The 53,683-nt window shown below is 70.0% G+C and carries 46 protein-coding genes, 1 tRNA gene and 2 pseudogenes; 24 read left to right on the forward strand and 25 right to left on the reverse strand.

Annotation, left to right across the window (positions count from 1 at the left end; all coding sequences use genetic code 11):
- From HV824_RS12830 to HV824_RS12845, 4 genes are all read right to left on the reverse strand, one after another.
- Window positions 1–552 (reverse strand): hypothetical protein (locus HV824_RS12830; protein ID WP_255207993.1); only part of this gene is annotated, 552 nt, incomplete at its 3' end.
- A gap of 211 nt (window positions 553–763) precedes the next feature.
- Window positions 764–1,588 carry a DNA alkylation repair protein gene (locus HV824_RS12835; RefSeq protein WP_255207994.1) on the reverse strand — a complete coding sequence of 275 codons (825 nt, stop codon included), beginning with the start codon at window positions 1,586–1,588 and terminating at the stop codon, window positions 764–766.
- Window positions 1,589–2,091: 503 nt separating this feature from the next.
- Entirely contained in the window at window positions 2,092–3,123 is a 1,032-nt protein-coding gene (locus tag HV824_RS12840; RefSeq protein WP_176423392.1) for an IS3 family transposase, read from the reverse strand.
- On the reverse strand, window positions 3,104–3,679 hold the full coding sequence (locus HV824_RS12845) for a transposase (protein WP_176423393.1): 576 nt from the start codon (window positions 3,677–3,679) through the stop codon (window positions 3,104–3,106). Before HV824_RS12845 ends, HV824_RS12840 begins: the two co-directional genes overlap by 20 nt.
- 337 nt (window positions 3,680–4,016) lie before the next feature.
- Here HV824_RS12845 and HV824_RS12850 point away from each other — a divergent pair, with 337 nt between their 5' ends.
- Window positions 4,017–5,690 (forward strand): DNA methyltransferase, encoded by a 1,674-nt coding sequence (locus HV824_RS12850; RefSeq protein WP_176423394.1) that lies wholly within the window; start codon window positions 4,017–4,019, stop codon window positions 5,688–5,690.
- Between the two features lie 33 nt (window positions 5,691–5,723).
- Here HV824_RS12850 and HV824_RS12855 read toward each other — a convergent pair whose 3' ends face one another.
- On the reverse strand, window positions 5,724–6,398 hold the full coding sequence (locus HV824_RS12855; RefSeq protein WP_176423395.1) for a restriction endonuclease: 675 nt from the start codon (window positions 6,396–6,398) through the stop codon (window positions 5,724–5,726).
- Between the two features lie 353 nt (window positions 6,399–6,751).
- On the opposite strand from HV824_RS12855, the gene HV824_RS12860 reads away from it, so the two are divergent.
- The gene (locus HV824_RS12860; RefSeq protein WP_176423396.1) at window positions 6,752–7,069 is read left to right on the forward strand and encodes a hypothetical protein; all 318 of its coding nucleotides are present in this window, start codon (window positions 6,752–6,754) and stop codon (window positions 7,067–7,069) included.
- 209 nt (window positions 7,070–7,278) lie between these two features.
- Here the strand turns inward: HV824_RS12860 and HV824_RS12865 are convergent.
- A tRNA-Pro gene (locus HV824_RS12865) sits at window positions 7,279–7,355 on the reverse strand.
- Between the two features lie 220 nt (window positions 7,356–7,575).
- On the opposite strand from HV824_RS12865, the gene HV824_RS12870 reads away from it, so the two are divergent.
- Complete coding sequence (locus tag HV824_RS12870) at window positions 7,576–7,995, forward strand: two-component system response regulator (RefSeq protein ID WP_255207995.1); 420 nt, start codon at window positions 7,576–7,578, stop codon at window positions 7,993–7,995.
- A 15-nt stretch (window positions 7,996–8,010) separates the two neighbouring features.
- On the opposite strand, the gene rpe is transcribed toward HV824_RS12870, so the two are convergent.
- Entirely contained in the window at window positions 8,011–8,670 is a 660-nt protein-coding gene (gene rpe, locus HV824_RS12875; RefSeq protein ID WP_176418932.1) for a ribulose-phosphate 3-epimerase, read from the reverse strand.
- A 173-nt stretch (window positions 8,671–8,843) separates the two neighbouring features.
- On the opposite strand from rpe, the gene HV824_RS12880 reads away from it, so the two are divergent.
- Window positions 8,844–10,346: an HD family phosphohydrolase gene (locus tag HV824_RS12880; RefSeq protein WP_176418933.1), complete on the forward strand. Its 1,503-nt coding sequence runs from the start codon at window positions 8,844–8,846 to the stop codon at window positions 10,344–10,346.
- A gap of 4 nt (window positions 10,347–10,350) precedes the next feature.
- Here HV824_RS12880 and pyk read toward each other — a convergent pair whose 3' ends face one another.
- The 4 genes from pyk to HV824_RS12900 all read right to left on the reverse strand — a co-directional run bounded on the left by pyk (window position 10,351) and on the right by HV824_RS12900 (window position 14,727).
- Window positions 10,351–11,784: a pyruvate kinase gene (gene pyk / locus HV824_RS12885; protein ID WP_176418934.1), complete on the reverse strand. Its 1,434-nt coding sequence runs from the start codon at window positions 11,782–11,784 to the stop codon at window positions 10,351–10,353.
- Window positions 11,785–11,885: 101 nt separating this feature from the next.
- The gene (locus HV824_RS12890; protein ID WP_176418935.1) at window positions 11,886–12,806 is read right to left on the reverse strand and encodes a hypothetical protein; all 921 of its coding nucleotides are present in this window, start codon (window positions 12,804–12,806) and stop codon (window positions 11,886–11,888) included.
- Between the two features lie 117 nt (window positions 12,807–12,923).
- On the reverse strand, window positions 12,924–14,381 hold the full coding sequence (locus HV824_RS12895) for an NFACT RNA binding domain-containing protein (RefSeq protein WP_176418936.1): 1,458 nt from the start codon (window positions 14,379–14,381) through the stop codon (window positions 12,924–12,926).
- Between the two features lie 97 nt (window positions 14,382–14,478).
- A complete protein-coding gene (locus HV824_RS12900; protein ID WP_176418937.1) occupies window positions 14,479–14,727 on the reverse strand; it encodes a hypothetical protein in 249 nt (82 codons plus the stop codon).
- A gap of 328 nt (window positions 14,728–15,055) precedes the next feature.
- Here HV824_RS12900 and HV824_RS12905 point away from each other — a divergent pair, with 328 nt between their 5' ends.
- Entirely contained in the window at window positions 15,056–16,363 is a 1,308-nt protein-coding gene (locus HV824_RS12905) for a glycoside hydrolase family 1 protein (RefSeq protein WP_176418938.1), read from the forward strand.
- Window positions 16,364–16,426: 63 nt separating this feature from the next.
- Here HV824_RS12905 and dusB read toward each other — a convergent pair whose 3' ends face one another.
- Window positions 16,427–17,440 carry a tRNA dihydrouridine synthase DusB gene (gene dusB, locus HV824_RS12910; RefSeq protein WP_176418939.1) on the reverse strand — a complete coding sequence of 338 codons (1,014 nt, stop codon included), beginning with the start codon at window positions 17,438–17,440 and terminating at the stop codon, window positions 16,427–16,429.
- A gap of 95 nt (window positions 17,441–17,535) precedes the next feature.
- Here dusB and HV824_RS12915 point away from each other — a divergent pair, with 95 nt between their 5' ends.
- The 3 genes from HV824_RS12915 to HV824_RS12925 all read left to right on the forward strand — a co-directional run bounded on the left by HV824_RS12915 (window position 17,536) and on the right by HV824_RS12925 (window position 22,310).
- A complete protein-coding gene (locus HV824_RS12915; protein WP_176418940.1) occupies window positions 17,536–18,966 on the forward strand; it encodes a peptidase M50 in 1,431 nt (476 codons plus the stop codon).
- 81 nt (window positions 18,967–19,047) lie between these two features.
- On the forward strand, window positions 19,048–20,079 hold the full coding sequence (locus HV824_RS12920) for an acyl-CoA desaturase (RefSeq protein ID WP_176418941.1): 1,032 nt from the start codon (window positions 19,048–19,050) through the stop codon (window positions 20,077–20,079).
- A 197-nt stretch (window positions 20,080–20,276) separates the two neighbouring features.
- Window positions 20,277–22,310: a chloride channel protein gene (locus HV824_RS12925; protein WP_176418976.1), complete on the forward strand. Its 2,034-nt coding sequence runs from the start codon at window positions 20,277–20,279 to the stop codon at window positions 22,308–22,310.
- 12 nt (window positions 22,311–22,322) lie between these two features.
- Here the strand turns inward: HV824_RS12925 and HV824_RS12930 are convergent, their stop codons facing one another.
- On the reverse strand, window positions 22,323–23,531 hold the full coding sequence (locus tag HV824_RS12930) for a glycosyltransferase family 4 protein (protein WP_176418977.1): 1,209 nt from the start codon (window positions 23,529–23,531) through the stop codon (window positions 22,323–22,325).
- Between the two features lie 193 nt (window positions 23,532–23,724).
- Between HV824_RS12930 and HV824_RS12935 the strand changes: the two genes are divergently transcribed.
- Window positions 23,725–24,246 carry a GNAT family N-acetyltransferase gene (locus HV824_RS12935; protein WP_176418942.1) on the forward strand — a complete coding sequence of 174 codons (522 nt, stop codon included), beginning with the start codon at window positions 23,725–23,727 and terminating at the stop codon, window positions 24,244–24,246.
- A gap of 2 nt (window positions 24,247–24,248) precedes the next feature.
- Here HV824_RS12935 and HV824_RS12940 read toward each other — a convergent pair whose 3' ends face one another.
- On the reverse strand, window positions 24,249–24,779 hold the full coding sequence (locus tag HV824_RS12940; RefSeq protein ID WP_176418943.1) for a peroxiredoxin: 531 nt from the start codon (window positions 24,777–24,779) through the stop codon (window positions 24,249–24,251).
- Between the two features lie 49 nt (window positions 24,780–24,828).
- The gene (locus HV824_RS12945; RefSeq protein ID WP_176418944.1) at window positions 24,829–26,121 is read right to left on the reverse strand and encodes an amidohydrolase family protein; all 1,293 of its coding nucleotides are present in this window, start codon (window positions 26,119–26,121) and stop codon (window positions 24,829–24,831) included.
- Between the two features lie 206 nt (window positions 26,122–26,327).
- Between HV824_RS12945 and HV824_RS12950 the strand changes: the two genes are divergently transcribed.
- The 3 genes from HV824_RS12950 to HV824_RS12960 all read left to right on the forward strand — a co-directional run bounded on the left by HV824_RS12950 (window position 26,328) and on the right by HV824_RS12960 (window position 30,370).
- Window positions 26,328–28,526, forward strand: a complete 2,199-nt coding sequence (locus HV824_RS12950; RefSeq protein ID WP_368738052.1) for a protein kinase — start codon at window positions 26,328–26,330, stop codon at window positions 28,524–28,526.
- A 179-nt stretch (window positions 28,527–28,705) separates the two neighbouring features.
- Complete coding sequence (locus HV824_RS12955; RefSeq protein ID WP_368738053.1) at window positions 28,706–29,596, forward strand: PHB depolymerase family esterase; 891 nt, start codon at window positions 28,706–28,708, stop codon at window positions 29,594–29,596.
- A gap of 24 nt (window positions 29,597–29,620) precedes the next feature.
- On the forward strand, window positions 29,621–30,370 hold the full coding sequence (locus HV824_RS12960) for a carbohydrate deacetylase (protein WP_176423399.1): 750 nt from the start codon (window positions 29,621–29,623) through the stop codon (window positions 30,368–30,370).
- On the opposite strand, the gene HV824_RS12965 is transcribed toward HV824_RS12960, so the two are convergent.
- Window positions 30,354–32,252 carry an ATP-binding protein gene (locus HV824_RS12965; protein WP_176423400.1) on the reverse strand — a complete coding sequence of 633 codons (1,899 nt, stop codon included), beginning with the start codon at window positions 32,250–32,252 and terminating at the stop codon, window positions 30,354–30,356. The two genes, HV824_RS12960 and HV824_RS12965, sit on opposite strands and share 17 nt — an antisense overlap.
- Before the next feature lie 161 nt (window positions 32,253–32,413).
- On the opposite strand from HV824_RS12965, the gene queF reads away from it, so the two are divergent.
- Window positions 32,414–32,782, forward strand: coding sequence for a preQ(1) synthase (gene queF / locus HV824_RS12970; protein ID WP_163777936.1), 369 nt, complete (start codon window positions 32,414–32,416; stop codon window positions 32,780–32,782).
- A gap of 18 nt (window positions 32,783–32,800) precedes the next feature.
- Here the strand turns inward: queF and HV824_RS12975 are convergent, their stop codons facing one another.
- Window positions 32,801–33,892: a serine/threonine-protein kinase gene (locus HV824_RS12975; protein WP_176418978.1), complete on the reverse strand. Its 1,092-nt coding sequence runs from the start codon at window positions 33,890–33,892 to the stop codon at window positions 32,801–32,803.
- A gap of 98 nt (window positions 33,893–33,990) precedes the next feature.
- Here HV824_RS12975 and HV824_RS12980 point away from each other — a divergent pair, with 98 nt between their 5' ends.
- The 7 genes and pseudogenes from HV824_RS12980 (at window position 33,991) to HV824_RS13005 (ending at window position 40,642) form a co-directional block, all read left to right on the forward strand.
- Complete coding sequence (locus tag HV824_RS12980; RefSeq protein WP_255207997.1) at window positions 33,991–34,191, forward strand: hypothetical protein; 201 nt, start codon at window positions 33,991–33,993, stop codon at window positions 34,189–34,191.
- Between the two features lie 83 nt (window positions 34,192–34,274).
- A complete protein-coding gene (locus HV824_RS12985) occupies window positions 34,275–35,408 on the forward strand; it encodes a phosphatidylserine/phosphatidylglycerophosphate/cardiolipin synthase family protein (RefSeq protein WP_176418950.1) in 1,134 nt (377 codons plus the stop codon).
- Between the two features lie 305 nt (window positions 35,409–35,713).
- Window positions 35,714–36,382 carry a type VI immunity family protein gene (locus tag HV824_RS12990; protein WP_255207998.1) on the forward strand — a complete coding sequence of 223 codons (669 nt, stop codon included), beginning with the start codon at window positions 35,714–35,716 and terminating at the stop codon, window positions 36,380–36,382.
- Window positions 36,383–37,051: 669 nt separating this feature from the next.
- A pseudogene (locus HV824_RS38210) lies at window positions 37,052–37,223 on the forward strand (type VI immunity family protein); the annotation flags it as partial.
- Window positions 37,176–37,646, forward strand: a complete 471-nt coding sequence (locus HV824_RS12995; protein WP_255208001.1) for a type VI immunity family protein — start codon at window positions 37,176–37,178, stop codon at window positions 37,644–37,646. The pseudogene HV824_RS38210 and the gene HV824_RS12995, both read left to right, overlap by 48 nt.
- 107 nt (window positions 37,647–37,753) lie before the next feature.
- The gene (locus tag HV824_RS13000; protein WP_176423401.1) at window positions 37,754–39,274 is read left to right on the forward strand and encodes a Ppx/GppA phosphatase family protein; all 1,521 of its coding nucleotides are present in this window, start codon (window positions 37,754–37,756) and stop codon (window positions 39,272–39,274) included.
- Between the two features lie 147 nt (window positions 39,275–39,421).
- Complete coding sequence (locus HV824_RS13005; RefSeq protein ID WP_176418953.1) at window positions 39,422–40,642, forward strand: zinc-dependent alcohol dehydrogenase; 1,221 nt, start codon at window positions 39,422–39,424, stop codon at window positions 40,640–40,642.
- 22 nt (window positions 40,643–40,664) lie between these two features.
- Here the strand turns inward: HV824_RS13005 and HV824_RS13010 are convergent, their stop codons facing one another.
- Together HV824_RS13010 and HV824_RS13015 are read right to left on the reverse strand one after the other, a co-directional pair.
- Window positions 40,665–41,690 (reverse strand): S-adenosylmethionine:tRNA ribosyltransferase-isomerase, encoded by a 1,026-nt coding sequence (locus HV824_RS13010; RefSeq protein ID WP_176418954.1) that lies wholly within the window; start codon window positions 41,688–41,690, stop codon window positions 40,665–40,667.
- Entirely contained in the window at window positions 41,687–42,415 is a 729-nt protein-coding gene (locus HV824_RS13015) for an SDR family oxidoreductase (RefSeq protein ID WP_176418955.1), read from the reverse strand. Before HV824_RS13015 ends, HV824_RS13010 begins: the two co-directional genes overlap by 4 nt.
- An 85-nt stretch (window positions 42,416–42,500) precedes the next feature.
- On the opposite strand from HV824_RS13015, the gene HV824_RS13020 reads away from it, so the two are divergent.
- Window positions 42,501–43,058, forward strand: coding sequence for a helix-turn-helix domain-containing protein (locus tag HV824_RS13020; RefSeq protein ID WP_176418956.1), 558 nt, complete (start codon window positions 42,501–42,503; stop codon window positions 43,056–43,058).
- Between the two features lie 41 nt (window positions 43,059–43,099).
- The gene (locus tag HV824_RS13025) at window positions 43,100–43,714 is read left to right on the forward strand and encodes a DUF4230 domain-containing protein (RefSeq protein ID WP_255207999.1); all 615 of its coding nucleotides are present in this window, start codon (window positions 43,100–43,102) and stop codon (window positions 43,712–43,714) included.
- 7 nt (window positions 43,715–43,721) lie between these two features.
- On the opposite strand, the gene HV824_RS13030 is transcribed toward HV824_RS13025, so the two are convergent.
- The 4 genes from HV824_RS13030 to HV824_RS13045 form a co-directional block, all read right to left on the reverse strand.
- Entirely contained in the window at window positions 43,722–44,981 is a 1,260-nt protein-coding gene (locus HV824_RS13030) for a tetratricopeptide repeat protein (protein WP_176423403.1), read from the reverse strand.
- Between the two features lie 112 nt (window positions 44,982–45,093).
- Window positions 45,094–45,336, reverse strand: coding sequence for a DUF1059 domain-containing protein (locus HV824_RS13035; RefSeq protein ID WP_176423404.1), 243 nt, complete (start codon window positions 45,334–45,336; stop codon window positions 45,094–45,096).
- Window positions 45,337–45,462: 126 nt separating this feature from the next.
- On the reverse strand, window positions 45,463–47,658 hold the full coding sequence (locus HV824_RS13040; RefSeq protein WP_368738054.1) for a serine protease: 2,196 nt from the start codon (window positions 47,656–47,658) through the stop codon (window positions 45,463–45,465).
- A 280-nt stretch (window positions 47,659–47,938) separates the two neighbouring features.
- Entirely contained in the window at window positions 47,939–50,092 is a 2,154-nt protein-coding gene (locus tag HV824_RS13045) for a response regulator (RefSeq protein WP_176423409.1), read from the reverse strand.
- Between the two features lie 13 nt (window positions 50,093–50,105).
- Between HV824_RS13045 and HV824_RS13050 the strand changes: the two genes are divergently transcribed.
- Together HV824_RS13050 and HV824_RS13055 are read left to right on the forward strand one after the other, a co-directional pair.
- Entirely contained in the window at window positions 50,106–50,876 is a 771-nt protein-coding gene (locus HV824_RS13050; protein WP_176408727.1) for a DUF2270 domain-containing protein, read from the forward strand.
- A gap of 146 nt (window positions 50,877–51,022) precedes the next feature.
- On the forward strand, window positions 51,023–52,027 hold the full coding sequence (locus HV824_RS13055; RefSeq protein ID WP_176423405.1) for an isocitrate/isopropylmalate dehydrogenase family protein: 1,005 nt from the start codon (window positions 51,023–51,025) through the stop codon (window positions 52,025–52,027).
- Window positions 52,028–52,098: 71 nt separating this feature from the next.
- Here HV824_RS13055 and HV824_RS13060 read toward each other — a convergent pair whose 3' ends face one another.
- Window positions 52,099–52,665, reverse strand: a complete 567-nt coding sequence (locus tag HV824_RS13060; RefSeq protein WP_176423406.1) for a DUF1629 domain-containing protein — start codon at window positions 52,663–52,665, stop codon at window positions 52,099–52,101.
- Window positions 52,666–52,681: 16 nt separating this feature from the next.
- Window positions 52,682–53,557: pseudogene (locus HV824_RS13065) on the reverse strand (AHH domain-containing protein); the annotation flags it as partial.
- Between the last annotated feature and the right edge of the window lie 126 nt (window positions 53,558–53,683).

Here is a 53,683-nt window from a genome sequence, read left to right on the forward strand (position 1 = left end):
ACCCTTGTCTCCGCCCTTGCCCCCTCCCCCGCCGCTGGGACGCAATGGGCCCTGGTCGGGAATCACGAGCCCGTGGGGAATGGGTTCCAGGTCGAGCGCCCGGCGGATGAAATCGCGCAGCGACACGACCAGCCTCGCGGTGCCGACCTTCCGCCCGGTGACCATGTCCGCGGCAGCCTCCGCGGCGAGGCGCACCTGCTCCTCGGTGCCGAGCAACATCACATCCGACAGCGCCGCCTCGACCGCGTCGCGCGTGCGCCGACGGCGTTCGAGCCCCGGGTGGTCGAGCGGCGAAGCAAGCACGAGGCCTGGGTCGGGTTCCTGCTCGAGTGGCTCACCCGCCGCGAGCCGACGGCGCAGGTCGCGCAGGTGGGTCGGGTCCACGACGAGTTCACCGGTGAATGAGCCGCCGAGCGTCTTGTATGCGGAGATCAGCGTCTTCAGCCGCTCGTTGATTTGACGGTTCTCGCGTTCTCGCCGGCGCTGGACGGTCTGCATCACCAGCAGGCGGATGCCGACGACGACCATCGACACCAGCACGAGGCTGGCCATCGTCGCCGCGAGGCCCCGCCAGGAAGTGAAGTCGAGAGAGCTCATCATCGGCACGACGATAGCGCGTCCACCACACGGTCGCCTTGACGCGCTCGCGTGGGCCGCTGACCCGTCTTGCCGAGGAAGTGTTGTCGAACCCGGCTGGCGCATCCTCGCGCGTATCGAGCAGTGTGCCCCGGCGCCTCCGGAATCGGCGCTGCGCCCCCCGACGTCAGCGCGCCCGCGTTCCGGCTGAAGGCTTCTTCGCGGCGGGCTTCTTCCTGGTCGAAGCGGCCTTCGCCTTCTTCGCGGCTGCCGGCTTCCCTTCTCCGCGCGTCGCCTTGGCCTTGGCTGACGCCTCCATCGCCCTGCGGGCCTCGGTCTTCTCACCTTTCCGCAGCGCGAGCGCCGCGGCGATCCACTCCGGTGCGTAGCTTGAAGTGCAACCCTTCGGAATCGGTCGCGGGTCCCAGCGACCGAGTCGCTCGCCGATGGCGATGGCCTCCGGGGTGTACGCAGGCAGGTGGAGGCCAATCCAGACCAGGCAGAAGTTGATGCCCTCCTTCACCCGGTACGGTGCGTCCGGGAGCTCACGCTCGATGCGCTTGAGCGTCGCGCCTACGTCGAGTTCCTTCTCGAGTCCTCGCGCGATGCGCCCGGCGAGGAGCTTCCATCCGGCGCGGCGCGGGAGTTCCCTGCTGCCGTCCATCCACTTTGCCTGGAGCCTCGGGGCAATGGGCGCATTCACGAGCACGCGACCGACGAGTTCGTCGACCAGGTTCGCGTTCGAGAGCGGCTCGAGGAGGCCGCGTGCCTCCTTCTCGGTGAGCTCCGCGGGGTCGAGCAGCATGCACGCGAGGATGCGCGCATCGTGATTGCCAGTCCCCCACAGCTCGAGTCCGAGCCCGTTGTTCGTCCCCAGCGTCGCTGCCAGGCCACGAAGCTTGCCGAGCAGCACGCCGAAGACGTTGTCGCTCACCCCGTCGCGCACGTAGCGCTGCCGTACCTTCTCGTCACCTTGGCTTTCGAGCTGCTTCATCACCTCGGACAGCATCATCGTTTTCGGCATGGGGAGCACCTCGGGGGGCGGTGGATTGAGGGCGGCCGGAAGGGTGGCATGACAGGCGCCCACGGTCGAGGAACGCATCCGGTCTCCGCGCAGCGACGGAAGCGAGGGAGAGGCCCTCCCGATGTAAACCTGTAGAAACAAGGTCACCCGAGGCACACCGCCGGAGAATCAGACGCGGCGCCGCGCCTGGCCACGCCCAATCAAGCAGACACTTGGCCATGGCGATTGGCGTTGCCCTCGTCGGAAGGAGACTGTCAGCTCGTGCGCGCCCTTTGGTGCGGACGCAACGTCATTGGCCAGACGCTTACGGTGCTTCAACGCTGCCGCAATGGCCGCGCACGCTGGAGCCAATACCCCGGTCGGCGGCGAACGTGCGCGACCGCGAGCACCACCACGAGTTCCTCCAGTACGAGGTAGGGCAGCGCAAAGGGGAAGCGCTCCATGAGGAGCCGCCTCCGGTGAGAGTCAAGGTAGATGTCGCGTGAAAGGATTCAACCGATGCGCTTCAACTCCTGCACTGCAGGGGTGAGGTTCGGAGAGGGGCCGAGACGGACGGGGCCCGCGGGCGTCCAGTCGCGCGTGTCACGGCTCCATCGCTCGGGGTGCCGGGCTTTGGCGTGTTGGTACACTTGGTGCCGTCGTGCCAGCAGCGCGCCCTCGCGGCCGAAGTGCCTGTCCTCGGGCGTGACGTAGCGGATGCCGGAGTGGCGGTGCTGGGTGTTGTACCAGGCCACGAAGCGCGTCACCCAGCGGCACGCGTCCTCGACGGAGGCGAAGGGGCGCTGAGGGAAGCTGGGGCGGTACTTCAGCGTGCGGAAGAGGGCCTCGGAAAACGGGTTGTCGTCCGAGACACGGGGCCGGCTGAAAGACGGGGTGACGCCCAGCCACTGCAAGGTGGCCAGCAGCGTGGCGCCCTTCATGGGGCCGCCGTTGTCCGAGTGCAGTACCAGCCCCTCGGGGCAGCCAGCCTCCTGCCAAGAGCGGCCAATGAGGGCCGCGGCATGCGCGGACGACTCTTCTTCGTGCACCGCGTAGCCCATGATTCGTCGGCTGAAGACGTCCACCACCAGGTACAGGTAGAGGAAGCTGCCCTTCACCGGGCCCTTCAGGTAGGTGATGTCCCAGCTCCAGACTTGGCCGGGCCCAGTGGCGAGGTGGTCGGCACGAGGCCTGGGCACAGGCGCCTTGGCTCGGCCGCGGTGGGCCAACTGGCCCGCTTCACGCAGCACCCGGTAGAAGCTCGCCTCGCTGGCCACGTACTCGCCCCTGTCCGCCAGCCTGGGGACAATCTGCTTGGGCGAGGCGTCCCGGAATTCCTCGCTGTTGGCCACCGCCAGGATGCGGCGCCGCTCCACCTCGGACAGCCGGTTGGCCGGCCGGGTATGCGGGCCGCACCGCCTGTCCTCGGACGTCGCGGGCTTCCTCCAACGCTGAATGGTGCGCGCAGTCACCCCCAGCCGCTCGCAGACGGCCTCCAGGCGCACGCCCTTCTCCAGGGCCTCGTCAACGTGGGCAAGCGTCATTTCTCGCTCGTCTCGTCCGCTGCGTCGTCCTCGTCGGCCAAGTCCTTCTCGTCCCAGCCCATCGCCTGAAGTTTTTTTCGAGCACCAGCAGCGCCGCCGCCTCAGCCAACGCCTTCTCCTTGCGGCGCAGCTCGCGCTCGAGTTCCTTCACTCGCTTCTCCGAGACGGCCAGCCGTCGGCGTTGGCCCGCCGTCAGGGCCCCGGACGGGGCCTCCTTCGTCCCCTGGGCGAGGGCGCCAGCGGCAGCCGCCCGCCACTCCACCAGTTGCCCTTCGTGCAACCCCTCCCGGCGCAGCAGCGCTCCCAATGTCTCGCCCGCCAGTCCATGCGCCTCCGCCAGCACGCGCAGCTTCTCCTCGGGCGTCCACTTCTTGGGGCCGACGGGCTTCTCCTCGGACGGGGGCGTCATGGCCGCCAACTTATTCGCCTCCCGCAACCACTGCGACAGCGTCGGCTGGGAGACTCCCACCTGGCGGGCCAACGCCGCGGCACTCACCGCGCTGGGGCCCACCATCCGCTTCACCATCTGCGACTTGAATGCATCCGTGTACGACACTGCGTCCTGCCTGCTCTCGCCCCCAGGGCGTGGTCATCCCGACCGGTCAGCCGAGGCGACAACTTCCCTGACACAGGGGGACTTCAGGCCCCACCGAGGGCGTTGTTCCTCCGGCCCTTGCTACTGCCGGAGGCCGCGCCACCCAAGGTAAAAATCTGGAGGGTCATGGGAAACCAACGAAACTCCAGGTTCTTCGATGAGCGGGTGACGTGACGGAGGCTCGTGATAAAGGGCGGAGACCAAAATGGCTAGGACGCGAGAGGGTAGGTCGCAGGCAGTTAGGAAGGGCAGAGAGCAGTTAGCGACCATCCCTGAGGGCGACGATAGGGGACGGACCATGAAGATTGGTGCAGGGCGAGGGCGCAGCCATCACGCAGACGTGCAGCTTAATCTCTTGTCTCAAGCGGGGATCTCTCGATCCATCTCCGCTATCCAAACCACTACAAGAGAGAAGATCGAAGTCGAGCTGGGAATCGTGGCCGCCGAGACTTGGCCGCCTCGATACAAAGTCCACAAGTATTGGGGACGTAAGCCCGCCAACGTGGTTTCAAAGTACATCGAGTTTTTCTCTCGACGGGGCGAGCAGGTACTGGATCCATTCGCGGGGTCGGGAGTAACCCTCGTGGAGGGCGCACGGCTCGGTCGCCACGTCCTCGGATTTGATCTCAATCCATTCGCTGCGCGACTCACCAGCGCCATGCTGAGCCCGCCTTCCCCTCGGGCATTCGAGCAGGCTGCGAAGGCGGTTGTAGAATCCGCTACGAGGGCTGTGGGGCATCTTTACCGCACGCACTGCGATTCATGCGGAGGGAGCGCGACACTCCGAAGTGTGGGCTACGTCGGGCAGGACGCAAGAGAGGTCCGATACCGGTGTGATTCTTGCGCGAAGAGCGGCAACCGGTCGCCGACACCTGAGGACGAGCGCCTGCTCAAGGATCCTGTCCATGCTCCGCCCTCCGCGCCGGATGCGGACATTCTGTTCGGCTGGGAGATGCAGAAACTCAAGCGTCGTGGATTACGCCGCTGGCGCGAACTCTTCACTCCTCGGAACTTCGCGGCGGCGGCCCACCTGCGAGAGGCGATCTTGGCCGAGCGGGACGCCTCCTGCCGCGAGTGGCTGCTGCTGACTCTCACCGCGAGTCTTGCCCAGTTTACGCGGATGATTGCTGACTTCGCGGGCGATGCTGGCGGGCCAAGTTGGAAGATCAACTGCTACTGGATGCCGGAAAAGTGGCAGGAACTGAATCCGCTCTGGTACTTCGAGAACCGGGTCAGCAAGAGTCACGATTCTATTGTGGATCTCGTCGCGGAGGGCGCGCCGTTCAAGAATGGTGCAGCACGAATCGCCGACAGCCGGGCACTGTCGCTCGAAGATAACTCGGTCGACTATATCTTCACCGATCCACCTTATGGAGGAGAGGGCATTCAGTACGGGGAATTGTCCCTTCTATGGTGTCTCTGGCTCGGCGAACAGCAAGCCTTGGATGCCGAGGTCGCCTACAATCCGTATCGGAATCTCGACCAAGCGCACTACGCGAAAGGACTGGCGCAAGTCTTCGCGGAATGCCACCGGGTACTTAAGCCTGGACGTTGGATGACGGTGACCTTTGCCAACAAGGATCCGGTTGTTTGGGACGCCTTGATGCATGCCTGTAGGAACGCAGGCTTCGTGCTGGTGACTGCGGCTCCGATGAAGAGGTCTGCTCCTTCGCTGACAGAGACGACAATGCATTCGGCACCGAAAGCCGACCTCGTCTTGAACTTCCAAAAACTCATGGAGGGAACGAGGCGCGCTCCCGTTCATTCCACGAGCTATAGCGTCGAAGACGCTGTCACGCGGATCCGCGCAGCAATGCTGCGGGATGGGCTGGAGGCAGACACGCACTCTCTATTCGACCGGGTTACAGTCGACTGGTTCTCGTGGTTCTACGAGAACGGGAACCGCCCTGAGGCTGTCCAACCCACCCTCGCAAGAGTTGAAGCCTCTCTGCGTGGCCGACCCAGCACTTGAGCGCCACGCAGAGAAAGCCCCTCCGGTCGCTGACTACTTCTTCTCGGCGAAGAAGGCTTTGAGCATATCGAAGATCTCCTTCTTCGCCTTGAGGGGTGCGGCCTGGACGATAGCGATGTAATTCATCTTTCCCGTGCTGGAGTCCCAAAAGTTCTTCTTCATCACTTGGTGACGCCCGCAGAGCGCATCCCACATTGAAGGATCTTCAGGATCGCTACTCGGGTGCACGGAGTGAGGCCTCTTGTGGTCGGGCGTGAGTTTGACAGTGCCACCACCCACAGAGTCTGCGTCCCCAGTTCGGAGGCCGCACACTGTGCCATCTCCCTCTTTCCACTCGCAGGCATTGCCAGCTCGGCTGAGAACGATCTCCCAGGTTTTCTTACTCGGACGAACGCGCTTACTGGCGACCATTCGCCGATCAGCACTCAGCATCAAGTACTCAGAAGGCTTCAAGTCCCGCCGGTCGCGGTAAGTATGAATGTTGTAGCCCTGATCCGTCCGTAGTTCCGAGAGCCGCTGGTGCCAGTTCTCCGGCGTCTCGCCCGTCACGGGATCCCTCGCGGCCTCCTGCACCTGGGCTCCCGTCGCAACCTTGCCGAGGTTCTCCATGAAGAACGCGAGAATGCGATCACGAACGGTTTTCTCCTGGTAACCTCCCTCTCTGACCTTCGCCCGGGGCAGTCCACCACCATCTTGTTTGGTTCCCATGGGGACGATGCTACTGGCGGCCGCAAACCCGTCACGAAAGCTGCGCCATAGGCATGGCGTGACTCGGCGAAGGAGAAGAGATCACGCAGCCTCATACTCGGGCCGAGCAGAAGCAGCCGGCGGCTCGGGCCCTGTAGGCCCTGCACCGGTGCCAAGGAGCCACGTAACGGGCGAACACCTTGCCTCGCCGCTCACCCGGGAGGCGCACTGCGCCTTGGAACAGCACGGCCCAGCGGCTTCGGCACGCTGTCAGCTCGGACACGATCTATTCTAGAGCGCGCCCGTCCGACTTGACGGGGGTAGCTCCAACTTCTTGATGCGACGGTCACCTTCTAGAAACAGGGGGATTTGGCGTGAGACTTAGAAGAGAGCAGGTACTGAATGCGCTGAAAGCGCTGCCCGTTCTTCTGGGGAACTACAAGACTCCAATGGCCCGATTCATGACCGACAGGGACGGTTGGATAATCGAGGTCGAGCATCTAGAGGGGAATGGCGAGCGTCGGTTGCGGGACCTCCTTGCGGCAGGGCGGCCGGTGGAGGGGGCGCTGGAGTACCGTCTCGATGGTCTGACAGGGAAGGCAGGGGGAAAGCAGTACTTCATCGAAGGGCTCAGAAACGGAACCTACGTGAAGAACATCGCCGCCAGGCCCCACGCGCCGAACTTGTTCTGAATCCGGGGGCATCCCTTCCGTTCCGCCAAGCACAGCGAATCGGCTCTGTCTCCAGCCGCAGGGCCATGAGGGGCAGTTCCAAGAGCCTCGTCAGTGGCCGCTAGAGATGATTCCCCCGGCTTGCTGCTGGTCTGCTGCTGGCGTTCCACTGAGGAAAAGAAAAAGCCCTGGAGCCTCGCTGTAAGTCCGCGAAACTCCAGGGCTTTTAATGGTCGGGGAGACAGGATTTGAACCTGCGACCCCTTGGTCCCGAACCAAGTGCTCTACCAGGCTGAGCCACTCCCCGATATGTCGCCTCGCCGGACGGTCCTTCTCGGGACCGGCGAAGTGTGGGCGGTAGTACCCGAGCCGCCCAGCCGAGTCAACGTCCTCGGATCACCTTTTCTTCCGCCCCTCCCCGCCCAAAGCGAGCGGCCGGCCGGGCCCTGCCCGGGTGACCGCCGACTCCGCTTCCCAAGACCAAGAATTTCCTGTACTCCCTGATAATTTACCCCCCAGCTACATCCATGAGGCAGACCGCATTGTTGCACCGCGATGCCATGACGCCGCCCCCCGTCGTCCTCATCTCCGATGACGAGCCCCTCATCGTCTCCGCCCTCGCCCGCGAGGGAAAACGGTCCGGGCTGAACTGCATCTCCGACACCACGTCCGAGCGCGTCCTGGAGCTCGCCCGCGAGCACCGGCCCGCCGTCATCATCCTGGACATCAACCAGCACCAGGACGGGCGCGACCTGCTCGCCCAGCTCAAGCAGGACCCCAACACCCGCGACTGCAAGGTCATCATCCTCAGCGCCGTCGAGGACCAGTTCACCCGCCACGTCTGCTTCGAGCTCGGCGCCGACGACTACGAGGTGAAGCCCTTCGACCCCACCTTCATGACCCGCGTCGCCCGGCTCGCCTCCTCCGTGGCGCGGCCTCGCACCTGAGAGGCCGGCGGCGCCTCACGGGCGCAGCGAGCGGATGGCCTCCGCGTAGTCCTTCGCGCCGAAGACGTAGCTGCCCGCCACCAGCACCGTGGCCCCGGCCTCCACCACCCGCTTCGCCGTGGTGGCGTTGATGCCGCCGTCCACCTCGATGTCCACGTCCTTCAGCCCGCGCGCATCCAACATCCCGCGCAGCCGGCGCACCTTCTCCACCGTGGCCTCGATGAACCCCTGCCCACCGAAGCCCGGGTTCACGCTCATCAACAGCACCATGTCCACGTCGCCCAGCACCTCTTCAATGGCCGACAGCGGCGTGCCCGGGTTCAACACCACCGCCGGCTTCACCCCCGCGCTCCGAATCTGCTGAAGCGTCCGGTGCAGGTGCGGGCTGGCCTCCACGTGCACCGTCAGTACGTCCGCCCCCGCCTTCGCGAAGGCCTCCACGTAGCGCTCCGGCTCCACAATCATCAGGTGCACGTCCAACGGCTTCGTCGCCACCCGCTTGATGGCCTCCACCACCACGGGCCCAATCGTGATGTTCGGCACAAACCGGCCATCCATGACATCTACGTGAACCCAGTCCGCACCGGCGGCTTCGATGGCGCGGACCTCTTCGGCCAAGCGGCCGAAGTCACAGGACAAAAGCGAAGGAGAGATGCGAACGGGGCGGCGGCTCATGCCGCGCTTCATAACCGCAACGCGCGCGCTGGCTAAGGCCGAACGCAACGCGGCGACGTCCATCCGACAGCCAGGGAGCTGCCAGGTGGGCCCTCCAGGGCAGCGTGCTGTCTACCCATGATAGAACTTTGTAGCCCTTCGCGGCCCGCCGGCCGCTTCTCACGGAGCCGCTGGTGCTCGCTCAACCCGCCCCACTGCCCGAGCTGAACCGTCGCCTGGCGAAGCTCACGTCCATCCTGGATGTCGCGAAGGCCATGAGCGCCGAGCGCGACCTCGACCTGCTCCTGCCGCTCATCCTCTTCGAGGCCACCAAGGTGGTGGAGGCGGACCGCTGCTCGCTCTTCATCCTGGACCGCGAGCGCAACGAGCTGTGGAGCAAGGTGGCCCAGGGCTCCAAGAGCGAAATCCGCCTCCCGGTGGGCAGCGGCGTCGCCGGACAGGTGGCCCAGACGGGCGCCGTCATCAACATCCCCGACGCCTACGCCGACGCCCGCTTCAACCGCTCGTTCGACGTCTCCAGCGGCTACCAGACGAAGACCATCCTCTGCGTCCCCATGCGCGACGCCGGCGGCGAGGTGACGGGCGTCCTCCAGGCCCTCAACAAGCTGGACGGCGCCAGCTTCAACGCCGAGGACGAGGAGCTGCTGCTCGCCCTGGGCGCCCAGGCCGCGGGCGCCATCGAGAACGCCCTCCTCCACGAGGACATCAACCGCCTCTTCGAGGGCTTCGTCTCCGCCTCCGTCGTCGCCATTGAATCCAGAGACCCGACCACCGCTGGCCACTCCGGCCGCGTGGCCGACCTCACCGTGGCCCTGGCCCAGGCGCTGGAGCACCTGTCCACCGGCCCCTACGCCCACACGCGCTTCTCCGCCGGGGAGCTTCAGGAGCTGCGCTACGCCTCGCTGCTCCATGACTTCGGCAAGGTGGGCGTACGCGAGCCCGTGCTGGTGAAGGCGGAGAAGCTCTACCCCCACGAGCTCGAAGGCCTGCGCGCCCGCTTCCAGCTCGCCCGCAAGGACTTGCAGCTGCAGAGCTACCGCCGCCGAATCGCGGCGGTGAAGCTGCGCGGCCACGCGAACCTGGCGGAAATCGAAGCCGAGGAGGAGGAGCGGCTCGCCCGCGAGTCGTGGCAGCTGGACGAGGTGCTGGAGTTCATCCTCTCCTGCAACCGCCCCACCGTGCTCGCGCAGGGCAACTTCGAGCGCCTCCACGAGTTGGGCGCGCTGCGCTTCCTGGATGCCCACGACAAGGCCCAGCCCCTGCTGCTGCCCGGGGAAATCCAGTCGCTCTCCATCGCCCGCGGCACGCTCTCTCCCGAGGAGCGCCGCGAAATCGAGAGCCACGTCGAGCACACCTACCGCTTCCTGTCCCAGATTCCGTGGACGCGCACGCTGCGCCGGGTGCCGGAGATTGCCTACGCCCACCACGAGAAGCTGGATGGCACCGGCTACCCGCGCGCGGAGAAGGCCATCCCCGTCCAGTCCCGGATGATGTCCATCTGCGACATCTACGACGCGCTCACCGCCAGCGACCGGCCCTACAAGAAGGCCGTGCCGCACACGCTCGCGCTCGACATCCTCCGCCGCGAGTCCGACGCCGGGCAACTGGACCCGGCGCTCTATGCCGTCTTCATCGAGGCCGACATCCCCCGGAAGGTCCTCCAGGGAATCAAGTAGCCGCTCAGCCCTGGATGGTGTGCAGGCGCAGGCTGTTGATCTTCCCCGGCTGGCCGACTGGCGCGCCGAAGACGATGACGATGCGGTCGCCCTTGCGGCCCAGGCCCCGCGCCAGGAGCTCTTCCTCCACGCGCTTCACCATGGCCTCCGTGTCCTGGATGGGCTCCAGCACGCGCGGCACCACGCCCCACAGCAGCGCCAGCCGGCGGCGCACCTCCTGGTTGGGGCTGAAGGCGACAATCGGCACCGTGGGCCGGTAGTGCGACAGCAGGCGCGCCGTCACCCCCGACAGCGTGAAGGCCGCGATCAGCGAGGCGTTGCTCGCCTTGGCCGCCTCGCACGCCACGCGCGCGATCACGTCCGGGAAGTGGTCGGGCAGCCCCAGCGGCGTCTCCAGCGCGCGCATCAGCGAATGCGTGGTGCGGGCGGAGGACTCGGCCGCCAGGATGATGCGCTCCATCATCTGCACGGACTCAATGGGGAACTTCCCGCTGGCCGTCTCGCCCGACAGCATCACCGCGTCCGCGCCGTCGAACACGGCGTTGGCCACGTCGCTGGCCTCGGCGCGCGTGGGGCGCGGGTTGTCAATCATGGAGTTCAGCATCTGCGTGGCCACGATGACGGGCAGGCCGCGCAGGTTGGAGCGCCGGATGATGTCCTTCTGGACGGCCGGCACCTCCTCGGGGGGAATCTCCACGCCCAGGTCGCCGCGCGCGACCATGACGCCGTCCGTCTTGTCCAGGATGGCGTCCAGCCGGGCAATGGCCTCCGGCTTCTCCAGCTTGGCGATGATGGGCACCGAGCGGCCCACCTCCGCCATGGCCTGGCGCGCGGTGTCGAGGTCCGACGGCTGGCGCACGAAGGACAGCGCGATGAAGTCCACGCCGGCCTTGATGCCGAACACCAGGTCCTCGCGGTCCTTCGGCGTCAGCGCATCCGCGCGCACCGCCACGCCGGGCAGGTTGATGCCCTTGTTGTTCTTCAGCGTGCCGCCGTGGATGACCTGCGTGCGGATGAGCTTCTGCTTGTCCGTCTCCAGGACCTTCAGCTCCAGCAGGCCGTCATCCAGGAGGATGCGGTCCCCCGGATTCACGTCCGCGGCCAGGAGCGGGTACGTGGTGGACACGATTTCGTCCGTGCCTGGGACTGTCTCGTCCGTGGTGATGTGGAAGGTGCCGCCCTCCTTCAGCTCCGTGCTGCCCTTCACGAACCGGCCGGTGCGAATCTTCGGGCCTTGCAGGTCCCCGAGGATGCCCACCGCCTTGCGGACCTTCAGCGACGCGGCGCGCAGCTTCGCGATGTTCTCCGCGTGCTGCTCGTGGCTGCCGTGGGAGAAGTTGAGGCGAGCCACGTCCATGCCGTTCTCCAGGAGCGCTTCGAGCATCTCCTGGCTCTGGCTGGCGGGACCGAGGGTGCAGACAATCTTCGCTCTTCGCATAGAGCCAGTGAGGATGGGTTTCCCTAACGGCAGCGTCAAGCACGCTGCATGGGCCGCTTCGCTCGGTAAAACGGTAAATGAGCCAGCGAACAGCGCTGCGCTCAGCCGCGTAGCAGCACGCCCAGGTTCTCCCGCTCCCAACGCAGTGCGGCGGCGTAATGCGGGAAGGTCTTCTCGCGCTCGCGAAAGGCGCGCGGGTGGTGCACGCGACGGCCGCTCCGGCCCGTGCTCGGGAAGAGCTGGTGGAGCATCTCGTGGAAGACGATGAACTCCACGAAGTAGGAGGGCACCTCGGGGGTGTCCAGCGCCGGGTGGATGCGAATCTCACGCGTCTGGTGGTCGTAGACGCCCAGGCGGATGGACTTGCGACGACGGCGCGGAGGCATGCGCCCCCAGCCAATCCGGGCCTGGATGAGGCCCTGGAAAAAATCACGGTTGGTGGCGTCGTAAAGCGCCTGGAGGTCGAAACAGCGCCCGCGCGGGTTGAGGTCCGCGTCGGATTCGCGGCGCAGCTGGCGGATGCGCGGCTGCTGACCGCGGATGTACTCGTCCAGGATGACGCCCGCGGCGCGGTGGCCCCGGCCCGCGTAGTCCGCCACCGCGCGCACCACCGGCTCCGGCGCGTCCAGGAACATGTGATGCAGCCGCAGCGCCAGCACCGCGGAGCCCCGGCGGAAGGACACCATGGTGGAGCGGTTGTCCGTCACCGACAGGCGCACCGGCATGCCCAGCTCCGCGCTCAGCCGCCACGCCAGCGACTCCGCCCGGGTCCACAGCTCCTCCCGCGTGGGCGGACGCGTGACGAGGCGGGGCGCCTCGTCGGGCAGGAGGTTGCGCTGCGGCAGCGGCACGGGCGGTGCGACGGGCCGCGGCGCGGGCGTCACGGGCGTGGCAGGTCCCCCCTCGGGCCGGGGTACGGCCGTTCCCTCCGCCGCGCGGCTGGCGGCGGAGAGGCCTCGAGGGAAGAGCGACGTCTGGCGAAATGGCTCGGGGGACACGCGGCTGCCCATCGTACCCCGCACTTCCGGGGACTCAAGGGCGGCGGTCCCCTGCCCGCCTCCCCACCGTCAGCCCGTCAACCGCGCTCACACGCAGCGTCCACTACAGGAGGGAGCGGCAGGCGAGCGTACGACGCGTCCTCACGGCGCGGGCGGCTCCGCGTGCCGGGACTTGAGGAGCCGCTCCAGGCGCTCGGGCTCCATGCGCACCACGAAGGTCTTCTCGCGCGTGAAGGTGACTTGCCCCGGCGCGCCGCCCTTCACCTTGCGCACGAACTTCGCGGGCACGTAGCTCACCTCGCCGCGCGGCTCGCCCTTGGCCCCGGAGTGGTGCAGCGCCAGGTGCGCCGCGTCCAGCAGCACCTCCTGCGCCACCTCCTGCCCCTTCTCCAGCGGCAGCACCACGTGACTGCCGGGTACGCCGCGCGCGTGAAGCCACAGGTGCCAGGGCCTGGCCACCTTGAAGGTGAGCGCGTCGTTGTCCTCCGCGCCGCGCCCCACCCAGATGCGCGCCCCGCCATGGCCCACGTACTCCTTGAAGGGCCGGCCCTCCCGCGCGCCCTCGCCTCCACTGGGGAGCTGCAGCACCTCCGCCTGCGACAGCAGCGCGGCGTCCTCCATCCGCTCGAGCTGCGCGAGCGCCTCCTGCGCGTGCGCCACCTCGCGCGCCAGCTCCGCCTCACGGTGACGCGCCTGCTCCACGCCCCGCAGCAACCGCCGGTACTGGTGGAAGCGCCAGTCCGCCTCCTCCTTCGGGGTGCGCTTCGGGTCCAGCGTCACCCGGACCTCCTTCGCGCCCTCCTCTGTATAGGCGGTGAGCACCGCCTCGGTGGCGCCCCGCTTGAGGCGGTAGAGGTTCTGCGCCAGCAGCTCGCCCACTTCGCGGTGCTTCTCCGCGTCCGGCCCTCGGGCCGCCTCGGCGCGCACCTTCTCCAGCGTGCGGGAGGCGCGCTTGAGGCGCGCGCGGTACGGCTGCGCCAGGCGGCGGCGAATGGTCTCCGAGCGGCTGGCCTTGTCGCGCGCTCCGAGCAGGCGCTCCGCGGCCTGGGAATACGGCAGCGCATCCGAGTCCTGGGGCGCGAGCCGCGACGGCTGGCTCCGGGCCTTCTCGCGGGCCTCGGGAGGCGGCGGCTCCGGTGGCGTCCACGCGGCGCCCGGATGCAGGCCCCGGCGCTGCGCGAAGCCCTCACCGGAGAGCATCAGCACGCGGCCGTTGTCGCTGAGCAGCAGCAGTCCACCGGGCGCGCCCACCTCCAGGATCAGCCGCCTGCGGACGTCCTCGCGCACGAAGTCGAAGGCCACCACGCGCGCTGCGTCCATGAAGCAGGCGCCCTGGAGCTTGAAGCCTGTCAATTCCTGGCGCAGCCACCGCTGGAAGGGGGCGGGCTCGCCCGGCGTGGGGAAGCGCTCCTCCGCCACGGACACCCGGGCCAGGTCACCCTCGGCGCACAGGCACAACAGGATGGATCTACCCGGGACGCGAAGCTCCACGTAGGCGAGCCTGGGAAGAGGACACCAGGCCTTCTGCGCCACCGCGCCGGTGAGGTGCTCCGCCACCTCCGCCACCACCTGCTCCAGCTCCACGGGACGCAGCGACATGGGGCACTCCGGGTCCTGAAAATGAAAACGGCCCGGCGGGTTTCGCCGAGCCGTTCACCGGACGTCAACTACCGTCCGCTCATGACGACGGGACTGCTCAGGACTCCGGGGTAACCGGGGCCGCCGCCGCCTTGGCCTTGGTGGTGCGCTTGCGAGCCGGGGCCTTCTTGGCCGCCTTGCGGGTGGTCTTCTTGGCAGCCGCCTTCTTGGTCGCGGTCTTGCCAGCCGTCTTGCGAGCGGTCGTCTTCTTCGCCGACTTCGCCGCCTTCGTCGACTTCGCCGCCTTCGCGGTCTTGGCAGCCTTCTTGGTCGCGGACTTCGCAGCGGTCTTCTTCTTAGCGGCCATCAGAATCCTCCGGTTCAGTGGTTGGCCCCAGTCAACCGAGGCCCTGCACTCTTCTTGATGGGAGTGAGTGCTTGAAGTGAATGGTACGGGCGACATGCCAGTGTGTCAACGCATGGTGATGTATTGCATCGCGTGCGAGGCCGATTTTTCGGCATCGAGCGCGTCCGGAGGTCCCGAACGCCACTTCGCGGACACTAACGAGCGCATCCGAGGTGTCGCGCGCGAGGCCGAGTTTCCGGCGCCGGACACGTCCCGGCCACTTTCGGGCGCGGCGTTTACGCGCGGCGCTTTTCGCGCGTGGGGTGCGGCGTCTACGGTGCGCCACCCCATGAGCGCCCCCGAGCAGACCTTCCCCGCGGACTTCACCTTCGGCGTCGCGACCGCCGCGTACCAGGTGGAGGGCGGCATCGAGAACGACTGGTCCGAGTGGGAGCGGGCCGGACGGCTGAAGGAGCCGGACGCGCGCTGCGGCCTCGCGGTGGACCACTGGAACCGCTACGAGGAGGACTACGCCCTGGCGCGGGCGGTGGGCGCCACCGCGTTCCGCATCTCCCTGGAGTGGGCGCGCATCGAGCCGGAGCGCGGGCGCTTCGCCGAGGCGGCGCTGGAGGCGTACCGGGAGCGGCTCCTGAAGATGAAGGCCCACGGCCTGCGGCCGGTGGTGACGCTCCACCACTTCACGCACCCCACCTGGTTCCACCGGGAGACGCCGTGGCACCAGCCGGCCAGCGTGGACGCCTTCCGCCGGTACGCGAAGCGGTGCGCGGCGCTGCTGGAGGGGCTGGACGCGCTGGTCATCTCCTTCAACGAGCCCATGGTGCTGCTGCTGGGGGGCTATCTGCAGGGCGCCATTCCTCCGGGCATCACGGATGGCCCCACCACCATGAGGGCCATGGAGAACCTGGTGCGCGCTCATGTGGCCGCCCGGGAGGAGCTGTTGTCCCGGCTGGGCCGCGTGGAGCTGGGCATCTCCCAGAACATGCTCGCCTTCGCGCCGGACCGCTGGTGGCACCCGTTGGACCGCGCGCTGGTGAGGCTTGGGGCCCAGGCCTACAACCATGCGTTCCACGAGGCGCTGTCCACCGGCGAGCTGCGCGTCACCATGCCGGGCGTGGCCTCCACGCGCGCGGACATCCCCGGCGCGCGGGACTCCGTGGAGTTCATCGGGGTGAACTACTACACCCGCGCGCACCTGCGCTTCGTGCCGCGCCCGCCCTTCATCGAGTTCAAGTACCGGGACGTCCACGGCCGGGGCCTCACCGACATCGGCTGGGAGGACTGGCCGGAGGGCTTTCTCCATACGCTGCGCGACGTGAAGCGCTACGGGAAGCCGGTGTGGATTACGGAGAACGGCGTCGACGACCGCGGCGGCGCCCGCCGGCCCCACTACCTCCACACCCACCTGGCCCAGGTGCTGGCGGCGCGCGCGCAGGGCGTGGACGTGCGCGGCTACCTCTATTGGAGCCTGCTCGACAACTTCGAGTGGCTGGAGGGCTGGGGCCCGCGCTTCGGCCTCTACCACGTCGACTTCGACACGCTCCGCCGCAGCCCCACGCCCGCGTGTGACTACTTCCGCGCCGTGGCCACCGGGAGGAGGCTGGTGCCGCCGGACGCGGTCCGCCCCTCGGGCGCTTGAGCGGCGCGCCGCTCACGAAGGGCACCGACTCCCTCCTTATATATAGAGAGCGGCGCCGTGCCCTCAGCCCAGGGCCGCGCGGTAGTCCACGTCCTGCTCTTCACCGGGGCCCGCGGCGTCCACCTGGGCCGCGGTGAAGAAGCGGCGCACGCAGTCCTCCACCGCCGACGGCACGTCCAGGCCGTTCACCTCCGCGCGGAAGGCCGCGGCGCCGTACAGGCCGTGGGCGTACCACGCCAGCTGCTTGCGGAAGGAGCGCACGGCGCCCAGCGGGTCCCCCATGAAGTCCAGGTGCGCCCGGAAGTGGGTGAGCACCAGCTCGCAGCGCTCACGCGGCGTGGCGGGCGGGCCCCCGAGCAGCTCGCGGAAGATCCACGGGTTGCCCAGCGCGGCGCGGCCAATCATCACGAAGTCGCAGCCGGTGCGCTCCCGCATGCGCGCCGCGTCCGCGGGCGTCTTCACGTCCCCGTTGCCGATGATGGGCAGCTCCGGGAAGTGGCGCTTGAGGTCGGCGATGACGCCCCAGTCCGCCTGCCCCGAATAGCCCTGCTCGCGCGTGCGGGGGTGGATGGCCAGCCCCGCGCAGCCCGCCTCCTGGAGCGCGCCGGCCACCTGGAGGTAGTTCAGGCTGCGGGCGTCCCAGCCCGAGCGAATCTTGCAGGTGACGGGCAGGCCGGTGGCGTCGCGGATGCGCCGGACGATGTCCGCCGCGCGGGGCACGTCACAGAGCAGGCCGCTGCCCGCCCCGTTCTTCACCACCTTCTTCACCGGACAGCCCATGTTGATGTCGATGATTTGCGCGCCCGCCTCGCGCCCCACCACCGCGGCCTTCGCCATGGCGTCTGGCTCGCCGCCGTAGATTTGGAGCGAGTAGGGCCGCTCCACCTCGGCGTCGTAGCGCAGGTACTTCAACGTCCGCTGGTTGGCGCGCATCAGGCCCTGCGAGCTGACGAGTTCGGTGGGGCAGAGCGCCGCGCCCAGACGGAAGGCGAGCACACGGAAGGGCATCTCGCTCACCCCGGCCATGGGGGCCAGGATGTACGGATTGGGCAGGGTGTAGGGACCAAGCTGCGGCATGAGGGGCGGGGAACCTAGCGGATTCGCCAGGGACATGGAGGAGGCGGTGCGCAAGTGCCTGCGCTCGGGGGTCCTAACGGTTAAGGTCCGTCCCCATGTTCCGCTTTCGGCTCGGGAGCATTCCCGTTGAAGTCCACCCCAGCCACCTGCTCGTGTCCGGCATGCTGGCCTGGAGCTCCGTCCCCGCGGCCCAGAACGGCTGGCCGTTCCGCATGGTTGATGGGGCCCCCACCCTGGGCCACGCCAGCGCGATGGTCGTCTACATCCTGTCGTGGATGCTCATCGTCTTCGTGTCCGTGCTCATCCATGAGCTGGGGCACGCGCTGGCCAGCCGCCTGTTCGGCTACCGGCCGAGCATCGCCCTCGTCTGGATGGGTGGCCACACGCTCCCCACGGACGCGCCAGGGCCCCTGCCGTGGAAGCGGGACCTGCTCATCACCGCGGCCGGCCCCTTCTTCGGGCTGATGCTGGGGGTGACGAGCGGGGTGGGCTACGCCCTGCTCGAGGGCCGCTCGCCCGCGCTCGACTTCTTCCTGTTCACCTTCATGCTGGCCAACTTCTTCTGGGCGGTCCTCAACATGCTGCCCGTGCTCCCGCTGGACGGTGGGCGCATCACCACCACCCTGGCCACGCGGGTGTTCGGCCCCCGGCGCGGCTTCGTGCTGGCGCAGGGCCTGGCCCTGCTGGTGTGCGTGGGCGCCGTGGTGTTCGGCCTGCGGTCGGGCTGGCTGCTGCTCACCCTCATCTTCGCCATGTACGGCATGCAGTCCTTCCGCGTGGTGGCGGAGGCGCTGCGCGGCGGGCAGGCCCAGCGCGAGGCCACACTGGAAGGCCCCCTGGCGGAGAAGCTGCGCGAGGCCCGGGCCGCGCTCGACGCGGGCCGCATGGACGAGGCGCGCCGGCTGGGCGCGTCCGTGCTGGAGGCCACCGAGGGCCTGACGCCGCCGCTGGCCAGCCATGCGCACCACCTGATGGGCTGGCTCGCCCTGAAGGAGGGCCAGGGCCGCCAGGCGCTGGACCACTTCTCGCAGGTGCAGGGCCTCCCCGTGGAGCCGCACGCGGTGGCGGCGTCCTTCTCCCTGGTGGGTGATGACGCCCGCGCGGTGGAGTGGTGGAAGCAGGCCTGGCAGGCCTCGTCGGACCGGACGGTGCTGCACGAGTACGCCGGCACGCTCATCCGCATGGGCCGTGAGCCGGAGGCCCTGAAGCTCCCGGGCCTGGACCCGGAGGCGGCGTTCTCCTGCGCGGAGCGGGTGCTCTTCATCCGGGGCGCGTACTCGGAGGCCGCGGCCGTGGGCGAGGCGGCGCTGAAGCACGCGCCCAGCGCCACGCTGGCCTATGACGCGGCCTGCGCCCATGCCCGCGCGCGCAACGTGCCTGACGCGATGCGGCTCCTGCACCGCGCCACGGAGCTGGGCTTCACCGATGGGGCCTATGCCGCCTCCGACGAGGACCTGGCGCCGCTCCATGGGTACCCCGCATTCGAGGAGTGGTTGACGGAGCTGCGGCAATCCGCCGCCTCCTGACAGGGGGATGACAGGCGGGGGTGTTGATGCGGGGTGAGGCTGAGCAGGTTCCAGCTCGGCCACCCAGCGCACGAGGCTCCCTTGCAGACACCGTCTCCAGCCCTGCCCGCGGCGGAGGAGCGCCTCAACTGGCGCTCCTCCGTCCCCTTCTTCGCCGTCCACCTGATGTGCCTCTTCGTCTTCGCCGTCGGCGCGAAGCCGGTGGACGTGGCCGTGTGCGTCGGCCTCTACGTCGTGCGCATGTGGGGCATCACCGCGGGCTTCCACCGGTACTTCTCCCACCGGGCCTTCAAGACGGGACGTGTCTTCCAGTTCATCATGGCCTTCGTGGGCAGCACGTCCGCGCAGAAGGGCGTGCTGTGGTGGGCGGCGCACCACCGCCACCACCACCGCTATTCGGACCACGCGGAGGACATCCACTCGCCCCTGCAGAAGGGCTTCTGGTGGAGCCACGTGGGGTGGATTCTCTCCGACAAGTACAACGACACCCGCATGGAGGGCATCAAGGACTTCGCCCGCTTCCCGGAGCTGGTGTGGCTCAACCGCTTCCACCTGGCGCCGCCCGTCCTGCTGGCCGTGGCCCTCTACTTCATCGGCGGCTTCTCCATGCTGGTGTGGGGCTTCTTCGTCAGCACCACCCTGCTGTGGCACGGCACCTTCACCATCAACTCGCTCAGCCACATCTTCGGCAAGCGCCGCTACAAGACGACGGACACCAGCCGGAACAACTGGCTGCTGGCGCTCGTCACCCTGGGCGAGGGGTGGCACAACAACCACCACTTCCATCAGAACACCGCCAACCAGGGCTGGTTCTGGTGGGAGGTGGACCTCAGCTACTACTCACTGAAGGTGCTCTCCTGGTTCAAGGTGGTGGAGGGGCTGCGGCTCCCCTCCCAGGCCACGAAGTACGCGTTCCAGAAGTACACCGACGCGGAGCGCGCGGCGCTGGCTGCCCCCACCCGGTTCTGGGGTGCTTCGGGCGCGCGGGCCCAGCTCGCGGCCACCAAGGCCGCGAAGGCCGCGGGCGACAAGGTGCGCGAGGCCCTGACAGCCGCCGCGGACCACCTGCCCACCTCCGCGCCGCCGCCCTCCGGCCTGCTCGAGCGGCGGTAGCCGTTCGAAGCTGAAGCGAAACCGCGACGCGCTTGTCATGGGCGCGACCTGACGGACGGCCGCCCTGCACCCGTCCGCGTCACGAACCTTGAGCGGCGCCCATCCCACTGTTAGTGGGACCTGCAATGAATGCAGGGGAAGTACCCGCATCAAGCGCGGCGGCCCAGCGCGCAATCTGGACGCGGCTGCGCGCGGCGATGGGCCGCTTCGCCCACACCGCGCTGAGAGCGTCCAACCGCTTGCGGCTGCCCGGCCCCTCCGTCCTCCCGGTGGCGGGCGCGGTGGTCGGCCTGTACAGCGGGCTGGCGGCCGGCATCTTCTCCAACCTCATCGGGTTGGTGAGCGGGCTCACCTTCGGGGCGGCTTCGCTGAAGCACACGCTTCGCCAGGGCCAGTTCCAGTCGCTCATGGAGGCGTTCGCCGCGGCGCGCTGGCATCCGGAGTATGCCTTCGTCGGCGTGCCCCTGGCATCCGGCGCGCTGGTGCTGGCGCGCATCATCGAGCCGGGCGGCCCCCGTGACGAGGTGAAGCGCCGGCTGCGCCTGCTGGCCCTGCTGACGCTGGGCGGGCTGTCGCTCTACTACCCGCTGGTGGCGCTGTCCGCGCTCAACAGCGTGTTCGGACACAGCCACAACCTGCCCGAGGCGCTGCCCCACCTGCCCTGGTGGTTGATGCTGCTGGCGCCCACGCTGGGCGGCGTGGCGGTGGGCCGGCTGCTGCGGGACAGGCCGGAGACGCACGGCCACGGCGTCCCCGAGGTGGTGCGGGCGGTGAAGAGTGGCGCCAACGCCCTGCCGGCGGACCGGGGCCTGCTGAAGCTGGTGGCGTCCGCCATCACCATTGGCAGCGGCGGCTCGGCGGGGCGCGAGGGGCCCATCGTCTACGGCGGCGCCGCGTTCGCGTCCACCGTGGGCCGGGTGCTGGGCTTCAGCCGCAAGGAGCTGTCCATCCTCCTGGCGTGCGGCGCGGGCGCGGGCATCTCCGCGTCCTTCAACGCCCCCATCGCCGGCGCCGTGTTCGCGATGGAAATCATCCTTCGTGAGTTCGAGCTGCGCGTCTTCTCCCCCATCATCCTGGCCAGCGTGGCCGGCACCCTGGTGAGCCAGGGCGTCATGGGCGAGTCCGCCATGCTCCGGCAAATCCCCTATGAGCTGGTCAGCGGCGGCGAGGTGCTGGCCTACGCGGGCCTGGGCATCACCTGTGGGCTGCTGGCCTTCACCTTCGTGCAGCTGCTGCACGGCGTGGAGCACTTCTTCCACGGCCATGGGAAGAGCCGGCTGTCCCCGTGGCTGGGCGGCAAGCCGCTCTCCCTGCGCGCGGGCCTGGGCGGCCTGTGCGCCGGCATCCTGGCCTTCGCCAGCCCCACCGTCTGGGGCAGCGGGCACGACTACATCAACCTGGCCGCGCTGGGCCGGCTGTCCTTCCTGTTCCTCATCACCGCGTGCCTGCTGAAGCTGGTGGCCACGGCCATCACCATCGGCTCAGGGGGCTCGGGCGGGACGTTCTTCCCGGCGGCGCTCATCGGCGCGATGGCGGGCGGCGCCTTCGGCACCCTGGTGCACTACTTCTTCCCGGAGAGCACCGGCCCCAGCGGCGCGTATGCCCTGGTGGGCATGGGCGGCGCGGTGGCGGCGCTCACCCGCGGCCCGCTCACGGGCATGATGATGCTGTACGAGCTGAGCGGGAACCACGACATCATCCTGCCGCTGATGGTGACGTGCACCATCGCCTCCGCGCTCTGCCACTACCTCACCGAGCGGAAGACGCCGAAGGTCCAGAGCGACGCGGACCTGCTGGAGGCCACCCCCGTCCGCTCGCTGATGGCCCACTTGACGCCCGTGCCCGCGGGCACGCCGCTGCGGGCGCTGACGGACCTGCTGCTCACCTCCGAGGCGGGCACCCTGCCCATCCTGGACACCGTGGGCCGCATCTACGGCACCGTGCAGGTGGAGCAGCTGCGCGAGGTGTGGCGCGACGAATCCGTGTACCCGCTGCTGGTGGCCAGCGACCTGGCGCGCAAGCTGCCCGCGCTGGCCCCCGACGCGAACCTGGCCCACGCCCTCCACGTCATGGACCACGAGGACGTGGACGCCCTGCCCGTCAGCGTCCCGGTGGGCAGCCCCACCTGCGGGCTGCTCACCCGCGCCGCGGTGCGCAGGTTCCTCTTCGCGCAGCACGCCCAGGCCCACGCGACGGGCGACTATCCCGTCAGCCCCACCGAGGCGAGCTGACGCCCCACCCGCTCATTGCGTGGGGGTGCCCGCGGGAGACAGCGCCTCCCGCGTGCCCACGAGGCTGGCGTAGGCGGAGAGGTAGCGGCTGGCCATCCGCCGAGGCGTGTACGTCAACGCCCAGGCCCGCGCGCGCAGGGCCAGCCGGGTGCGCAGCCCGGTGTCCTCGCGCAGCCGCTCCAGCGTCTCCACCAGGGCCTCCACGTCGTCCGGGGGCACGAAGCACGCGGCCCCATCTCCCCACACCTCGCGCAGCGCCGGAATGTCGCCCAGCACCAGCGCGCAGCCGGACAGGGCCGCCTCCAGCGCGGTGAGGCCAAAGGGCGCGTACCGGGCGGGCAGCACGTAGATGGACGCGCGCGACATCCACTCCGCCAGGGCATGCGGCTCCAGGTGCCCCATCCACTGGAGGTGGCGCGGCTCCGCCTTCCGCTCGGAGGGATGGCGCGCGTCTCCCACGAGCCGCACCGGCCAGCCCAGGCGGGGCGCGGCGGCGTCCAGCACGGCGACGTTCTTCGCTTCGTCCCACGGGCTGCCCACGCTGAGGATGAAGGGCTCCCGCTCCGAGCGAGGCGGCACCCGGTCCGCGCGCCGCGCGTGGGGGATGACCTCCGCGGCGGTCAGCGGGCCGTAGTGCAGTTGGAGGGAATCGAGCAGGTCCCGGCTCGGCGTCACCACCCGGCCCGCGGCGCGCAGGCCCGCGGTGACGGCCTCGCGATAGCGCGCATGGCGCGCGGGCGCGTCCTCGCCCTTCACCGCCCGCCACCAGGACAGGCTGCACGCATGCCCCACCACCAGGGGCGGGTGCAGCCACGGCAGCGCCCCGTGCACGTAGCCATTGAGGTGCACCACGTCCGGACGCACCCGGCCCTCCAGCGCGAGCAGCCAGTCACCCGCCGAGCGCACGTCGTCCCACGGGTCCTCCATCCACTCCAGCCGGAAGCGCCCCTCCTCCACGGTGAGGTTGGGGAGGCCTCGCGCCTCCGCCCACTGCGCGCGGGTGAGCGGCGCCCCCATGGTCGCCAGCGTCACCTCCACCCCGTGCGGCGCGAGCGCCCGGGTCAGCTCCAGCGCGTACGTCCACACGTCGCCCACGGCGTCGGCCGTCATCAGCACCCGCCGCACCGTCCTGCTCGACGTGACGTCATGGCCCCGCGCGTGCTCGCCACCGTGGGGTGGGGCATGAGGCTCCTGGCCTTCCACTCCGCTCGCCATGCGCATCCGCTGACTGTTCATGGTGCCCCCCCCCCGCCGAGCCCCGGACTCGTGGAGGGCAACCTAGGCCGAGCGCCTCCTTGCGAGGATTGCCCCACCGCGCCCCCTCCCTGCATGACACCCGATGGATGGAGGGACGCGGAGACACCCTGGCCGACGGACGCACAAAGGGTCATGCTGGGAACACGAGAGGCCCTCCATGGAGATTCTCCGAGCGACTCCGTCCGAGCACACGCTGCTTCGAAACCTCTACCCGCTCTACCTCCACGACCTGAGCGAGTTCGGCGTCGACTACGCCCTGGACGAGCAAGGTCGCTGGCGGCCGGACTTCCTGCCCACGTGGCTGGTCCCCACCCCCGAGGTCCACCCCCTGCTGCTGCGCTGGGAGGGCCGCGTCGTGGGCTTCGCCTTCGTGGGACAGTCCCCCTTCCCCTACATGACGCCTGGACGCGACTTCCGGATGAGCGAGTTCTTCATCCTGCGAAGTGAGCGGCGCCTCGGCCTGGGGCGGCTCGCGGCCAAGGCCGTGTTCGACCGCTTCCCCGGCATCTGGGAGCTGTCCCAGCTGCCGCGCAACCGCCCCGCCATCGCCTTCTGGCGCAGCGTCATCGACGAATACACGGGGGGCGCCTTCGAGGACACCTTCATCGATGGCGCCCCCGCGCAGGTCTTCGACAGCCGGCGGCGCGTGGCGTCCGCGCGGGGACAGCCGCCGCGTTGACGCTACTTCGTGCCCGAATCCGGCGGCTTCGCGTCCGCGCCAGCCGGCTTGCGCAGCGGGCACGCGACAATCGCGCCGTGCGGGTTGATGGCGTCGCTGCCGGACTCGACCTTGAGAATCTTCAAGCCCTCGCCCACGACGAACGTGTACCGCTTCGGCGCCGACAGCAGCGGCATCTTCACGTCATAGGCGGAGACGACCTTGCCGTCCGGGTCGGGGATGAAGGGGAACGGCGCCTTCAGCTCGGCCTTGAAGCGCGTGAGCGTCTCCGCGTCATCCATGCTGATGGCCAGCACCTGCCCCTGCGCCTTCTCCACGTCCGCGTACCTGTCCCGGTACGCCTTGAGCTCACGGGTGCAGCCGCCCGTGAAGGCCTTGGGGAAGAAGGCCAGGATGACGGGGCCCTTCTTCACCAGCTCCGACAACGTGTAGACGTTCCCCTCGGAGTCCTTCGCCGTGAAGTCCGGCGCCGTCTCTCCGGCCTGGGGAATGGCACCGCTGAAGAACCCCGCGACGAGCAATGGGACGAGCATGGGCGGGACTAGACAGGACATCCCGCCCCCGGAGCAAGCCAGCGGAGGGCTACTTCTTCGCCGCCTCCGCCATCCTCGCCCACACCGCCGACGCGGCCTCGCGGGCCTGCTCCGCCACCACGGTGGGGCTCACCGACAGCGGCCGGCGCGCCCACATGCGCCACACGCCATCCACCATCACCGCCTCCACGTGCCGGCTGCCCAGCCCGAACACCACGTGCCAGGCCAGGTTCTCCGCCGTCAGCGGCGTGGCCGGCAGGTAGTCCAGGATGAGCAGGTCCGCGAGCGAGCCCTCGCGCATGGGCCCCACCGGCACGTCGAAAATCTGCGACGCCAGGCGGTGCCCGTTGGCCAGGTAGCGCAGCACGTCGATGGGCTGCCCCGCCTCGCGTGAGCGCAGGTACGCCGCCTGCGCCTCCGCGAACAGGTCCGCCGACACGCCGTCCACGCCCAGCGTGGCCCGGGCTCCGAACTTCAGCGCCGGCGCGTAGCCCACCTCCAGCCCCTGGTTGGCGCGCGGCGTGTGCACCAGCCACGCGCCGGTGGCAATCACCTGCGCCAGGTCCGCCCAGTCCAGGTGGCCCACGTGCGCCAGCTGGCTCTTGGGCGACAGCAAGCCCGCCTCCAGCAACCGCGACACCGGCGAGGCGCCGTAGTTCTCGTTGGACAGGCGCTCGTCGAGCGGGTCCTCCGCCAGCGGCAGGTGCAGGCCGCCATCACCCAGCGCCTTCAGCGCCTCCGACAGGCCCGTCAGCGCATCCGGCCCCAGCGTGAAGCACGGCGCCGCGCCCACCTGCCCCCGGAAGCGCCCCTTCGCCTTCTTCGCGAAGCTGACCGTCTCCTCCAGCCCCTCCTCGCGGCCGAGCGCCCCCTGCCGGTCCGACACCGCGTAGGCGAGCACGCCGCGCACGCCCACCTCATGGAGCCCGCGCGCCAGGCGCACCAGCGAGCCCGAAATCGCCTTGGGCGACGAGTGCAAATCGCACACGGTGGTGGTGCCGCACTGAAGCGCCTCCAGCCCTCCGGCGCAGCCCGCCACCTGCACCGCGTCCAGGTCGAGCGCGTTCTCGTACGGCCAGGCGACCTGCTCGAGGATGTCCTGGTAGGTCTCCAGCGGCGGGCGGGGCATGCCGCGCCCCAGCACCGCGTGCAGGCGGTGGTGCGCGCTCACCAGCCCCGGGAAGACGAGCTTGCCCGACAGCGCCACGACTTCGTCCTCCGCGCCAGGCGTCAGGTCCGGCCCGCGGGCGACGATTCGCTCTCCTTCGATGCGCAGGTCCACGCGCTCGACCAGCGCAGGCTCCAATTCGACGACATAACCACCCTTGAGGACTGTGCCCAACCATCCCTCCGGCCGCAGCGCGTGCGTGTGTCTGGGCCACCTCCCGCCAGGCCCACGAGACAGACAGGACGTTAACATTCCCGCTCCCTCGCGCGAGCGGGCAGGTAGCGGGCCCCCACCCGCCGTAATGGCCACAACACTGTGCGCGGAGGGGCGCCTACACGTAGACTGCGCGCACTTTGGAGCTGGCGCAGAACCCCAATCAGGTGGGTCGCTACCGACTGTCCGCGCGCATCGCGACCGGCGGCATGGCGGAGGTGTACCTGGGCCGCCGCGTCGAGGACGACGGCAGCCGTGGGCCTTCGGTCGCGGTGAAGCGGCTGATGCCGCACCTGGCCTCGGACCGGCGCGTGGTGCAGATGTTCCTCAACGAGGCCCGCATCACCGCGCAGGTGCGACACCCCAACGTCGTCACCATCATCGAGTTGGGCATGGAGGGCACCGAGCCCTTCATCGCCATGGAGCTGCTGGAGGGACGCTCGTTCGCCGAGCTGCGCCAGGAGGCCGCCGAGCACGGACACCGCGTGCCACTGGGCATCACCCTGCGCGTGCTGGTGGAGGCCTGCCGGGGGCTGGACGCGGCGCACCGCGCCGTGGATGAAGCGGGCCGGCCGCTGCGCATCGTCCACCGAGACTTCACGCCCGACAACATCCACGTGGGCGTGAATGGCGCGGTGAAGGTCATCGACTTCGGCATCGCCAAGGCGGACGCGCTGGGCTCGGGCACGGAGCCCGGCATCCTCAAGGGCAAGTTCTTCTACATGTCGCCGGAGATGATCGCCGGCAAGCCGGTGGACCACCGCGCCGACCTGTTCGCCGCGGGCGTCATGCTCTACGAGCAGCTCTGTGGCCGCCGGCCCTTCACCGGCCTGTCCGCCGACGAGGTGCTGGGGCGCATCGCGGAGGGACGCCCCAAGCCGCCCACCGCCTTCGACCCGTCCGTGCCCACCGCGCTGGAGCTGGTGTGCCTCACCGCCCTGGCCCGTGAGCCCGCCGCGCGCTTCGACAGCCTGGAGGCCTTCATCGCCGCCATCGAATCGATTGGTGGCGCCGCGGAGATGGCCACGCCCGAGCAGCTGGCCGCCTACGTGGATTCAATCTTCCCACCGGACCGCGACCCCAAGCGGCTGGCCCTGCGGCGCGCGCGGCTCGCGGACCCGTCTCACGGCAGTACGCCAGCGCCCCACACCCGGCCCATCCTGGGCGGGGTCGACGCGCCCACCGCGTGGCCCCAGGTCTCCCGGACCACGAACCCCGACGCGGCGACGGTGGCGGGCGCCACGCGGAAGGCACTCGCGGGCACGGCGTCCACGGAGCCACCGACAGCCGCGTTGTCACAGGGGGCCGCACCTCCGGGTGAGACGCCGGGCACCACCACGCCGCGGGGTGCGATGGCGCGCGATGCGACCGCGCAGGGCGCCGGCCCCGGGGATGCGCCGGCCGCTGGCGCACGAGGCGAATCCCCCTCACGCGGGCGGCGCTCGCGACAGGTCTTGCTCCTCGCGGGCGTGCTCGCGGTGGGCGCGGGCGCGACGTGGTTCTTCACGCGCCCCGCCGCGCCTCCGGCCCAGCGCCTGGCCCGGGCGGAGGCCGCCACCACGGCGGAGGCGAAGGCGGCGGCCCTGGAGGGACTGGCGTCCGATGACCGGGCGAGCGCGGAGGAGCTGCGCCGGGCTGGCGCGCTGCTGCTGGAAGCCGGCGCGCACGAGGAGGCGCTGGCCCTGGCGGATGGCTTCGTGGCGCGCTTTCCCAAGGACCTCGAGGGGCACCTCATCGCCGCGCGCGCCGCCACGGAGCTGCGACTGGGCAAGCGGGCCGAGCGCGCCCTCGAGGACGCCGCCGCGCTGGCCCCCAAGGACCTCCGCCCGCCGCTGGCGCTGGCCGAGCTGCGCGAGCGTCAGGGGGACATCCCGGGCGCGCTGGCCGCGCTGGCCACGGTCCATGCCCGGAAGCCCGGCTCCTCGAAGGTGACGCCGCGCTACGGCCTGCTGCTCTCGCAGAGCGGCCGGCTGGATGAGGCCGCCAGCGTGCTCTCCGCCTGGACGCGCTCCCACGATGACGCCGCGAGCCTCGCCGAGCTGGGCTTCGTGCGCTTCCGGCAACAGCGCGTGGACGAGGCCGCCACCCTGCTCAAGCGCGCGCTTCGAAAGGCCCCCAGGCTCGCCGTGGCGCACTACTACCTGGGGGCCGTGCTCTTCCGGCAAGGCGACACCGCGGGCGCCGAGCGTGCCTATGTCGAAGCGGACCGGCTCGCCCCAGAGGACCCCCGCGCGCTGGCCTCCCGCTGCCAGCTCCACGCCCACACCGGCGACACCGCGGGTGTCACCGAGGTGAAGCGCGCCTTGTCCGAGCGCTTCCCGACGCGCGCGGAGGCCCTGACCGCGGAGTGCGTCGCGGTGAAATGACGCCAACACTTCGTGCGTCCCGGGCCGGGCCCATTAACTTCGGGGTCATGCGCTTTCGCGGAGCTCGCCTCGCCCTCGGAGTCCTGCTCGCCGGTGTCACGGCGTGCTCGTCCCCGGATACTTCCCGCCGGCCCACCGAGGACGCCGGCAGCGCCCCTCCCACCGGAGAGGAGCCGACGGTGCCGGAGCGCACGGCCTGCACCGGCCTCACGGAGGGGCCCGGCACCTACGACTGGACGGTGGAGCACGACGGGCGCACCCGCCACTACCGCGTCCACGTGCCCCCCGGCTACGACGCCACCCGGCCCACCGCCGCCGTGGTGGCCTTCCACGGCTTCGGCTCCAACGAGGTGGAGATGGAGGGGCTGATGCGCCTGTCCACGCTGGCCGACGCGGAGGGCTTCCTCGCCGTGTATCCCCAGGGCCTCAGCGCCTCGGAAATCAACAACAATGGGAGCGACGGCACCAGCCGGGGGTGGAACGCGGGCGCGTGCTGTGGCCCGGCGTGGACGGCCAAGGTGGATGACGTGGGCTTCGTGGACACGCTGCTGGCGGACCTGGACACGCGCGTGTGCGTGGACACGCGCCGGACCTTCGCCACCGGCTTCTCCAACGGTGGCTTCTTCTCGTACCAACTGGCCTGCCAGCGCGCGAGCCGCTTCGCCGCCGTCGCCCTCGTCGCGGGCATGGAGGGCGCCACGCCCTGCGACCCGTCACGCCCCGTGCCGGTGCTGCACCTGCACGGCACCGCCGACCCGGTCATCCGCTACCAGGGCGGCAGCAACCTGGGCCCCTTCGGCGGCACCTACCCGTCCGCGGAGGCGTCCGTGCGCCGCTGGGCCGAGCGCAACGGCTGTACGGGCCCCACCGTGGAGACGTACCAGCAGGGCGACAGCACCTGCACCGCCGCCACCGGGTGCAGCCCGGAGTCCGCCACCGCGTCGCTGTGCACGGTGCAGGGCGGCCAGCACACCTGGCCCGGCTTCACGGACTTCAACCACGGCGGCACGCCCCACCTGGACGCCACGCGGGAAGCCTGGAAGTTCTTCCAGACACGCCCCCGGCCCTGAGCCCACCGCGAGGAGAGCCCCGCCATGCATTCACGCGCCCTCATCATCAACGCCGACGACCTGGGCTACGACCCGGCCGTCACGCGCGGCATCCTCCGGTCCATGCGCGAGGGCGTCGTCTCGTCGGCCACCTTCATTGTGAACACGCCCTTCTCGGAGGCCGCCGCGCGCGAGGCCCGGGGGCTCGCCATCGGCCTGCACCTCAACCTCGCCCGGGGCACCCCCGTATGGAGCGGCTTCCCGCGCGAGCTGCTCGGTGAGGACGGCGGCTTCGTGGAGGCCCGCGCGGGCAGCCTGCCGGCGGACGTGGTGGAGGCGGAGGCCTTCGCCCAGCTCGCGCGGCTCGCGGGCCTGCTGGGTCAACCGGCCACGCATGTGGACGTGCACAAGCACCTGCACCAACACGCGGGCATCCTGGAGGGCCTGGCCCGAGCCGCGCGAAGCGTGGGCGTCCCGGTGCGCTCCATTGACGCGGAGATGCGGCGCACGCTGCGGGCGCACGGCGTCGCCACCAACGCGCACTTCCTGGGTGACGCGGGCGCGGAGGCGTACTGGACGCTGGAGCGCTTCGCGTCGGAGCTCGCCGCCCTGCCCAACGACGGCGTCATCGAGCTGATGTGCCACCCAGGCTACCGGCCGGAGACGCTGAGGAGCGGCTACGCGGCCCAGCGAGAGGTCGAGCTGGAGACCTTCCTCCACCCCCAGGCCCGCGAGGTCCTGGCCCGGGCGGGAGTCATCCCGGTGGACTTCCGCGTGCTCACGTCCGGGAGCTGAGCAAATCCAGCGGCGCCTCGGCCGAGGGCAGCCGCTCCACGCTGAGCGCGTTGCGCACCCGGGTCACCAGGTCCTCGGGCCGGTAGGGGCGCGTACACAGCGACGTGCCCTCATGGGCCCACCAGGGCCGCTCGTCTCCGGCCAGGAGGATGGGCACCGGCCGCGCGCGCGGCAGCGTGGCGAAGGTCTCCAGGAAGACGCCTGTCGCTCCCTGCGTGGCGCTGGTGGACAGGACGATGAGGTCCACCGGCAGGTGCGTGGCCCGCCGCAGCGCCTCGGCCCCGTCGCGCGCGGTGAGCACCTCGAAGCCCTCGGAGCGCAGCACCTGCTCCGCCGCGGCCTCCTGGGTCTGGTCCTCGTCCAGCAGCAACAGCCGCTGGGGCAGCCGCCTCACGTCGTGCGCCGCCATGCGCGGCAGGCTCAGGGAGAAGGTGCTGCCCTGCCCCTCCGCGCTGCGCATCGACAGCGCGCCGCCGTGGAGCCGGGCGATGGAGTGGCTGATGAAGAGGCCCAGCCCCAGCCCACCGAAGTTGCGGTGCGACACGTTGCGCGCCCGGTAGAAGCGCTGGAACACCTGCGACTGGTCCGCGCCCGGAATGCCGATGCCGTGGTCCTGGACGTGGATGCGCGCCTCACCCTGGGAGCGCTCCACCGTCACGACGATGGGCTCCTCCGACGCGCTGTACTTGTGCGCGTTCTCCAGCAGGTTCACCAGCACCTGCTCCAGCCTGTCCCGGTCCCCGCGCACCCAGACGCGCTCGCGGGGCACCTCCACGGCGAAGGGCCGCTCGAAGGCCGCGCGGAAGTGGTCCACCACCTCCGCCACCAGCTGCCCCACCTCCAGCGGCGCCAGGTCCAACGCCAGCCTCCCCGCGTCCAGGCGCGACGCGTCCAGCAGGTCCTCCACCAGCCCCACCAGCCGGTCCACCTGCCGCTTGGACTTGAGCACCGTGGACAGCTCCACCGGCTGGCCCGACGACAGGCGCCGCTCCATGGTGAAGAGGCCCAGCTTCAGCGGCGTGAGCGGCGTCTTCAGCTCGTGGCTGGCGATGGAGATGAACTCCTCGCGCACCTGGAGCGCCGCCTTGGCCTCGCGCAGCAGGCGCGCGTTCTCCACCGCCACCGCGAGCTGGTTCGCCGCGGCGCTCCACAAGTCCAGCTCCCTCACGGAGAAGGACGTGCCCGGCTCCTTGTAGAGCAGCAGCAGGCCCACCGTCCGGCGCGGCGCGCACAGCGGCACCGCGGCGAAGATGGAGCCCATGGAGTCGCCATAGCCCCGCTGGATGCCCAGCTGCGCCTGACGCAGCGCCAGCGCCTGTCGGAACGGGTCCGACTGGGAGTCGAAGGCCTCCTCCGGGGACTCCGAGCCCGCCAGGTCCGACACCGCCACCCGGCGCAGGCTCCCGCCCTCCTCTTCGCAGAGGAAGACTTCGGCGCGGCGCACGTGCGCGCAGCGGACCAGGGCCACCACGGCGGCGGCGCAGACGCTGTCCACCTCCAGTGTCTCGCCCACGGAGCGGGCAATCTCCTGCACCGCCTGGGAGAAAGCCCCCTCGTCGTCCACCCCCGAGGGCTCCACCACCAGCCAGGCGCCCGCCGCCTCGCCCGCCGAGGCGGGCTTCACCTGCACCCGGACCTGACGCAGCGCCCGGGTGATGACGTGGCCGGTATGGCATGCACCGTCCCGGATGGCGCGCTCCAGGGAGTCCAGGCTCCGGGTGCGCTCCAGGGCGTCCCGCAGGTCGCCCCCGGCGTGCAGCGCCACGCCCGTCTTGTGCGCGAAGCCTTCCTCGCACCACTGAACGCGCAGGTCCGGACCGACGCGAACCAGCGCCAGCGGCAGGCACGAGAATGCATCTTCGACGTCGGAGGGAAGCGGCATGTGCTCGGACGGGGCAAGAGACGCCCGTTGATTATGAGCCCGCGCCCACCCGGCAACCGGAGCCCCCCCAGGATTCCCCCCCGCTGAACGCCAGGCGCGTTGGCAGGCGGACATCGAAGGGAGGGATGACACGCGGCGTTGGTGTGGTAGACGACAGCGCCATGCCCTCGCAGCCGTCCAAGGAACTGCAGACCTTCCCCAACCCGGCCGCCGATCGCGACTACGAAATCGCGTTCGACGTCCCGGAGTTCACCTGCCTCTGCCCGCTCACCGGTCAGCCTGACTTCGCACGTTTCAAGATTACCTACGTGCCGGACCAGACCTGCATCGAGCTCAAGAGCCTCAAGCTCTACATGTGGGCGTACCGCAATGAAGGGGCCTTCCACGAGAAGGTCACCAACACCATCGCGGACGACATCATCAAGGCCATCCAGCCGCGCAAGCTCACCGTGGTGGGCGACTTCTTCGTGCGCGGCGGCATCGGCACCATCGTCACCGTCACGCACGACAAGTCCAAGCAGCAGGCCTGAGCCACCACCCGCCGGGCCTCAGCGGGTGAGCTGCTCCACCAGCGGCGCCCACTGGGCCTGGGTGAAGTAGAGCCCGGTGCCCGCCGCCGTCATCAGCGCGATGGCGGCGGCCAGGGCCCACTTCAGCTTCCCGCCCTGGCGGGAGCGCCCCGTGTCGAACCCCTCCACCGCGGCGTCCAGCTCGTGCGGACGCATGAGCTGCTGGGCCTCCGTCTCCGTCAGCTTCTGCCGGTGACGCAGGAAGGCCACCAGCAGGGCCGCGTGGGACACCTGCACCTCCTGCGCGAGGAAGACGTCCAGCTCGCGGCGCATGGCGGCGGCGTCCGGGAAGCGGTCCTCCGGCTTCACCTCCATGGCGCGCTGGATGATGCGCACCAGCGGCGCGGGGACGTTGGGCGCCACCTTGGAGAGCGGCGTGTACTTGCCGTCGCGAATCCTGGCGAAGACCTCGCCCGCCGTCTTGCCGTGGAAGGGGCGCGCGCCAGAGAGGGCCTCATAGAGCAGCACGCCGAGCGAGAAGATGTCGGTGCGGCCATCCACCGGCACCCCCGTCACCTGCTCCGGGGACATGTACGACGGCGTCCCCACCGCCATGCCCTGCTGGGTGAGCGCCTCCATGCCCACGTCCTTGGCGATGCCGAAGTCCATCAGCTTCACCTCGCCGGACTTGGTGAGCATGACGTTGGCGGGCTTGAGGTCGCGGTGGATGATGTGACGGAAGTGCGCGTGGTCCAGCGCGCTGGCGATGCGCGCGGCGATGACGCCGGTGACGTCCGCCGGCAGCGGGCCTTCCTTGATGAGCGTGTGGAGCGTAGGGCCGTCCACCAGCTCCATCACCATGAAGAGGCTCTCCGCCTTCTCCACCATGTCGTAGAGCGTCACGATGTTCTGGTGGCGGAAGGCCGCGAGCGCGAGCGCCTCGCGCCGGAAGCGCGACAACGTCTCCCGGTCGCGCTGGCCGTCCGGGAGCAGCTCCTTGATGGCGACCTCGCGCTGCAGCATCTCGTGCAGGCCTCGGTACACCAGGGCCATGCCACCACGTCCCAGCTCTCCGAGTACGCGGTAGGCTCCAATCTTCCGATGACGAACGGGCTTCGCGGCAGGGGGCACGGCGCGCAGGCTATCGAAGCGGGCGCACAGCGTCGATGGGGGGATGTGGCCGCGCGCCGCCGGGCCGGGTCCGAGCATTCATGTCCTGGCCCCGCGCGATGAAAGCCCACCTCCTCCTCCCTGTTCTGGCGCTCTTCACCTTCAGTGGCTGCTTCCACCATCACCACTACGACTCGCGTCCAACCAAGTCGAAGAAGTCCAAGCGGAGCAGCAAGCGCTGCCACCCGAGCCAGTACTGGGACGGCACCGAGTGCAAACACAAGGGCAAGGGCAAGGGCGCGCGCAAACACGACGGGTGATGACGGCTCGCGGCGGGGCGGCCCCCCTGTCACGGTGAGGCTGTCCCGTCGCGACGCTGGGAGCGGTAGGGTGGTGGGCGCTCATGCGTGCCGAAGCCTCACCGCCGCCGTCAACCGCTCCTGGCCTCCGCCTTCCACTGAACGAGGTCCGTGAGGGGCGCTGCACCCTGCTCGACGGCGGGGCGGAGGCGTACCCGCGGATGCTGGAGGCCATTGCCTCCGCGCGGGTGCGGGTGCACCTGGAGGTCTACACCTTCGAGCGGGAGGGCATTGGCGCGCGGTTCCTCGAAGCGCTGGTGGCGGCGGCGCGCCGGGGCGTGGCGGTGAAGGTGGTGGTGGACGGCTGGGGCAGCATCGGCGCCAGCCGGCACCTCACGCAGACGCTGAAGGCCGCGGGGGCGAAGGTGCGCGTGTACAACCCGCTCACCTCGCTGTGCACCGGCCGCTCCTGGCGCAACCACCGGAAGATTCTCCTCGTGGATGACGCGGTGGCGTTCCTGGGGGGCATCAACATCGGGGACGCGTACGCGGCGAACGGCGACGTGCCCGGCTGGGCGGACCTGGCGCTGGAGCTGCGGGGGGACATCTGCCGGCAGTTGGGAGCCAGGCTGCACGCGGGGGCCTCCGCGCTGGAGTCGGGCGCGGTGAAGCTGTTCCTGTCCGGCGTCGCGGGAGGACACCGGCTGCGCAAGCGGTACCTCCAGGCGATTGACGGCGCGGAGCACGAGGTGGTGCTGGCGCACGCGTACTTCCTGCCGGACAAGGGTTTCAGGCGGGCGCTCAAGCGCGCCTCGCGGCGGGGCGTGACGGTGCGGCTGCTTCTGGCCGGACGCAGTGACGTGGTGTTCGCGCGCGCGGCGACCATGCGGCTGTACCGCGACTTCCTGCGCGCCGGGGTGAGCATCCACGAGTGGACCGACTCCACGCTGCACGCGAAGGCGGCGCTGGTGGATGGGAGGAAGCTGCTGGTGGGCAGCTTCAACCTGGATCCGCTGTCACTGGTGAACCTGGAGACGCTGGTGGAGGTGGAGGAGCCCGGCGTGGCGGCGCAGGCGCAGCGGTGGCTCGACAAGCACCTGCTCGGCTCGCGGCGGGTGTACCTGGAGGACTGCGCGCGCTCCGGGCTCCAGCAGTGGCTGCTGGACGTGGTGGGGCTGGCCGTCGCCCGCTTCGCGGAGCGCTTCGCCAGCTTCATGGGCCGGCGGCGGCGTCGGTAGCGTGCAACGGGCGCTAAAGCCGAAGCAGGCTCCCCTCCAAGTCCCACCTCGCCTGGAAACCCCGCCATGAACGCACACCCGCCAAGGCTCCGGCTTCAGGAGCGGGACGGTACGCCGGGCGTGTCCACGGGACGCAGTGCGAGCTTCTACCTCCCTTACGCCCATTCCTCCGTGGCAACCGCGGTGCTGCACGCCTGGAGGTCTATCAACGGGCCGTGGGTCCACGGACCCTGACCTCGTATGAGAGCGAGGATGGAGCGTGGAAGCCCCTGGACTCGCATGGCTGAGCGGAAGTCCAGCGTGGGATGCAGGAGGAGCCATGGGCCAACATCCATCTCTCCGACGCCCCCCCGGAGGCGCACTTCCGCTTCGACTACCTGGGACGTGAACGCGTCGACTCGCCCTTCGCGAACGGCCTCGGTGAAGTCAGCGCCGTGTCGTTCTGGTTTTCCACCGACTACCTTGAACAGCACGGCCCACGGCAGACCCGGAAGTTGCTGATGGCCCTTGCCGCTCCCCTCCCCTTTGCCTCAGGCAACGCGGGACTGGCCTTCAGCGGCTCGCTCGACGTAGCGGCCAACATCCGGCAAGTGCGTCGCGACTGCCTTCGATATCCGGGGCTGGAGGTCCTCAGGCTCAGCATGACGTCCCTTCGCATTGGCACGCGCGTTCGAGGCCCCTCCTGGCTGACTTTTCTGGGAGCGCCCTTGCTGAGCCAACTCGGAGGGGCCGCCCAACTCGGCTCGCGCCTCAACACTCCCAGCACCACGGTACAGGCGGTGGAGGCCACAAGCGCCGTCGTCACCCTTGGTGACTGGCCCGCAACGGGCGATAGCGAGCACGACGAACCACTGTCCGGCTACCGGGAGCTGGCTCGCGCACTGGAACCCTGGACACTGTGGGGGGAGGGTGAATCCATCCTGGGGCTCGAACCTGAGGCGGCGCGCCGCTGGGAACGCCGCTTCCTCGACTAATGGCGGCGTGCGGATGAAGCGAGCAGGCGGAGGCTGTTGAGTGAGGAGGTACGCCCCGCCAGGTCCGGGTACGTATTCGCTCGACCTCCGCGAGCGTTTCATCACAGCCTGGCAAGCGCGCTATCGCCCGTGGCTTCATGCTCGGCGATGCCAGGGTGCTGCTCGCGTCGAGGCAACCGGCGGCGTCTGTGCGCGTCCCCGAGGGCCGGGACGCACCTGGGCAGCTCGCTGTTCGGAAATGTCGGGACATTTCGCGGCGCAAAACCCCCGACATTTCCGAACAGCGAGCTACGAGACTGACTCCGCCCCCCTCAGCGCGACGGAGCCCCTGGGGTGGCCGCGCGGTCCGTTCGTTCAGCATGAAATCCGCCACATGAGCCACTGATACATGGAGCGGGCGAAGGAGCGGGACGCCATCGAAGAGGCCCTGGGGCTGTCCTGCTCGAACGCTTCGGTGGCCGGAATCCCAACCTGGAGGAATGCAGGGCAAGGGCACCCGCACGCGGGCCGAACGCAGAAGTCCATGTACGAACTGGCGGTGGGTGCGAGAGCCTTCCGCATCATTCCCCGATGGGGCGTCCTGCCATGACCGAGCACTACCCTCGCCTTCGCGTCCATGCCCGCAATGGGCGACTCGTTCTTCGGGAAGGCCTGAACATCTGCTTCTACATGCACCAGCCGCACGCCGCCGTGGCGCAGCACGTCCTGCATGCCCTGGAGACCTTTCGGGAGGCGGTCGGCGCCGAAGCCTTTGGCAGCCATGCCGATTCAGAAGGGGACTGGCATCCGCTGGATGCGCCGGGCTGGCAGCACATCCGGAACGACCTCCAGGCCGACGACTGGGCCGTGGTCCGGCTCCAGAGCGCCCCCCACGAAGAGTCGCTCCACGCCTTCGAGTATCACGGGTTACCCGGGACTCGACATCATCGACCTGGGGGAACTCTCCTGGAAGCTGGGGACGCGAGTCCGCGGGCCTTCCTGGCTCACCTTCCTGGGCCAGCCCGTGCTGGACGAGCTGAACGGCGCCACGGGCCTCCAGACACGCCTGAGCGCGGCGGGGACCACGGTGCAGTCCCTGGATGACAACCGCGCCGTCGTCACGCTCGGGGAGTGGCCAGAGGCCGGGGACATGGACCAGGGCGACAGGCTCCCCGCCTATCGCGAACTGGCCCGCGCGCTGGCGCCCTGGACGTACCGCGAGGAGCACCTGCGCGGACTCGGTGCGGAAGCGCAGCGCCGCTGGGAGCGCCGCTTCCTCGACTGAGCGACGGATACAGGGCTGTCACGCGCTGAAGCGAGGGGCCAGCCTGCCGGTGAGGTTCCCGCTGCGATTACCGCCAGGGCCCCGTACACTCCCGGCCAGAACCGCACATGCCTCCTCGCCGCCCCCCTCAGCCCGTCCTCGCCGCCATTGACGTGGGCACCAACGCCATCCGCCTGGAGCTGGCGCGGCCAGACGCCGACGGCGCGCTCGAAACCCTGCACCAGGAGCGCGACGCCATCCGCCCGGGAGAGGGCGTCTTCGCCACCGGCTCCATGCCAGAGGAGACCGCCGAGCGCCTGCTGGCCACCCTGCGCCGCTACGCCGCCCTCTGCCGCCGCCACAAGGCCCAGGTGCGCGCGGTGGCCACCAGCGCCCTGCGCGAGGCCAAGAACAGCGCCGACATCGTCCGCCGCGTGCGCGAGGAGGCCGGCCTCAACCTGGAGGTCGTCAGCGGCAAGGAAGAGGCCCGCCTCATCTGCCTGGGCGTGCTCCACCGCAAGCCGCCCCACACGCGCTCGCTGCTCATCGACATCGGCGGAGGCAGCACCGAGGTCGCCACCGCCACGGGCGAGAAGCCCGACAACCTCTGGAGCCTCGCGCTGGGCTCGGTGCGCCTCACCGAGGTCTTCGACGCCTCGCGCACCGTGCCGCCCAAGCAGCTGCGCCTCATGCGCAGCTTCGTCGCGGACGTGCTGCAGAAGACGCTGCCCCCCACGGTGACCAACGTCCCCCGAGTGGCGCTCGGCTCGTCCGGCACCATCAGCGCCGTGGTCTCCTTCGCCGCCGCGGAGAGCAGCGGCAACGCCACCGTCCGTCAGCTCACGCAGACGGTGAACACCCTGGCGCAGATGCCCCCCGAGCGCCGCCGCAAGCGCTTCGACCCGCGCCGCGCGGACATCATCGTCTCCGGCGCCGTCATCCTGGAGGCCGTGGCCAAACACCTGGGCGTGGAGTCCGTCAGCGTCGTCAACCGCGGCCTGCGCGACGGCATCCTCGTGGACCTGCTCTACCGGCAGGACGAGCACCGCGAGGACCACAGCCTCGCGGACGCCGCCCTGGCCATGGGCAAGCGCTTCTACTTCGACGAGAAGCACGCCCGCCAGGTGACCCGGCTGTCGCTCGCCCTGTTCGACAACCTGGCCGCCCTGCACCAGCTGCCCTTGTCGGTGCGCCCCTACCTGGAGGTGGCCGCCCTCCTCCACGACGTGGGCCACGCCGTCAGCTACGAGCGGCACCACAAGCACACGTACTACCTCATCCGCCACGCCGACCTGCCGGGCCTCGCCGACCGCGAGCGGGAGCTGGTGGCCCGCGTCGCCCGCTACCACCGGCGCAGCCCGCCGGAGCTGGCCCACTCCGGCATGGCGGGCCTCAACCCCGTCGAAGCGCGGACGGTGCGCAAGCTGGCCACCCTGCTGCGCGTGGCCAACTCGCTGGACGTCAGCCACCACCAGCCCATCAAGGACTTCAAGGCCACCAACGGCCGCGAGGGCGTGGCGCTGCACCTGCACACCCGGCACCCCGTGGACCTGGAGCTATGGAACGCGGACCGCGAGGTCCTGAACTTCCGCCGCGTCTTCGGCAAGCGGCTCACCTTCCACGTCCACCACACCTCCAGCAGCCGTTAGCCCCCGCTCCCCCGGCCACCCAGCGGAAGAGGGAGCGGCGCGCGCTTTGCCCTCACCCGGGGTGATGCCCAGGCTCCAAGTCACGCGGGTCTGCGTCCGCGCAGGCCCTTTTCGTCTTGGGGCCCCAAGGGGGCAGGAGCGCACGCAATGAAGGCTGTCGTTTTCCATGGGATTGGGGACATCCGGCTCGACGACGTGGAGGAGCCGCGAATCGAGAAGCCGACGGATGCCATCGTCCGCCTGACGGCGAGCGCCATCTGCGGCACGGACCTCCACATGATTCGCGGCACCATGCCGGGCATGAAGCCGGGCACCATCCTGGGCCACGAAGGCGTGGGCGTCGTCGAGGCGCTGGGCGATGACGTCCGCAACCTCAACATCGGCGACCGGGTGGTCATCCCGTCCACCATCGCCTGTGGCAACTGCTCGTACTGCCGCGCCGGGTATTACGCGCAGTGCAACGACGCCAACCCCAACGGCCCCAGCGCGGGCACGGCGTTCTTCGGCGGTCCCCAGGAGACGGGGCCCTTCCACGGCATGCAGGCGGAGAAGGTGCGGGTGCCCTTCGCGAACGTGGGCCTGGTGCGGATTCCCGAGGGCGTCAGCGACGAGCAGGCCATCCTCATCTCCGACATCTTCCCCACCGGCTACATGGGCGCGGAGCTGGCGGAAATCAAACCCGGTGACACCGTGGCGGTGTTCGGCTGCGGGCCCGTGGGCCTCTTCGCCATCGTCAGCGCGAAGCTGCTGGGCGCAGGCCGCGTCTTCGCCATCGACTGCCACGAGGACCGGCTCGAGCTGGCGCGGGCCCAGGGCGCCGAGATCATCAACTTCGAGGAGGAGGACCCGCTCGAGACGCTCAAGCGCCTCACCAACGGCATCGGCGTGGACCGCGCCATCGACGCGGTGGGCGTGGACGCCATGCACCCGCACCACGGCCCCGGCGCGAAGAAGGCCCACCAGGAGAAGGCCGAATTCAAACGCGAGGTGAAGGAGGCCGCCCCCAAGACGAACCCCAAGGGCGACAACTGGGTGCCCGGCGACGCGCCCGCGCAGGCCCTGATGTGGGCCGTGGAGGGACTGGCCAAGGCCGGCACGCTGTCCATCATCGGCGTCTACCCGGCGCAGGTGCGCACGTTCCCCATTGGCATGGCGATGAACAAGAACCTCACGATGAAGATGGGCAACTGCAACCACCGCAAGTACATCCCCAAGCTGCTGGAGCTGGTGCGCACCGGCGTGGTGGACCCCACGGCCATCCTGTCCCACGTGGAGCCCATGGGCAGCGCCATTGACGCGTACCGCAACTTCGACCTGCGCAAGCCCGGCTGGGTGAAGGTGGAACTGGAGACCACGCAGCTCCAGTAGACAGCCCCGGGCCTTCGCGGCCTCACGCATCCAGGAGCAGGCACGAGTCTCCGAACTCGTGCCCCAGGTAGCCGCGCGCCTCCGCGTGCGCGGCCACCTCCTGGAGCAGCGGCAGCGGCGCGAAGGCCTGGAGCAACGCATGGTGGCTGCTGCCCGGCTCATGCACGCCGGTGAGCAACCCGTGCACCAGCCGCGGGACGAAGCCCGGCCCCAGCAGCAGGTCCGTCACCTCCTCCCCCGCCACCAGCCAGCCGCCGTGCCGCGCCGCGCGGCCCTCCAGGGCTCGCACCACGGTGGTGCCCACCGCCACCACCCGTCCCCCCGAGGCTCGCGTGTGCAGGACGGCCTCCACCGTGGCGGCGGGGATGTCGGAGCGTTCGGGCCGGGGAAGCGCCGCGTCCAGCGCCGCGTCCCCCGTGGAGGACAGCCCCGCCGCGTGGGTGAGCGAGGCCAGCCGCACGCCCTGCCTCCGCAGCGTCAGCAGCACGCTCCAGGTGAGGGGCAGCCCCGCGGAGGGCGCCTCCACGGACCAGGGCCGCGCGCCATAGGCCGTCTGCACATGCCACAGCGACAGCGACGCCTCCGTGTACGCGTACTGCACCGGCCGCCCGCTCCGGTAGAGGCCGGACCAGAGCGCCGCCCCCGTCACGTCGAAGGCCACGCGCAGCAACCGGGGAGACGGTGGCAGCACCGCCACCACCCGCGCCTTCAGGCCTCCCACCACGAGCCCCGCGCCCACGGCCAGCACCGGCGGCGGTGGCCGGTCCTCCGTGCGCCGCCGCCAGTCCCCCGCGCCGAAGAGCACGCCTGTCCAGGTGCCGTCCGGCTCGCGCGACAACAGGCGCAGCTCGATTCGCTCTCCGGACTCCGTGCGCCCCGCCAGGGACGCGGGCAGCGTGGCGGCGTCGTTCACCACCAGCAGGTCCCCGGCGCGCAGCAACGACGGGAGGTCCACCACGTGGGCGTCGCGGTAGCGGCTGGCGCGCGGCTCCACATGCAGCAGGCGCCCCTCCTCGGGGCGGTCCGCGGGCCAACGCGCGGGCTTCATGCGGCCTCCAGCTTCGCCGCCTCCAGGCGGGCTCCCGAGGGGAGGGACTCCGACCGCAGCGCCACCCACTCCACGAGCCGGGCCGCCACCGCCTCCGGGCGGCTCAACCGCGAGTAGTCCCCATCCGGCACCGCGTCGCGGTACATCCGCGTGTCCATCTCCCCGGGGTCCACGGAGACGAAGCGCACGCCCGTGCCCTCCAGCTCCGCGGCCCAGACGCGGCCCAGGTGCTCCAGCGCGGCCTTGGACACGCCATACGCGCCCCAGCGCGGATAGGCGGACACCGCCGCGTCCGAGGTGAGGTGCATGACCAGCCCCTTGCCTCGCACCGCCATGTTCCCTGCCACGGCCTTGGTGAGACGGAAGGGGCCCACCACGTTGACCTCCAGTACGCGCTGCAGGTCCTCGCAGGCGGTGTCCAGCAGCAGCGGCAGCGGCGTGGGGCCCAGCGTGCTCGCGTTGTGGACCAGCACGTCCAGCGGGCCCACCAGCGCGGTGGCCGCGCCCACCAGCGGGTAGATGGCCTCCTTGTCCCCCACGTCGTGGGCCAGCGCGTGGGCCTCCAACCCCTCCCCACGCAGCGCCGCCGCGACGGCCTCCATCTCCGCGGCGTGACGCGCCACGCCCACCACCCGCGCGCCTCGGCGAGCGAAGCCGCTCATCAGCGCCAGCCCCAGTCCCCGGCTCGCGCCCGTAATCAGGATGCTCTTGTCGATGCGATTCATTCGTGCGTCCTCCTTGCGACGGGAGATACACGCCGTTCGCCATTCTGTTGGCGCGCGGGCCAAGGGCTTGGCAGATTGCCAATCCATGAACGACGATGACCTGCCTGGCAGACTGGCCCGCAACATCCGTTCCCTGCGCGAGACGCGAGGCGCCACACAGGCGCAGCTGTCGCGGCTGGCGGGCGTGCCACGCGCCACCTGGGCCCACCTGGAGTCCGGGGCCGCCAACCCCACGCTGTCCGTGCTGCACCGCGTGGCCGCCGCGCTCCAGGTGTCGCTGGAGGAGCTCATCGCCAAGCCCCGCGCCAGCGCCCGGCACTACCCGCGCGCCACCCTGCCCGTCCGGACGCGCGGTGGCGGCATGATGCGCAAGCTGTTGCCGGACCCGCTGCCCGGCATGGAGTTCGACCGCGTGGAGCTGCCGCCGCAGGTGCGCGTCACCGGCGTCCCCCACACCCCCGGCACCCGGGAGTACCTGACGTGTGAGACGGGGGAGCTGGTGCTCGTGGCCAGCGGGGAGCGCTTCCACCTCCAGCCCGGGGACGTGGTCGTCTTTCGGGGAGACCAGAAGCACTCGTACGAGAATCCTGGAGCACGGACGGCCGTGGGTTACTCGGTCGTCCTGCTGGCGCCTTCGATATGAGCGCGCCGGAAGCGCCTGCCCGCGGAGGTACACTGGGGCCCATGGCGCACCTCTCGCGAGTCCTCACCGTCGTCCTGGGCGCAGCGCTCGGCGCGCTGGGCGCCTGGGTGTTGATGAAGCCCGCGTCGCCGTCGCTGCCGGACACGCCTTCCGTCGTGCAGCAGATGCGGGACGTGGCCCGGCTGGAGACGCTGGAGGTCGCGCTCTACAAGAAGGTGACCTTCACGCCGGAGCCCCAGGCCACGGACGCGCTCTGGAAGGACGTGCTGAACTGGGCGCGTCACGCGCTCCAGAATCCGCGTGGCCGCGCCATCGTCTTCGCGAACGCGCACCTGGGCTTCGACTTCCAGCGCTTCGACCGCTCCCACCTCCAGGTGACGGGCACGCGCGTCTACGTGGTGCTGCCGCCCATGGAGGTGAAGGTGGAGCTGCGCCCGGGGGAGACGGAGGTCATCGACTCCAACCTGGACAGCGAGCAGACGGCGCTGCTGCTGGAGAAGGCCCGCGTCGCCTTCGAGCAGGAGGTCCGCGCGGACGGGCGGCTCAAGCGGCGGGCGCGGGAGTCGGCGGAGCGCTCGCTGCGGGCGCTGCTGCTCACGCTGGGCTACCGCGAGGTGATGTTCGTGGACCAGCTTCCCGCGGGCACGGCGGGCTGAGACCGGCTCACACCGAGGACAGGCCCGCCTCCGTCAGGCGGAAGGTGCCCGGGATGCCATCCGGCGAGGGCACGAGCCGCGCCAGCGCCTCACACGCGGCGGCATCCGACTCACGGCAGACCAGCGCCAATTCCCGCCGTCCGAGGACCCCTCGAAGAGGGCCCTCCCCCGCGAACAGCGCCAGCGCCTTGCGCTGCGAAGGAAGGAGAAGCCGCGCGGCGTCGTGGCCATCCCCCTCCGCCACGGCCCAGAGCCCGGAGAAGGCCTCCGCCAGCCGGACCTCCCCCTGGTCGACGAGCACGGGCCGCACGGGGGCCAGCCGCGCGGCGAGGTTGCGCCAGGCCGCCGCGTCCGCCGACTCCGGCGTGAGTCCCGCGGGGGCCAGGGCGGCTTCGGGCAGGTAGCGCACGAACTCCGCGTCCTCCAGCACGTAGAAGACCTCCAGGCCCGCGGGGCCGGGCCGGTGCAAGGCGCCCACGGCGCGCGCCGCGAAGTCCGCTGGGCGCAGCACCGGGCGCAGCCGCGCTTCCAACGCCGCGACCTCCGCGCTCAGCCCCGAGGACAACCCGCCGAGCCGCGCCGCCAGCGCCTCCGCGTAGACGGTGAGCCCCTGCGTGCCCGGGGACTCCTGGTAGGCGGCGTACAGCGAGCCCACGTCCACGCGCCCGACGCCGCCCGTGGCGAGCTTCACGAGCAGGTCCTTCCCCTGCCGCCGGAACGTCACCCGGGCGCGGCCCAGCGCGGCGGTGAGCGCGGCGGTGAACTCCGGGCGCAGCACCTGCTCCTGGGGAGCGGGCGGAGGTGGCAGGTCCACGGACGCCAGCTCCTCCTTCAGCAGCCGGGCCTCGGCGTCGAAGGGGTCGCGGGCCAGCGCGTCCGCGACGTAGGCGCGCGCCTTGTCCGCTTCACCGCGCCGCAGTCCCAGCACCGCGAGCACCTTGAGCACCTCGGGGTCTCCCGGAGACTGGGGCAGGACTTCGGTCAGCAGCCGCTCCGCGTCGCCGTGGCGCTCCAGCCCGAGCAGGGCCCGCGCCAGTCCCAGCCGCACGGGCAGGTCGCGAGGGAAGTCCCGCCGCAGGGTCTCCAGCAGGGGCAGCGCCTCACGCTCAGCGCCCGCGTTGATGAGGGCGTGCGCCAGGGCCAACCGCAGGGCGGAGCCGACGCCACGCTGCGCCTCGGCGCGGAGCAAGGCCAGCTCCGCGTCGCTCAGAATCTCACCCGCCTCCACCTTGCGGCGGACGCGCTCCAGCTCCAGGGGGGCACTCACTGGCGGGAATCTAGTGCCCTCCCGTGGCCAGCCCAACTGCTGACAGCGCGCGGCCCCGTGGAGGCGTCACCCGCCCCAGTGGCAAACCCCACGCGCTGACAGCCCCCGCCCCTCAGTGCCTGCTTGGCTGCTGTGGCTCCTGCGTCGACATGGGCCGACCCATGCTCGCCGCGGACACCTCGTCCTCGAGCAGGCCGCGAATCATCTCGCGCAGCTCGGCCGAGTCCTCGTGGCCATGCACGGAGACGGCGTGCGCGACGGCCGCCTGGAATACCTCGTCCTCCTCGCCCGAAATCGTCAGCGTGCAGTGGATGTCACTGGGCGCCTTCCTGCAGTCCATCGTCTTGCGTGACATGGTGGTGTCTCCTCCTCCCTCACAAGTGGACACCACCGCCCCGCGCCACAAGGGAGGGACAGGCAACCACGGCCTCGCCCGCGCCAGGACGGCACGCGAGCGAGGCTGTGTCAGGCAAGGCGACGGCTACTCCTTCGGCTTCGGCTCGCCGTGGGCGAAGATGTCGTAGCCGATGCCGCCCAGGCTCTCGCCGTCAGGCTTGTCCTGGTCGAACTGCACGACCTCCAGGTGGTAGGGCTCCGGCGTGGCGGCGTCGTTCCGCTCGAAGCGCATCTGGACCTGGTGCTCCTCGCGGAAGCCCAGCGGCAGGTTGTGGAACACGCCCCCCTCCGGAGACACGACCTCGAACTCGCCCTCGCGGACCATCTTCAGGCCTTCGGCCTGGCCGCCCGCCTCCATCCAGCGCTGGAACAGCGCCTCCGGCAGACGCACGACGACACGGCCGCCATGCACCGGGAAGGGCCGATCCCGGTCCGCCTCCGGCACCCGCACCGCGAGCCGCAGCGCCCGGACCCGCTGGTGCACGTTGCGCACGATGAAGTGAATCTCCTCGCTGCCGGACTCCAGGTCCACGATGTTCACGTTGCGCCAGATGATGTTGTTGTTCTGACGGACGTTGTAGTTGATGTCCGTCGTCTCGGTGAACGACATCGGGTCGAACGCGGACTCCCAGCGCGCCACCAGGCAGTAGTGCCCCTCGCCGGGCAGGCCGCTCCACGGCGCCTGGACGACGTGCGTGTCCGGCGTGAAGCCGTTGACGGGCACGTCACCAAACTGCGTCCAGTCCGCGGGCCAGGACAGGCCGGTGGAGGCGTTGGCGTAGTACAGCTTGAGGCGCCCCGAGGCGCCCGGGCGGGGTCCGCCGTGCAGCTTCACGTAGGCGTAGTTCGTCGCGCCCAGCTCGGGGTTCTGGTGGGCGTGGTGATTGGCGGGCAGCGCGCCGTCCGGGTTGCGCCGAATCCAGATGTACGGGCTGGCCCACATGTCCTGGCCCGCGGTGGCGGGGTCCGGCTCCAGGCCGGTGTCGGACCAGGTGTCGCGCATCCAGACGTCATACGGGTCCGGGCAGGTGGCGCTGCGCAGCGCGCACTGCGGCAGCAGCGCGCCCAGGTGGGAGATGATGGAGGTGATGGGCACGCCGCGGTTGGGGCAGTTGGCGCAGTGGTGCAGCGCGACGACGCGGTGGTCGGAGTTGGCGATGACGGGCGAGCCCGACGAGCCGCCCTGGGTGTCCGCGTAGTAGCCGATGTCCAGCGGGCCACCCGGCGAGCACGCGGGCCGGTTGAGGGCGAAGATCTCCGCGAAGCCCGAGGCGTCCGACGCGTGCGTGGAGTTGCGGGCGATGTGCTTGCCCCACGCGGCGGGGTGCTGGGGAATGTAGATGCGCTCATCCACCACCGCGGTGGTGTTGCGCAGCTGGAGGTAGCCGTAGGTGGCCGTGGGGTTGGTGGGCAGCCGCACCAGTGCGTAGTCCCGGGGGGCGTTCACCGCGATGAGCGTGGAGCTCGTCGCCACCACCGTGCCCGGACAGCCGAACCAGCTGTTGCAGGCGGAGGTACATGCGCCGCCCTCGGCCATGAACTCGAAGTCGGTGTTGAGCGCGTCCGAGGTGTTGGCGATGCAGTGCTCGTTGGTCATCACGTGGCCCTGGTTGCCCACGAGCCAGCCCGTGCAGGCACCGCTGCCGTTGATGAGCAGCCGAGCCACCGCGCGCGAGTGCTTGTACTGACGCGGGTCCGACGTCTGGTAGCAGCGCGCGTTGCGCGAGTCGTCCGGACCGCAGAGCGCCTCGTTGTCCAGGTCCTCACCCAGCGCCGCCAGGTTGGCGAAGCCGCGCGCGAACCGGTCGATGGTGTAGCCAGACTTCGCCTGGCCGCCCACGCTCCACAGCTCGACGATGGCGACGTCACCGGAGATGTGACCGCTCCAGAAGCCGCCCCGCACCGGCGCGTCGCCCTCGCCCTTGCCGAAGCCGTCGTAGCGGTACTCGCGCGAGCCGTCCGGCGCGCGGACGATGACGTAGTCCCCCGGCGCGAGCGCGAACTGGCTGAAGTGCGGCGCGATGTACGTGGCGCCCGGACTGCTGACGCGGTCCGTCCAGGCCAGCTCGGCCTGGGCGCGAACGCCCTCCGGCCGCGCCTTGGGCTGACGCGACTTGAACGTGGCGACGACGTCCTCGCCCACCTTCACGCGCCCCTGGGCATCCCGCTGCAGGGGAGGTTGTGACGTGCGGCCTTCACAGACCGCGCTCTCTTCCGCCATGGCACCGCCGCCGGCCAGCATCAGTCCGGCCAGCAACAGGCCTCTCAGCTTGATTCTCACGCAGAACCTCGTGGGGAGTGGCAACCGCCGGGGGGTGGACGCCCGAAGCAGGACCGCGGGCACCGGCGGGCGGGCGGACCTGGAGCAAGCGACGAGCCACACTCACGGTTCTAGTCAGACAAGGAGATTGCAATGAGGGAACACCTGCTCCCCTCGGGCGCCGGAGACTCCCACCGGAGCGGGCTTCGCGGTGTGACTCGCGCCGCAACACTTTGAGTGAAAAGTGTAACGCCGCGGGCTACCGGCGCGCGTGAGGCGCCCCAGCGACCTGCCGCCGCGCTCAGGCGGGTGGCGCGGCACCCGGACTGTTGTTCTCCGGGGCGCCGGTGTCGGACTGCCCCAGGAAGTCATCCAGCGCGCCCACGTCGATGGGCTTGCGGAACACGGCGTCCACCAGGGCGAGGTTGGAGCGGTTCTGTCCGCGCACGTCCATGCCGGTGACGATGGCCAGCAGCGCCTGGGGGGACTTCTTGCGCAGCTCGCGCGCCAGCTCCCAGCCGCTCATCTCCGGCATCACCGCGTCCAGCAGCGCGGCGTCATAGCGGCGCCGGTCCCACATCCCCAGCGCCACCGCCGGGCTGTGAGCCACCTGCACCTCGTAGCCTTCCTCGCTCAGCACCTCCGCCATCATCCGCGCGTTGTCGAGGTCGTCGTCCACCACCAGCACGCTGCGCGTCTGCTGGAAGCGCCGGGGCGCCGCCGGCCGCATCACCTCCGTGCGCGACGGCTCCGGACGTGGCGCGGCGGACACGGCGCCAGCATGCACGCGGGGCAGACGCACGACGAAGGCCGTGCCCGTGCCGGAAGCCGGCACCTCCGCCGTCAGCTCGCCTCCCCAGCGCTCCACCTGAGCCCGCGCCACCGCCAGGAACAGGGACAGCTGCGGCGCGCCCGCGTCCCGGCGCAGCGGGTCGAACAGCCGCGCCAGCTCATCGGGCGCGTAGGGCGTGCCCTCGTCCTCGATGCGCAGCGTCAGCCACGCGGCCCCGTCCGTGCGGGTGGAGACGTGCAGCCGGCCGCCGGCCTCCATCCGGTCTCGCGAGACGAGCAGCAGGTTCACCACCAGCTCGCGGAAGAAACCCGTGTCCGCGCGCACGTTGCCGGCGTCGCCCAGGTCCAGGTCCACGTACACCGGGTGCTCGCGCTGCTCCAGCTCGCCGCGCGCAAGCTCCAGCGCCTCGCGCACCGTCTGGTCCACCGGGACGTCGGAGGGCTGCTCCTGGGTGCGCTGGATGTTGAACTCCTGGAGCCGGGCCACCAGCTCGCCAATCTGCTGCACCGTCTTGTCGAGCGCCTCCAGGTGCTCGGGCTTGAACTCGCGTTGCAGCAGCGTGATTCGCAGCCGCAGCACGTTGAGGAAGTTGTTGAGCGCGTGCGCCGCGCCGCTGGCGAGCTGTCCCAGCGCCTGCTGACGGGTGCGCTGGAGCAGGCGTCCCTGAAGCCTGCGCAGCTCCCCGTGCGCGCTCTGGAGCGCCTTCGTCTTGTTCACCGCCTCCGTGCGGTCGGTGAAGGTCTGGATGGCGCCGGCCAGCTCGCCCTCCTCCTCCCAGACGGGCGTGGCGCTCAGCTCCAGCGTGGCGGTGTCGCCGCCGGGGCGCTCCACCACCATCATCACCCCGCGCACCGGCCCCTTCTCCTTGAGGGCCCGCAGGAAGGGCATGTCGGCCAGCTTGAAGGGCTCGCCCGTGAGGTGGCGCGCGTTCACCTGCGTCAGCACGGGGTTGATGGTGCTCGCCGCGCGCGCGCCCACCACCGCGCGCATGGGCACGCCCATGAGGCGGCTGACCGGCGGCGTGGCGAAGGAGACGGTGCCGTCCACCTCCGCCAGCATGATGCCCACGTCCACCTGGTTGAGCACCGACTCCATCACCGCCGCTTCGCGGAAGCGCACCTCCTCTGTCTTCAGGATGCGCGCGTAGGACGCCTGGGCCGCGGCGTCCGCCTCCCACACCAGCTCCGCCATGAGCACCGCGACATCCGGTTCGATGAAGCCCCCGTTGCGGCGCGCGTAGACGCGCAGCATCACCTCTTCCAGGGACTTGAACTCGCGCGTCAGGTCCTCGGGGTCGAAGTTCTGGCTGTAGCGGAAGGCGCCATGCGGACGGACCACCTCCGGCCAGAGGCGGACGGCGTCGTCGGGTCGGTCCCTGAGCAGGCGAGCCAGCTCGTCCAGCAGCCGGCGCAGCGGGGCGCGCAAGTCCCGTCCAGGGACCTCCACGTCGTACGTCTCGGCGCGCAGGCGCTTGGCCCACAGGCGGGCCAGGCGCTCGCGTTCCTCCTGGAGGAGGTTGGACAGGGCCTGGATGGGATTCACGTCGGGCACGTTCAAGTCAGCAAGCTGCTCACGCTCGCCCGCCGTGGCCACCCGTGGGCCCGCCCGCCTGCCTGCCCTCAACGCCGCACCTGCGTTGCAAACGCCCACTACCCAGCCCACCTTCCGGGGGAGGATGCCCGTGCGTGAACGTGACAAGAACGACGTGCTGGAGTCGCCCTGGCTGTCCCAGCAGGCCATGGCCCAGCTGTTCCGGGGGGAGCTGAGCCGCTCCGATACCTGGCGCACGCGCCTGGACACCACCACCAACTGGGCGCTCACGACGACGGCGGCGGTCATCTCCTTCGGCTTCGCGTCGACGCAGAGCTCACACGTCACCTTCCTGGTGGGCATCTGGATGGTGGTGTCGTTCCTCCTCATCGAGGCGCGGCGCTACCGCTACTACGACTTGTGGAACCGCCGGGTGCGCCTGCTGGAGGACGGCTGGTGGGCCCCCATGCTCCGGCGCGAGCCGGTGGACCCGGACGCCCTGCGCGAGCTGGCCCTGGAGCTGGAGCGGCCCCAAATCCAGCTGTCCCTCTTCTCCGCCATCTCCACGCGGCTCAACCGCGCCTACGGCCCCATCCTGATGGTCCTGATGGTGACGTGGTTCGTGAAGGTCTACAGCCACCCGAAGCCGCCGGTGGACCTCGACGAGTTCCTGGCCCGGGCCGGGGTGGCCTGGATACCTGGCGAGGCGGTGACGGCCCTCCTGCTGATGCTCACCCTGACGGCGACGTACCTGTTCCTGTCGTCCTTCTTCATCCGGGCCCCCCTGGGCGAGCTGCGGACCCGGCCTCGGGGACGCCGTGCGGCGCTGTGGGAGTCCTTCTACCGGCCCTACGCCATCCACACCCGGCGCAAGCCCACCCGGCGCCCGCGCCCGTCCTCCACGTCCGAGCACTGACACTTGGAGCGGAGGCCCTCCCGCACGGAAGCTGGCCGGGTGGCCCGCCAAGGGTGTCCCCTCCTCATGGCCGCCATGCCTCCGGCTGAATCCCGGGCGTTTTCGTTCTTTCGACGCCAGGGAAATTGTGCTGTGAATCCGCACCCATGGCGAACACCCGCACTGTCACGATCATCAACGGCGATGGCATTGGCCCCGAAGTCATGGCGGCCACCGTTCGCGTCCTCGAGGCGCTCAAGGTCCCCCTCGACTTCGAGTACAAGGATGCAGGCACGGAGGTGGTGGCCAAGTACGGCACCAACCTGCCTCACGAGACAGTGGAGGCGGTGCTGCGCAGCGGCATCGCGCTCAAGGGCCCCACGGGGACGGTGGTGGGTGGTGGCCTCCCGTCGGCCAACGTGGGCCTGCGCAAGCGGCTGGACCTGTACTCGTCGCTGCGGCCGGTGAAGAGCGTGCCGAACGTGAAGACGCGCTACGAGAACGTGGACCTGGTCGTGGTGCGTGAGAACACGGAGAGCCTCTACGCCGGCCTGGAGCACATCATCGTCCCGGGCGTGGTGGAGTCGTTGAAGATCATCACCGAGAAGGCCTCCACGCGCATTGCGCGCTTCGCCTTCGAGCACGCCCGCAAGCACGGCCGCAAGAAGGTCACCGCCGTGCACAAGGCGAACATCATGAAGTTGTCGGACGGTCTCTTCCTGGACTGCTGCCGCAAGGTGGGCCGTGAGTTCCCGGACGTCACCTACGAGGAGGTCATCATCGACAACCTCTGCATGCAGTTGGTGAAGGACCCGACGCGCTTCGACGTGCTGGTGGCGGAGAACTTCTACGGCGACGTGCTCAGTGACTTGTGCGCGGGCCTGGTGGGTGGCCTGGGCGTGGTGCCGGGCGCCAACATCGGCGAGCGCACCGCCGTCTTCGAGGCCGTGCACGGCACCGCTCCGGACATCGCGGGCAAGGGCATCGCGAACCCCACCGCGCTGATGATGTCCGCGGTGATGATGCTGGACTACCTGGACATGGCCGAGGCGGCGCGCAGCATGGAGAACGCCATCTGGAAGGTGTACAGCTCGGGCGAGGTCCGCACCGGCGACCTCGGTGGCAAGGCCACCACCCGCGAGTTCACCGAAGCCATCATCGCCGCGCTGTAGTTCGCACGGCACAGGCTGTGGCCCCAGGCCCGGGACACCTTCACGGTGACCCGGGCTTTTTCGTGTCCGGGCTACACCCTCGTGAACTTCACGCCGGTGGCGCCCATCCGCTCCAGCGCCTGCTTGATGTCCTCGGAGACGATGAGTGCCTGGGTCCAGCCTTCCGTGCGGAACACCTTGGCTTCGCCTGCCTTGCTGGGGTCGATGCGCAAGTCGTCCACCGCGTAGTACTGACCGACTTTCGCGGGCAGTCCGTCCTCCGGCTTCCAGAACTGCACCTTGGAAGCCTTTTCATCGATGCACCGGATGAGCTTCGTCGCCACCAGGATAAGGTATTGGTCCGGGTGGCCTTGGATGCCCACGGGGATGGTCTGCACGTCGTCGGGTGCCAGCTCCACGAAGAGCGTGGCCACCTTGACGTGGACGATGGGCGCAAGGCCTACGCCTGCCAGGGAGAAATCCAACGCCCTGCCCGGCTCGTCGATGGGGATTTCCAGGGGGCCTTCGACCTGGACAGGCCGCCCTGCCCTGAACATCCAAGGGTCTTCTACTTCCTGGCCTCGCGAGTCCTCGGCGTCTCCCAGGTACCAGTTACCGGCCTGGACGTTCTCGGCAATCCTGAAGAAGCGACTCGGCATGATGCGGTTCTAACCGTTACTTGCCGCGAGTCACGAGCCTGTTGAGCTCTGTTCCTTTCGTGACCACCTCGCTGGCCAGTTGTTGAAGGGCTTTGGTCAGGGCCGCACGGCACTCCTCCACCTTGCGACAGTTCTCGGTCGCGCCGTTCAATCTTTCGTAGACCCGCTCGTGGTATCGCTGTGGATGAGGACCGTTGTGCCGCTCGACCGGCACGATGTTCTCAGGGTCCTTCAGCTCCATCCCGGCCTTCTTGAAGATTCCCCGAAACCGCGGCGTCCAAGGCCCTCCGCGCGCGGAGGAAACGCTGTTCTTGTTGGTCGCGAGGTGGTGGTTTTCAGAGCGGCTGCCGCGCCGATTCCGGGCCGTCATGGCGACCACATTGGGTGCCAGTGCGACGGTAAAGCCCTCGGCCACCATCGCCACCGACTGCACCCCTCCAATGGCCATGTATGGGTAGCCCGCCTGCGCCTCCACCGCGAGCGCCGCCTGTGCCGAGCCCGGCAGCCTTGATGCTTTCGCCGCCAAGCCCGCCGTGTTCCCGATAGCCGCAGTGGCCAGCATCACGAAGATGCGGGCTGCGTTCTCGCCAAGGACTTCACCGTACGCCTCGCCCGCTTCGCTGACCTGTTCGAAGGTGGTGGCCCGGTCCACCTCGCGCACCAACACCATCCACCCGTCCAGGATGCGCCACACAGTGTCCACGCCCAGGTACGCGATGGCGGTTGCGGTCAACAGGGCCGCCAACCCCTTGCTCACAGGCTCGGGTAGCGACCACAGGAGCAGGTACATGCTGACGGAGGCACTCACCGTCGCCAGCAGTGCCTGCGGGTCCACCGTGGCCTCCAGCGCCTCGGCAGTCTCCTCCCAGACCGAGTCCATGGCGATGGCCATGAAGTTGCCCCGGTTCCGCAGAGCGTTCCGCGCTTTCGCCCTCAAGCGGCAGCGCGGTGCTTCTTCTCGTAACCAGCGGGTGACTCGTAGTCGAGCGCGGAGTGGCGCCTGAGCGGGTTATACCAG

This window comes from Myxococcus sp. AM009 (assembly GCF_013372605.1).
GTDB lineage: Bacteria > Myxococcota > Myxococcia > Myxococcales > Myxococcaceae > Myxococcus > Myxococcus vastator.

Bases quoted from the DNA above. Each gene is read 5' to 3' on its own strand.
- HV824_RS12835 (WP_255207994.1), bottom strand. From the start codon at position 1,588: ATGATGCTGTCCGAGGTGATGAAGCAGCTCGAAAGCCAAGGTGACGAG.
- HV824_RS12840 (WP_176423392.1), bottom strand. From the start codon at position 3,123: ATGACGCTTGCCCACGTTGACGAGGCCCTGGAGAAGGGCGTGCGCCTG.
- HV824_RS12850 (WP_176423394.1), top strand. From the start codon at position 4,017: ATGAAGATTGGTGCAGGGCGAGGGCGCAGCCATCACGCAGACGTGCAG.
- HV824_RS12855 (WP_176423395.1), bottom strand. From the start codon at position 6,398: ATGGGAACCAAACAAGATGGTGGTGGACTGCCCCGGGCGAAGGTCAGA.
- HV824_RS12870 (WP_255207995.1), top strand. From the start codon at position 7,576: ATGAGGCAGACCGCATTGTTGCACCGCGATGCCATGACGCCGCCCCCC.
- rpe (WP_176418932.1), bottom strand. From the start codon at position 8,670: ATGAGCCGCCGCCCCGTTCGCATCTCTCCTTCGCTTTTGTCCTGTGAC.
- pyk (WP_176418934.1), bottom strand. From the start codon at position 11,784: ATGCGAAGAGCGAAGATTGTCTGCACCCTCGGTCCCGCCAGCCAGAGC.
- HV824_RS12895 (WP_176418936.1), bottom strand. From the start codon at position 14,381: ATGTCGCTGCGTCCCGTGGAGCTGGAGCAGGTGGTGGCGGAGGTGGCG.
- HV824_RS12900 (WP_176418937.1), bottom strand. From the start codon at position 14,727: ATGGCCGCTAAGAAGAAGACCGCTGCGAAGTCCGCGACCAAGAAGGCT.
- HV824_RS12905 (WP_176418938.1), top strand. From the start codon at position 15,056: ATGAGCGCCCCCGAGCAGACCTTCCCCGCGGACTTCACCTTCGGCGTC.
- dusB (WP_176418939.1), bottom strand. From the start codon at position 17,440: ATGCCGCAGCTTGGTCCCTACACCCTGCCCAATCCGTACATCCTGGCC.
- HV824_RS12915 (WP_176418940.1), top strand. From the start codon at position 17,536: ATGTTCCGCTTTCGGCTCGGGAGCATTCCCGTTGAAGTCCACCCCAGC.
- HV824_RS12925 (WP_176418976.1), top strand. From the start codon at position 20,277: ATGGGCCGCTTCGCCCACACCGCGCTGAGAGCGTCCAACCGCTTGCGG.
- HV824_RS12930 (WP_176418977.1), bottom strand. From the start codon at position 23,531: ATGCGCATGGCGAGCGGAGTGGAAGGCCAGGAGCCTCATGCCCCACCC.
- HV824_RS12935 (WP_176418942.1), top strand. From the start codon at position 23,725: ATGGAGATTCTCCGAGCGACTCCGTCCGAGCACACGCTGCTTCGAAAC.
- HV824_RS12940 (WP_176418943.1), bottom strand. From the start codon at position 24,779: ATGCTCGTCCCATTGCTCGTCGCGGGGTTCTTCAGCGGTGCCATTCCC.
- HV824_RS12960 (WP_176423399.1), top strand. From the start codon at position 29,621: ATGCATTCACGCGCCCTCATCATCAACGCCGACGACCTGGGCTACGAC.
- HV824_RS12965 (WP_176423400.1), bottom strand. From the start codon at position 32,252: ATGCCGCTTCCCTCCGACGTCGAAGATGCATTCTCGTGCCTGCCGCTG.
- queF (WP_163777936.1), top strand. From the start codon at position 32,414: ATGCCCTCGCAGCCGTCCAAGGAACTGCAGACCTTCCCCAACCCGGCC.
- HV824_RS12980 (WP_255207997.1), top strand. From the start codon at position 33,991: ATGAAAGCCCACCTCCTCCTCCCTGTTCTGGCGCTCTTCACCTTCAGT.
- HV824_RS12985 (WP_176418950.1), top strand. From the start codon at position 34,275: ATGCGTGCCGAAGCCTCACCGCCGCCGTCAACCGCTCCTGGCCTCCGC.
- HV824_RS12990 (WP_255207998.1), top strand. From the start codon at position 35,714: ATGCAGGAGGAGCCATGGGCCAACATCCATCTCTCCGACGCCCCCCCG.
- HV824_RS12995 (WP_255208001.1), top strand. From the start codon at position 37,176: ATGCGCCGGGCTGGCAGCACATCCGGAACGACCTCCAGGCCGACGACT.
- HV824_RS13000 (WP_176423401.1), top strand. From the start codon at position 37,754: ATGCCTCCTCGCCGCCCCCCTCAGCCCGTCCTCGCCGCCATTGACGTG.
- HV824_RS13005 (WP_176418953.1), top strand. From the start codon at position 39,422: ATGAAGGCTGTCGTTTTCCATGGGATTGGGGACATCCGGCTCGACGAC.
- HV824_RS13010 (WP_176418954.1), bottom strand. From the start codon at position 41,690: ATGAAGCCCGCGCGTTGGCCCGCGGACCGCCCCGAGGAGGGGCGCCTG.
- HV824_RS13015 (WP_176418955.1), bottom strand. From the start codon at position 42,415: ATGAATCGCATCGACAAGAGCATCCTGATTACGGGCGCGAGCCGGGGA.
- HV824_RS13020 (WP_176418956.1), top strand. From the start codon at position 42,501: ATGAACGACGATGACCTGCCTGGCAGACTGGCCCGCAACATCCGTTCC.
- HV824_RS13025 (WP_255207999.1), top strand. From the start codon at position 43,100: ATGGCGCACCTCTCGCGAGTCCTCACCGTCGTCCTGGGCGCAGCGCTC.
- HV824_RS13035 (WP_176423404.1), bottom strand. From the start codon at position 45,336: ATGTCACGCAAGACGATGGACTGCAGGAAGGCGCCCAGTGACATCCAC.
- HV824_RS13050 (WP_176408727.1), top strand. From the start codon at position 50,106: ATGCCCGTGCGTGAACGTGACAAGAACGACGTGCTGGAGTCGCCCTGG.
- HV824_RS13055 (WP_176423405.1), top strand. From the start codon at position 51,023: ATGGCGAACACCCGCACTGTCACGATCATCAACGGCGATGGCATTGGC.
- HV824_RS13060 (WP_176423406.1), bottom strand. From the start codon at position 52,665: ATGCCGAGTCGCTTCTTCAGGATTGCCGAGAACGTCCAGGCCGGTAAC.